Consider the following 57,671-nt stretch of genomic DNA (forward strand, 5'->3'; position numbering starts at 1 on the left):
GATCTGGCGGTAGAAGCCGACGACGAAGAGACCTTCAACGAAGCCGTTATCGAGCTGGATGGTTTAGAAGCCAAGCTGGGCGAACTCGAATTCCGTCGCATGTTCTCTGGCGAGTATGACAGCGCCGACTGCTACATGGATATTCAGGCCGGTTCTGGCGGTACTGAAGCGCAAGACTGGGCCAGTATGCTGCTGCGCATGTACCTGCGTTGGGCAGAGGCCAAAGGTTATAAAACCGAAATCATTGAAGAGTCAGACGGTGAAGTGGCCGGTACTAAATCCGCCACCATTAAAATCATCGGTGACTACGCGTTTGGCTGGCTGCGTACCGAAACTGGCGTCCATCGCCTGGTGCGTAAGAGTCCATTTGACTCCGGCGGCCGTCGTCATACCTCATTCAGTTCGGTGTTTATCTACCCGGAAGTGGATGACAACATCGATATCGACATCAATCCCGCCGATCTGCGTATCGACGTTTACCGTGCCTCTGGCGCGGGCGGCCAGCACGTTAACAAAACCGAGTCTGCGGTGCGTATTACCCACTTGCCGACCAACATTGTGGTGCAGTGCCAGAACGACCGTTCACAGCACAAAAACAAAGATCAAGCTTTCAAGCAGTTGCGTGCGAAGCTGTACGAATATGAGATGCAGAAGAAAAACGCTGACAAGCAGGCCGCGGAAGACAACAAATCCGACATTGGCTGGGGCAGTCAGATTCGTTCATACGTACTCGACGATTCACGTATCAAAGATCTGCGCACTGGCGTAGAGACGCGCAACACCCAGGCGGTGCTGGATGGCGACATCGACCGCTTCATTGAAGCAAGTTTAAAAGCAGGGTTATAAGGAACCGACATGTCTGAACAACAACCGCAGAGCGCTGATGCCGCCCTTGAGTTAAACAACGAACTGAAAGCGCGTCGCGAAAAACTCAGCGCGCTGCGTGAAAAGGGCATCGCGTTTCCTAACGATTTCCGTCGCGATACCACGTCTGATGTGCTGCACGCCAGCTATGACGCGAAAGAGAACGAAGAGCTGGAAGCGCTCGGCGTTGAAGTGAGCGTGGCTGGTCGTATGATGACCCGCCGCATCATGGGTAAAGCCTCTTTTGCTACGCTGCAAGACGTTGGCGGCCAGATTCAGATCTACGTATCACGTGACGATCTGCCAGAAGGCGTCTACAACGAGCAGTTCAAAAAATGGGATCTGGGCGATATCCTTGGCGCGCGCGGTAAGTTGTTCAAGACCAAAACCGGTGAGCTGTCGATCCACATCACTGAACTGCGTCTGCTGACCAAAGCGCTGCGTCCACTGCCGGATAAATTCCACGGCCTGGCCGATCAGGAAACCCGTTACCGTCAGCGTTATCTCGATCTGATCTCTAACGATGAATCACGTAATACTTTCAAAGTGCGCTCTAAAATCATGGCCGGCATCCGTCAGTTCATGGTTAACCGCGACTTTATGGAAGTGGAAACCCCAATGATGCAGGTGATCCCTGGCGGCGCGTCAGCCCGTCCGTTCATCACCCATCACAATGCGCTCGACATCGACATGTACCTGCGTATTGCACCAGAGCTTTACCTGAAGCGTCTGGTGGTAGGCGGCTTCGATCGCGTGTTCGAGATCAACCGTAACTTCCGTAACGAAGGTATTTCGCCACGTCATAATCCAGAGTTCACTATGATGGAACTCTATATGGCGTATGCGGATTACAAAGATTTGATCGAGCTGACCGAAAGCCTGTTCCGCACCCTGGCGCAGGATGTGCTGGGCACCACTGAAGTGCCTTATGGTGACCACACCTTCGATTTCGGTAAACCGTTTGAGAAGCTCACCATGCGTGAAGCGATCAAGAAATACCGTCCGGAAACCGACCTGAACGATCTGGAAGACTTTGATAAAGCCGTTGCGATTGCCAAATCGCTGCATATCAAAGTAGAGAAGAGCTGGGGTCTGGGCCGCGTCGTCACTGAGATCTTCGAAGAGACCGCAGAAGCACACCTGATTCAGCCAACCTTCATCACTGAATACCCGGCTGAAGTGTCACCGCTGGCACGTCGTAACGACGAGAACCCGGAAATCACTGACCGCTTTGAGTTCTTCATCGGCGGTCGTGAAATCGGTAACGGCTTCTCCGAGCTGAACGATGCAGAAGATCAGGCAGAGCGTTTCCTGCAGCAGGTTAACGCTAAGGATGCAGGCGATGACGAAGCGATGTTCTATGACGAAGACTACGTCACTGCACTGGAGCACGGCCTGCCGCCAACAGCAGGTCTCGGCATTGGTATCGACCGTATGGTAATGCTGTTCACCAACAGCCATACCATCCGCGACGTGATCCTGTTCCCGGCACTGCGTCCAACCAGCAAGTAAGGCAAATCGGTGCGCATAAATCCGCGCACTTTGCCGTAAGCCTTAGAGGTCGCCATTATGGCGGCCTTTTTCATTTCTATTCCCCTGGCAAAATTCCTGATGACAACCCGGCACGCTCTGTGCAGGATAGTTTTTTTATTTTCAGGGAATCACCATGAGTGCAAAAGCGGCAACGTTAGAGGGCCGGATTCAACAGCACTGGGATCAACTCTCCAGCCACGAGCAGAGACTGGCTGACGTGCTGCTGGCGGCACCCGGCCAGCTGGCGATGAATACCGCCACCGAACTGGCACAGAGCGCGGGCGTTTCCAAAGCCACCACCACGCGTTTTTTCCGTCATCTCGGTTACGAAAGCTATGAAGCCGCGCGTCGGCAGGCGCGTGAGATGCAGAGCAGCGGCTCACCGCTCTATTTGCAGGCCGTACCAACCGCATCACCGCTGGCCAGCATCATGCAGCAGCACCTGGAAAAAGAGATCGCTAATCTGGTCAACAGCTATCGCACGCTCGACAGTGAACAGCTGCAGCAGGCGGTGAGCGCCATTGCCCAATCACGCCGCGTGGTGGTGATGGGCTGGCGTCACAGCCAGACCATTGCCCAGCTGATTTACCGCGATCTGGTACATATCCATCCTGACGTGCGTTTGCTGCCGCGTCCCGGCGATTCGCTTGCGGAGCATCTAGCGGCGCTGAATCAGCAGGATGTGGTGATCTGCGTTGGATTGCGTCGCCGTATGCCTGCGCTGGAAGCGGCGATGAATGCGCTGGCAGAACGCAACGTGCCGATGCTGTATATCGCCGATGTGCTCTCCGGCAAACCAGCGCGTCATGCGCAGTGGGTGGTGCGCTGCCACACCGACAGCAGCCTGATGTTCGACAGCACCGCCGCGCTCTCCGGCGTATGCAATCTGCTCTGCTCACTGGTGGCCCGGCAAATGGGCAAAACCAGCAATGATTATCTGGCGCAGGTTGAAGCCTTGCACCAATCCCTCGACGAACTGGAATAACGCCCCGTTCTGGCGCATAGTGCGCCAGATATTGCCCCATAGTAGTGCGCTCACTCCTCCGCTATCCCCGCCTGATTTCCCGCCAATGAAATCACAGAAACTTAAAATTAAAATAAAGAAACAAATGTTTCTTACTGATTTTATTCAGTAATACCCTCTCTACCCGAAAGGTGTTAGCTGGGTGGTGAAAAAACTGGCACAAAATATGCTCAGTAGAAAAAGACATTTCACCAATACCAGGGAAACACCACAATGAAAAAAACAGCACTGCTGATCGCCGCTCTTCTCACCGTTGGCACCATGGCGCAGGCGCAAGCCGATACCCTGAGTGACATCAAAAGCAGCGGCAAAATTACCGTTGGTATCGATCCAACCTTTCCTCCATACGAATACACCGACGACAAAGGCGAGATCACCGGCTACAGCGTGGCGATCATGCAATCCTTCGCCAAAGATCTCGGTGTGAAACTGGAGTTTCAGAAAACCGCCTTCAGCGGCATTTTGCCGGGCCTGATCTCTGGCTCGTTCAACGCCGAAGGTTCTTCTCTTAACGTCACCGCCGAGCGCGCGAAGAAAGTGCTGTTCACCGTGCCTTACAGCAAAACCGTTAACGGCGTGCTGGTGCGTGAAAGTGAAGCCAGCACCTTCAGCGGCAAAACGCTCAGCCCGGAAAGCCTGTCTGGTCTGCGTGGCGCGGTAAAAACCGCCAGCGTGCCAGAGCAGTTGCTGAAAGGCTTTAACGAGCAGCTGAAAAAGGAGGGTAAAAAACCCATCACCATCATCAACGTGGATTCGCTGGATCAGACCGTCAGCACTTTGATGACCAAACGCGCTGACTTCGTTTACGACGACATCTCCGTGCTGGCCCCGGTCGCGAAAAAATACGCCGGAAAAGTGGCGCAGGTGGGTGAAGTCGGTCCATCGCAATGGATGGGCTGGGCGACACGTAAAGAAGACGGCAGCCTGAACAAAGCCATCAGCGACCACATTCTGGCAATGCAGAAAGATGGCGAGCTGACCAAACTGCAGCAGCAGTATCTCGGCACCACCTTTACCGTGCCCGCCAGCGATTTCATTCCTCAGGAGTAATTATGTGCCAGTGCAACCTGACGGTGCCTGCGGGCCATGGCAAAACCTTCCGCGTGCGTAAGGGCCAGTTTATTACCGTGATTGACAGTGAAGGGCAGCAGGCGGCGGATTTCGTCGCGGTCAATGCCGATGATTTGAATGAAAAGCTGTCGCCGGTGCATACCCGCCAGCATCTGCGCTCGCTGTTCTTTAAGCCCGGCGATGCACTGTGGTCGAGTGAAAACCGTCCGATGCTGCGCATTCTGGCGGACAGCATCGGCATTCACGATGCCAACGTGCCAGCCTGCGATCGTACCCGCTTTAGCGTCGATTTCGGCGTCGAAGGCCATCGTAACTGCGTGGACAACCTGCTGGAGGGCATGAAAGCCTTTGGCGTGACGTACTTCTCGCTGCCTGAGCCGTTCAACCTGTTTCAGAACGGTCCGGTGACCGCCGATGGCCGGATGGAAGTGACCGATCCCAACAGCAAAGCGGGCGACAGCATTACCTTCGAAGCGCTGTGCGATTTGATTTGTTCGGTATCGTCCTGCCCGCAGGACATCATTCCCGGTAACGGTTTGCAGGTCACGCCGATTGATATCGTGGTGAGTGACGTGTTTCACGCAGAGGAGATGAATCATGCTGTTAATGCGTGAAAGTTATGAAGAGACCGCTGAGCGCACGCTGGCGCAGTCGGTCACGGTGGAACCGGGCAGCGTCGGGTCGATTAAGGTGCTGCGCGGCCAGTTGCTGCGCATCACGGCGCAGGGCGACGGCGCGGTGGCTTCCCTGTTTGGTTTTAGCCTCGCCGATCCTGCTGTGTGGCTGTCGGTGCATCACACTCGCGTCTTCAGCAACAGCTATCTGCTGGGTTCCGGTATGCGTCTGGTGAACAACCGCCGCCGTCCGATGATGGTGCTGGGCAAAGACAGCGTGAAGCGTCACGACCTGCTGCTGCCTGCCTCTACCCGCGCCTTCCTGACGGAAAAAGGGTATCAGGGTGAAGGCTGTTTGGAAGCGGTGAGCGGCGAGCTGGCGCGATTGGGGATGGTGGTGCCGAAGCTGCCGGACCCGATCAACCTGTTTATGCACGTCAAGCTGACGCGGGCCGGCGACATCCTGCCGGAGCCGAACCTCACCAAAGCAGGCGACAGCATCACCTGTCGCGTGGTGATGGACACGCAGTTTATCGTCTCGGCCTGCAACACCGGCATCGAGGGCAACGATCAACCTGCACCGCTGCTGCTGTCGGTGGCGGAAAACCTGCACGACTTTAACGCGGAGTAACGCATGGGGCTGGATCAACAGGTAGTGGCCGCGCTGCCGGAACTCGGACACGGCCTGCTGATGACGTTGGTACTCACTGTACTGGCATCATTGGTCAGCGTGGTGATGGGGCAGCTTGGCTGCTTCCTGCAACTGCGCCGTGCCTGGATCTGGCGCGCCATCGGCCGGCTGTACGTCAGCCTGATGCGCGGTACACCGGCCATCGTTCAACTGTTCGTGGTGTTTTTCACCTTGCCGCGCCTCGGATTGGGCGGTCAGCCGATGCTGGCGGCGGTGATTGCCATCGGCCTCAACAGTGGCGCTTACGTGGCGGAGATTTTGCGGGTGAACCGTTCACTGGTGACGCGCGGTCAGCTCGAAGCCGCACGCACGCTAGGTCTCAGCCGCTTCTTAACCTGGTGGTATGTGATTAATCCACAGGTGATGCGCGCCAGCCTGCCGATGCTGGTTAACGAGTTCACCATCCTGCTGAAAACCACGCCGCTGGCCTCGGTGGTGGCGCTGACGGAACTGACCTACGCAGGACAGATTGTGATTGCGCGTACCTATGAAGCTACGCAGGTGCTGCTGCTGGTGGCGGCCGGATATCTGCTGATCGCCATGCCGTTAATTGCCGCTGCCCGACGTCTGGAAGCCAAACGGAGGATTGCCTGATGGATTGGCAAGCCATTCTCACTTCCCTGCCTTCGCTGGGAGACGGCATGATCGCCACGCTGCAACTGTGCATTGTCGCCGCACTCTGTTCGCTGGCGTGGGGTGGGCTGATGGCATTACTGCTAATGCGCGCTTCGCCGTTCTGGTTGCGCTTGCTCAACCTCTACAGCGGCTTAACGCTCGCACTGCCGCTGCTGGTGGTGATCTACCTGCTCTATTTTGTGCTGCCGGAGTACGACATCACGCTGTCATCGCCGGTGGTGGGCGTGCTGGCCCTGACGCTCTATTACGCGCCCTATATCGCACAGGTTATTCGTGCGGCAATAGAGGCATTGCCGAAGGGGCAGTGGGAAGCTTGCCGCGTGCTGGGTTTGAGCCGCAGCGAACAGCTGCGCGATGTGGTGTTGCCGCAAACCCTGCCGCAGATGCTGTCGCCGCTGGTCGGTTTGATGATTGGTTTGATTAAAGACTCGGCGCTGCTGTCGATTGTCTCGGTGCAGGAGTTTATGTACGCCGCCAAACAGGCGATTTCAGATACCTACGCGCCGCTGGAGATCTATCTCACGGTGGCGCTTTGTTACTGGCTGCTCAACAGTCTGATCGACTGGTTGGCACGCGGCCTTGAATCTCGCATGACGCGCTATCGTCGCGGCATGCAGCATTAATCAGGAGAACACTATGTCAGCTGAATATCAGCATCGTGAAGCGATCACCATTCCCGCGCGCTACGGCAAAGCGGTGCGTCTGAAGAAAGGGGAAGCGGTGCAGGTGATCAATCTGCATGGCACTCAGGTAGTGGATTGCTGGGCGTACAACGCCGAAGACGTCAGTGAATATATGTGTATGGAAGCGACGCGCGTGTGGAACCAGCGTCTTAATCCCAAAGTCGGTGACAGCTTTATCACCAGCCAGCGCCACCCGATTCTGACCCTGGTGGCGGATACCTCACCCGGCGTGCATGATTCCTTTATGGCGGCCTGCGATGCGCGTCGTTATGAGCTGCTGGGCTGCACCGAGTATCACCGCAACTGCCACGATAACCTGTTTGAGGGCATGCGCGAGTTAGGTGTTGAACTGCCGCACGGTAATCTGGCGTCTCTGAATATTTTTATGAATATTCAGGTGCAGCCGGACGGCATTACTCTGAAAACGCTGCCGGTGGTGACAAAGCCCGGTGACTACATTGTGCTGCGCGCTGAGATGGATTGCTACGTGGCATTCTCCGCCTGCCCACAGGATATCGTCAGCATTCAGGGGCAGGGCGACAACACCCCGCGTGATGCCGAACTGCGTATTCTGACTGCCGGCTTCCCGCAGGTGCAGCTGAAAGGGGCCTGGGTGCCAGCGTAATTACGATTTCACGACCTGATCCAGCCACACCTGAAAACGCGAATAAGGCACATACAGCGCCACATCCTTATACAAGGTCTTACCGCTTTTATTGTCGTCAATCGCGCTGCTGTAGCCGACAATTACCCCCGCCAGCGTATCATCGCTGGCGTTGTACACCGCACCACCCGACATGCCTTTCACTACACCGGCATTCGCCGCGACCACCACACAACTCGGTTTATTCCAGTCGTTGGCCAGTGTGGTGTTGATCAAATTCTTGCCGCTTGAGGCCACCGGCATGGCAGAAATAAAGCTGTAGCCATAGAGATTGACGTTGTCGCCGATATGGCTGTTGCGGAACGGGGGAGGAAGATTGGGTTCGCTGTTCTTGTGGTACACCACGGCGATATCGCACTCGGGATGCCAGGCTTTCACCCGATACATCGAGTATTTTGCCACATGTGCGGCCGTCAAACTGTATTCCGGTGTCAGGGGAATGGTGGTGCCTAGCGCACCAATGCCCAGCACGGTAGGAATGCCGGTTACGGTCATATCGACGCGTTTTGCGGCTTCTTTGCTGTACTCATAGTGCCCCACGGAGCAGCCGCTCAGGCAGCCCACTGTCAGTGCGATCAGCCATCGCATAGGTCATTCCCCCTGCATTGTTTGACACCGCATCACCGCGTAACTGGTTGAGGTATCGGCAATGCGCGCCCATCCTTTACTGCTTGATTGCTCGCCAAAAGCTGATGAGCTGTGACAGCGATCACAACTGAATCAAGCGTAGCGTGAAAAGTGTCATCTGTCTCAGTGGTCAGGCAGAGTCACTTTCGCGCGCGGGGATTATTGCTTTGCAAGCAAAGATGCCTTGCAGCGCAGAGGCTGGTTGAGCTGCCAAGCCTGTGCTTTAATCAGAATGTGACGCAGTTCAAATATCTATAAGCGTCCGTTGTAACCGCACGGCGTTCGTTGTGCGGCCTGCCTGCAAAACATTTTTAGGAGAGTGTGTTATGCCTGTTGCATTACTGGCGCTGGCGCTGAGTGCGTTCGCCATCGGCACCACGGAGTTCGTGATTATGGGATTACTGCCGGAAGTGGCGGGCGATCTGCAGGTAACGATTCCTTCAGCAGGATGGCTGATCAGTGGTTATGCACTGGGCGTAGCCATCGGTGCACCGATTATGGCGTTGCTGACGGCGAAGCTGCCGCGTAAACGAACCCTGATTCTGTTGATGATCATCTTCATCATCGGCAACGTGCTGTGCGCGCTGGCGTACACCTACAACCTGCTGATGCTGGCGCGCGTGGTCACCGCACTCTGTCACGGGGCCTTCTTCGGGATTGGTGCGGTAGTAGCGGCGAGTCTGGTGGCACCGAGCCGTCAGGCATCGGCGGTGGCGCTGATGTTCACCGGCTTAACCCTCGCCAACGTGCTGGGTGTGCCGCTCGGCACCTGGTTTGGTCAGATGTTTGGCTGGCGTGCCACCTTCTGGGGCGTGGCGATCATCGGCATCCTCGCTTTTATCGCTTTGATTGTCAGTCTGCCAACCAACAAAGAAGAGAAACCGGTACATCTGGCGAGTGAAGTCAGCGCGCTGGCAAATGGCAAACTGTGGCTGTCGCTGCTGATGACAGTGTTCTTTGCTGCTGCGATGTTTGCGCTGTTCAGCTATATCGCGCCGCTGCTGTTGCAGGTCACGGGCATCACCGATCGTGGGGTGAGCTGGACGCTGTTCCTGATTGGCGCAGGCTTAACCGTCGGTAATATCCTCGGCGGCAAGCTGGCCGACTGGAAAGTCTCGTTTAGCCTGATCCTCAGCTTTGTGCTGATCGCCGTCTTCTCGCTGCTGTTCAGCTGGACCAGCCACGCGCTGTGGCTGGCGGAAATCACGCTGTTCCTGTGGGCGATGGCGACCTTTGCTACCGTGCCTGGCTTGCAGATTAACGTGGTGCGCCATGGTAAAGACGCACCTAATCTGGTCTCCACGCTTAACATCTCGGCGTTCAACGTCGGTAATGCGCTCGGTGCCTGGGTAGGCGGCGCGGTGATCGATAAAGGCTACGGGCTGACGTCAGTGCCGGTGGCCGCCGCTGCACTGGCGGTGGTCGGTCTGGTCATCTGTCTGATCACCTTCCGCAAATCAGGCGGGCAGGGCGAAACGGTACGCGCTTAAACCAGACGCTCGGCAATGCGTTGGGTAAAGGTGGCCACCTGCTGTTGCAGGTGGTCGCAGAAATGATCAACCAGCGCTGACGCCGGGCGATGCTGTGGCCGCACCAGACTGACGGTGAACGGCACCGCGATACTGAATCTGCGCATCACCACACCGCTGTCGGCGTAATCGAGCGCCGTCAGCGGATTCACAATCGAAATCCCCACGCCGGCGCGCACCATCGCGCAAACCGATGCCGCACTGTGTGTTTCCAGTACCAGACGGCGCTCCACTTCTTGTTCATGAAAGAGTGAATCCAGCAGCTGGCGATAACTGTCACTGCGCGACAAGCTGACGTATCTCTCTCCCTGAAAATCCTGCGGCGTCAGCACCTCACGCTGGCACAACGGATGGTTGGGCGGCAACACGCACACTTCATCGCAGGTCAGCAGCGGTACGCGTTCGGTGCCTGCTGGCGCATGTTGAGTCTCAGTCAAACCCAGATCGTAGCGCTGTGCCGACAGCCACTCTTCCAGCAGCGGCGACTCCTGCGGAATGATGTTCAGGCTGACCTGCGGATAGCGTTGCAGAAAGGGTTGCAGCAGTGGTGGCAGCAGTGACTGCGAGAACACCGGCAAACAAGCAATCGACAGCTCGCCCTGACGGAATTGGCGCAATCCTTCGGCGGCATCCATGATGCGGTCCAGCCCGTACCAGGAGCGTTGTACTTCTTCATACAGCCGTAAACCCTGCACCGTGGGCTGCAATCGTCCACGCACCCGCTCAAACAGTTCCAGACCCAGCTGCTGCTCCAGCCGCGCCAGCTCACGGCTAACGGTTGGCTGCGAGGTGTGCAGCAACGCGGCGGCTTGCGTCAGGTTGCCGCTGGTCATCACCGCGTGGAAAATTTCGATATGTCGCCAGTTAATTTTTGCCATCACTCCTCCGTTAATCCATATCATATTTGTATAGCTGACGCTAAAACAGATATTTTTCTGAATCGTCTTGCTGTGGCTAAATAGTGGTAAAGACACAGGAGAATTGAGATGCCACGTCCACTGAACAACAACGAAACGGCGCTGACCGCCGCTAATTTACTGCCGCTGGCACAGCGCTATGCTGGTCCATTCTGGGCTTACGATGCCGCCATCATTCAGCAGCGTATTGCCCAGCTGAGTGCGTTTGACGTGGTGCGTTTTGCGCAAAAAGCCTGCTCCAATATTCACATTCTGCGCCTGATGCGTGCCGCAGGCGTGAAGGTCGATTCCGTTTCCCTGGGTGAAATTGAGCGCGCCCTGGCCGCCGGTTTCCAGCCGGGTGACGAAGATATCGTCTTTACCGCTGACGTCTTCGATCAGCCAACCCTGGCGCGTATCGCGGAGTTAAAAGTGCCGGTCAACGCCGGTTCTGTGGATATGCTGCATCAGCTTGGCGCGGTCTCTGCGGGCCATAAAGTGTGGCTGCGTATCAACCCGGGTTTTGGTCATGGGCACAGTCAAAAAACCAACACCGGTGGCGAGAACAGCAAGCATGGCATCTGGCATAGCGATCTGCCGCTGGCGCTGGCAGCGATTCAGCAGCACGGCCTGAAATTAGTGGGTCTGCATATGCACATCGGTTCCGGTGTTGATTACGGCCACCTGCAGCAGGTGTGTGACGCGATGGTCGATCAGGTCATCGAATTTGGTCAGGATCTGGAAGCGATTTCAGCCGGTGGTGGTTTGTCGATTCCTTATCGCTTCGGTGAAGAAGCCATTGATACCCAGCACTATTTCGGTTTGTGGAGTGGCGCGCGTGACCGCATTGCGGCGCATCTTGGCCATGCGGTGAAACTGGAGATTGAACCGGGTCGTTTCCTGGTGGCGGAGTCTGGCGTGCTGGTGTCGCAAGTGCGTGCGGTTAAAGATATGGGCAGCCGTCACTTCGTGCTGGTGGATGCGGGCTTTAGCGATCTGATGCGTCCATCGATGTACGGCAGCTATCACCATATTTCTGTGCTGCCAGCTGATGGTCGTGCATTGAGTGATGCAACGGTGGAGAGCGTGGTGGCGGGGCCGCTGTGCGAGTCTGGCGATGTGTTCACCCAGCTGGAAGGCGGTAAAGTCGATACGCGTGCACTGCCTGCGACGCAGGTCGGCGATTATCTGGTGTTCCACGACACCGGCGCGTACGGCGCTTCGATGTCTTCCAACTACAACAGCCGTCCGCTGATTCCGGAAGTGCTGTTTGAGAATGGCGCTCCGCGTGAAATTCGTCGTGCGCAGACCATCCAGGAGCTGCTGGCGCTGGAGCTGATGTGATCAACATTGTTCCACTCAGTGAAGTCCCACATCACGCTAGTCATATCACCGACTGGCTGTGGCAGGCGTTTGGTGCAGGGACGTCGCGCGAGTTTTACGACAGCATTGTGCGCAGCAGCCTGAACGGTGCCGAGTATCCGGTGACTTTCGTGGCGCTGGATGGTGATGTGCCGTTGGGCACGGTGGGATTCTGGCGCTGTGATCTCATCAGCCGTCAGGATCTCTATCCGTGGATCGCCGCGCTGTATGTGGATGAACATGCGCGCGGCAATGGCCTGAGTGAAGCGCTGCAGCAGCATGTGTTGAATTATGCCCGCGAGCGCGGGCATGAAAAGCTGTGGCTGTGGTCAACGTTCGGCGGCTACTACGAGCGCTTTGGCTGGCAGTATCAGTGTGATGCGCTGGAGTTCCCGGATGTGCGGGTGAAGGTCTATTCGCAGTATTTGTGACCCGGTGCGCATTGAAGCGCACCTGGAGATCAACCCGGTCCGCTCACCGAATGCCTTCTCACCAGCGTCGGGCTAAACATATTGGTCACTTCTGGCATTTCCGTGCCGTTGGCTAACGCCAGCGCCAACTGCGCCGCCTGCTGCGCCATGGTGACAATCGGGTAACGCACCGTGGTCAAACGTGGACGCACATAGCGTGACACCAGCACATCATCAAAACCAATCAACGACATCTCTTCCGGCACGCGAATGCCGTTATCACTCAACACCGCCAGCGCGCCAGCCGCCATGGAGTCGTTGTAACAGGCCACCGCTGTGAACTGCTTACCGCGCCCCAGCAATTCCGTCATCGCTTGTTCACCCCCGACTTCGTCCGGCTCGCCCCACGCCACTAAGCGGTCGTTGGACGGTAAGCCGTGCTCTTTCAACGCGTCGTAGTAACCTTGCAGGCGGTCTTCGGAGTCAGAAATAGGGTGGGTCGAGCAGATAAAGGCGATTTGCGTATGACCTTGCTGAATCAGATGGCGCGTTGCCAGCCAGGCACCGTAACGGTCATCCAGCGCGATGCAGCGCGATTCAAAGCCTTTCAGCAGTCGGTTGAGCAGCACCATGCCCGGCACTTGCTTCATCAGCACTTCCAGGTCGGCATCAGGAATTTTCTTGGCGTGTACTACCAGCGCATCGCAGCGATGACGCATCAGTTGCTCAATCGCCTGACGCTCTTTTTGCTCAATGTGGTAACCGTTACCAATCAGCAGGAAGTTGCCGGTGGCACCGGCGACTTCATCGACCGCTTTCACCATCGCGCCGAAAAACGGGTCGGAAACGTCACCCACCACCAGACCGAGGGTTTCGGTGGATTGCTGTGCCAGCGCGCGTGCATTGGCGTTCGGGTGATACTGCAACTGCTCCATTGCCTGGGTCACGGCGAGACGTGAACTCTCGCTGGCTTTGGGCGAATTATTGATGACGCGGGAAACGGTCGCGACCGATACCCCAGCCATGCGGGCAACATCCTTAATGGTAGCCATGCGGTTACTTGCATCCGGGAAAACGTTTACACATCCCATCAGTGTTACGGAAAACAGTACCTGTAGCAACCCGCGAGAATGCCAGCGCTGTCGCAAAAGTGCGGAAAATCAGGCGCTCACAGCCAGACTTCAGCGCGTCAGGTCGGCATGGTATGCTGCCAGCACGATTCAGACCTGTCTGCCGGACCCAATAACCATGAAAACACGCGTGCCACACCTGGCGCACTGGGGCGCATTTACTGCCGTCACGGAAAACGACCGCCTGATTGGCTGTGAACCCTTTTTTGCTGACGCCGATCCGTCGCCGATGCTCAACACCATCCCGGAACTGGTCTACTCGGATAAGCGTATCCGCCAGCCAATGGTGCGTCGTTCATGGCTAAAGTCACGTGAGAATAGCGATCGCACGCTGCGTGGACGTGAAGATTTTGTCGCCATGGATTGGGATACCGCACTGGATCTGGTGGCAGAAGAGAATCGCCGCGTGCGCGATCGCTACGGCGCATCGGGTATTTTCAACGGCTCTTACGGCTGGTCATCGGCGGGACGCGTTAACCATGCGCGCACCCTGATCCGTCGTTTCTACTTCCAGGGCGGCGGCGGGGTGGACCAGCAGGGCAACTATAGCTGGGGCGCCGCGCAGTTCTTCCTGCCCTATGTGATTGGTACCTACATGCCGCTCACCGGCCGCGTCACCGACTGGCCGAGCGTGGTGGAACATGCCGACATCTTTATCGCCTTCGGTGGTCTGGCGCTGAAAAATGCCCAGGTGGCGTCGGGCGGTGCCGGACAGCACAGCCTGAAACCGGCGCTGGAGCAGCTGAGCGCCAAAGGCACGCCAATCATCAACATCAGCCCAATGCGCGATGACTGCCCGGCGTTTGTGAATGCCGAGTGGATTCCGATTCGCCCGAATACCGATGTGGCGTTAATGCTGGCGCTTGGCTTCGAAATCACCCGCCGTAACGCGCTGGACGAAAGCTTCCTCGCCAGTCACTGCACCGGCTGGCCGCAACTGCGAGAATATCTGTTAGGCGAAAGCGACGGTATCGCCAAAACGCCGGCGTGGGCGAGTGCCATCACCGGCATTCCGGCGGCGCGTATCGCGATGCTGGCACAGCAGCTGATCGGCAAACGCAGCTTTATCACCTGTTCATACTCGGTACAGCGCGCCCATCGCGGTGAGCAGCCGTACTGGATGATGATTGCACTCTCCTCGATGCTCGGTCAGCCGGGCTTACCGGGCGGCGGCTTCTCCTTTGGTCACGGGTCGATGAACAGCGTCGGTAATCCGCGTCAGGAAGGGCCCGCGCCGATGATGAGCACCGGGCCCAATCCCGGCAACTTCTCGATTCCGGTCGCGCGCATTAGCGATATGCTGCTCAATCCCGGCCAGCCTTACCATTTCCAGGGCGAAACCCTGCACTATCCCGATATCCATCTGGTGCACTGGGCGGGGGGCAATCCGTTCCACCACCATCAGCAGCTTAACCGCCTGGTGGAAGGCTGGCAGCGCCCGGATACCGTTATCGTGCAGGATATCGTCTGGACCCCGGCGGCGCAGATGGCGGATATCGTGTTACCCGCCACCACCACGCTGGAGCGCAACGACATCGGCGGATCTTCACGCGATCGTTTTGTGTTTGCGATGCATCAGGCGGTGAAACCGCAGCATCAGGCGCGTCATGACTTCGATATCTTTGCGGATATCGCCGATCGCCTCGGCTACCGCGATCTGTTCACCGAAGGGCGCAACGAGATGCAGTGGATTGAGCACCTGTATCAGCAGTGTGCGGTGGCGCACGCGCGCAAAGATATCCACTTCCCGGAGTTTGGTGAATTCTGGGAGCGTGGTTTCGTTGAGATCCCGGAAGGTGGCAAGCCGTATGTGTTTATGGATGAGTTCCGTGCTAACCCGCAGGCCCATCCGATCCAGACCGCCAGTGGTAAAATCGAGCTGTTCTGTCAGACCATCGTCGATTATCAACTGGAAGATTTTGCCGGACATCCCGAGTGGCGTGGGCCGCAGGAGTGGTTGGGCGCACCGCTGAGCGGGGATTTCCCGCTGCATATGATCTCGATTCAGCCCTCGGATCGGCTGCACAGCCAGATGGACGCAACTGCCACGGTGCAAGCGAATAAAACGGCCGGGCGTGAAACCTTATATATGCATCCGCAGGACGCCAGTGCGCGTGGGATTGTGGATGGCAACGAAATCGAAGTCAGTAATGCGCGTGGCCGTATGCTGGCCGGTGTGCGTCTGACTGATGGCTTAACGCCAGGGGTGGTGATTATCTCCACTGGCGCCTGGTTTGATCCCGGCGTCGGCCGCGCCTGGCAGCCGTGGGACCGTGCCGGTAACCCCAATGTGCTGACGCTGGATATTGGCACCTCGTCACTGACGCAAGGCCCTAACGCCATGAGTTGCCTGGTGGAAATCAAAAAACACCTGATGTGAATGGGGTGCTAACAATCTCACCGCTGGTTACATTTTGCGGGTAACTGTTGCGTTTGAGAGATGGAGAACCGTCATGCCAACTTGCTACAGTCAGGGTCCCAGAGGTATTGATGGGTGAACATCAAAAAGTTTTCTTGATTACACCGACCTGCGCAGATGCGCAGGTTTTTTTTGCCTGTCGTTCCCGCTAACGAACTGAAACACAGTTTTCCTGTCAACTCGCTTTACCTTTCTTTATAACTGCGGATAACAAGCTTGAAAAAACTGTTTATTGCAGCGGAATGCTATGCCCCGTATAAAAAAACTTCTGGGAAAAGACCAGATCAAAGCCCCATTTAACCCGTTTCGTTTTCGCCTGATTTGTCTGGGTGTCTTCAGCTGCATGGTGTTGCTGCTGATCTTCGTCGGTGACCTGCAACTGATTAAGCATCCGATGCTGGAGCACGAGGCCGATCAGCGTTCACTGCGCACCGTCACCTTGCCCACCAACCGTGGCACCTTACTGGATCGTGATGGCCAGGCACTGGCACTGAGCGTACCGGCGCGCGATATCATCGCCGACCCGATGCGCGTGCTGGAAGCCAATCCCGACTTTACCAACGCCAAATGGACCTATCTTGCCTCGGCGCTGAACTTACGTCCGGAAGAGTTGCGTGAGCAGATCACCGCGAACCCGAAAAAACGCTTCCTCTATCTTGGCCGTAAAATCGAACTGGGCATCGCCAAAGACATCGCCGAACTGCACCTGAAGGGCATCAGCTCGGTATACAACGACAGCCGCTTCTATCCAATGAGTGAAGCCGCTGCGCCGTTGATTGGCATTGTCGGTGCTGACAGCAATGGCCTGAACGGTCTGGAGAAAGGTTTCGACCACGTGCTGCAAGGCGAGCCGGGCAAAGAGGTTTATCGTCAGGACAAAGAGGGTAATATCGTGGCGATGCTGGATTACGAGCCGCCGAAGCAGCCGCCAACGGTACAGCTGAGTATTGATAAGTTTGACCAGTTCACCCTCTACAGCAAACTGCGCGATGGCGTGTTGCTGAATAAAGCGGATTCCGGTGCGGCAGTGCTGATCAAGATCGATACGGGCGAGATCCTGGCGATGGCTTCCTATCCTTCGTTCAACCCCAACAACTTCGATAACGCCACGCCTGCACAGATGCGCAACACGGCGATCAATGACAGCTACGAACCCGGCTCAACGGTGAAACCGCTGGTGGTGATGGAAGGGCTGGAGCGTCATCTGGTGCGTGCCGACTCGGTGATCGATACCACACCCTACAGCGTTAACGGCCACTTGATTCGTGACGTCGGCCACTGGCCGCGCCTGACCATGACGGGCATTTTGCAGAAATCGAGTGATATCGGCGTATCGCACATTGCGCTGGCGATGCCTGCTGAAGCGCTGGTGAACACCTATCAGGCGTTTGGCCTGGGTAAGCCGACCGGACTCGGGTTAACCGGCGAGAGCGTGGGCTACTTCCCGCTGCACCGTGAACGCTGGGCGGATATTGAACGCGCCACCTTTGCCTTTGGCTACGGCCTGCGCGTCACACCGCTGCAAATCGCCCGTGAATACGCCACGCTTGGTTCTTACGGCGTATATCGTCCACTGTCGATCACCAAAGTGACACCGCCGGTGTTGGGCAAGCAGGTGGCCGATCCGCAAATCGTGCAAACCGTGGTGCACATGCTGGAGAGTGACGTATTGCCTGGTGGTACCGGCGTCAAAGCCGCTGTGCCGGGTTACCGCCTGGCGACCAAAACCGGTACCGCAGAGAAAATGGGCACCAGCGGGAAGTACGATGGCGGTTACGTTAACTACACCGCCGGTATTGCTCCTGCCAGCCATCCTGAGGTGGCGCTGGTGGTGATGGTCAACCATCCGACAGCGGGCGATCACTTTGGTGGTTCGGTAGCGGCGCCGATTTTCGGCAGCATTATGGGGCCGGTGTTGAAGCATATGAACATTGCGCCTGACGCCATTTACAGCAAACCGACTTCGGATAAATCTTAGTAAAATCAGGATGTAACTGCCGTGAGGTGCTTTTCACACCTCGTTGCATTTCGCCGAACTCCGTTGCGATTTGCGGCTGTTTTCTCACACCACTTTCGGCGACGATAAAAGTCCCAGAGGTATTGATTGGTGTGAAGATCGGCTGCTGCGGCAGCAATACCTGTCTTCAGGTATTCACCCTGTTCGGTTGCACCGACCCACGCGGATGCGTGGGTTTTTTTTGCCTGCAATTCAGCACTCAGCGAACTCGCTCACACCTCTTGTCTGAGTCTTAACACTTCCCCGCCAACATAAAAATATCTTGCCGTGTAACCTGTATGTAACGCACCGCGATGCCGCATTCCATTTCGGTTCGCCAGCCCCTTGCCGTGTTGGTAGCGCGGCTTTGGGGCGTTTTTTATTGCCATTCGTTGAGGTGTGACCCGATGCCAAAAACCAAAGACCGAACGCCAAAAGGCGAGGGCCGCTCCACGGCGTTTCAGTTACGCATTCATCCGGAGTTGCATGATCAACTGCGCGAAGTCACCGAAGATGAAAACATCACGCTATCGTGCTGGTTGAAAGATTTGGCGCGTCGCGAACTGCGCCGTCGCGGGATCGAGCCGAAAGGGTAAACCTGTTGCTCTGCATGGCGGTAAAAAACCCGCAAAAAGCTAATTTTCACAGCCATTTATGGCACGAAAGGTTTACCATTTTCCTTTGGAAAATATATTTTACGCAACCTTAACAACCGCCTTATCACTCCCTCCCTACAATGATTTTTTGCATGTCATCACATCAGTGACTATCCCTCCTTTCATCCAGAGAAAAATTATGCGCCTGAAACTTCTTTCTGCCAGCGTGGTGTTTTTACTGGCAGCCTGTGACCAGGGCGGAGCAAAGCCCGCTGCATCCGCGACACCCCAGGTGGGTGTCATCGCCCTAAAATCTGAGCCCGTTACGTTGGTGACACAACTGCCTGGCCGCACCACGGCGGTCCGCACCGCACAGGTGCGCCCACAAGTCAGCGGCGTGATCCAGAAAATCCTGTTTACCGAAGGCGGCGAAGTGAAAGCGGGTCAGCCGCTCTATCAGATCGATCCGGCGACCTATAAAGCCGCTTACGACAAAGCGATGGCGACCTGGCAAAACGATGCCATGGTGGCAAAACGCTATCAGCCGCTGGCGTCCGCACACGCCATCAGCCAGCAGACTTACGACGATGCCGTTGCGGCAGAGCGTGAAGCACAGGCCGATGTGGAAACCGCTAAGGTCAATCTTGATTACACACTGGTGAAGGCGCCAATCTCCGGACATATCAGCCGTTCGCTGTATACCGCCGGTGCGCTGGTGACCAACGGCCAGACCGACTATCTCGCCACCATCACCCAGCTTGATCCGATCTATGTTGATGTCAGTGAGTCATCCACCGACCTGCTGCGTCTGCGCCGTGCCTTAGCCGACGGCAAGATCGCCAAAGTGGATGACAACACCGCGGCGGTCGGACTCTCTCTGGAAGACAACAGCCAGTATGGCCAGCAGGGCAAACTGGCGTTCTCGGAAGTGAACGTCGACACCGCCACCGGCACCGTGGTGCTGCGTGCGGTGTTCCCGAACCCGCATAATGAACTGCTGCCAGGCATGTACGTACACGCCAGCTTCCCGCAGGGCATTCAGCAGCAGGGGATTCTGGTGCCGCAGGAGTCGATCATGCATGACACCAAAGGCCAGCCGTATGTGTACGTGGTGAAAAGCGATAACACCATTGAGCAGCGCAGCATTCACACCGGCGAGATGATCAAAGGTGAATGGCTGGTGACCGCCGGCCTGAGCGAAGGTGAAAACGTGGTGGTGAACAATCTGCAAAGTGTGCGTGCCGGGGTGAAAGTCACCACCACCGCCGCCAACACCCATGACACGCCATCTGCCAACGCTGTCAGTCTGTCGATGACCGACGCAGCAGCGCAATAGGGGGCGGCATGTCGAAGTTTTTTATTGAACGTCCCATCTTTGCCTGGGTTATCGCGATTATCGTGATGCTGGTGGGCGGGATTGCGGCCATCAGTTTGCCGGTCAATCAGTATCCCAATATCTCCCCACCTGCGGTGTCGATCTCGGTGACTTATCCGGGGGCCAGCGCCGAAACCACCCAGAACACCGTGGTGCAGGTGATTGAGCAGCAGTTGAACGGGTTGGATGGCTTGCGCTATCTGGAATCCAGCAGTGCCTCGGACGGCAGTGCGCAGATCATCGCCACCTTTAACCAGGGCATCAATCCGGATATCGCCCAGGTGCAGGTACAGGACCGCGTCTCGCTGGCGGAATCGCAGTTGCCAACCGACGTGACCCAGCAAGGGATCCGCATCCGTAAGTACCAAAAGAACTTCATGATGGTCATCGGGCTGATCTCTAAAGACGGCAAGCTGAGCAACGGCGATCTCGCGGATATGCTGGTGTCGAAGCTGGAAGATCCGATCTCGCGTACGCCAGGCGTCGGTGACTTTATGGTACTGGGTTCGGAATATGCCATGCGCATCTGGCTCGATCCCGCCAAACTGTACAAGTACAACCTGATGCCGAGTGATGTCACCACCGCCATTGACAACCAGAACGTGCAGGTGTCGTCCGGTTCACTCGGCGGGTTACCGACCATTCAGGGCGCCAAAACGCAGGCCACGGTACTGGGGAAAACTCGCTTCACCACGGTGCAGCAGTTTGAAAATGTGCTGTTGAAAGTGAATAGCGATGGCTCACAGGTGCGTTTGAAAGACGTTGCCAGCGTGGCGCTCGGTCCGCAGAGCTACGGCATTGACGCCACCATGAACGGCAAACCGGCCGCCGGTATTGCATTGCGTCTGGCCACCGGGGCGAATGAACTGGATACCGCTAAAGCGGTGCGCCAGACCATAGCCGATCTCAAAGACTCACTGCCGGATAATGTTGAAATTCAGTATCCGTATGACACTTCGCCAGTGGTCAGCGCTTCGATTGAAGAAGTGGTGAAAACGCTGATCGAAGCGGTGGTGCTGGTGTTCTTCGTCATGCTGCTGTTCCTGCAAAACCTGCGCGCCACCCTGATTACTACCCTGGTGGTGCCGGTGGTGTTGCTCGGTACTTTCGGCATCCTGTCGGCCTTCGGTTACAGCATCAACACCCTGACCATGTTCGGTATGGTGCTGGCGATAGGGCTGTTGGTGGATGATGCCATCGTGGTGGTGGAGAACGTCGAGCGTGTGATGCACGAAGAACATCTCGATCCGAAAACCGCCACCATCAAGTCGATGCAGCAGATACAGGGCGCACTGTTTGGTATTGCGCTGGTGCTGTCAGCGGTGCTGCTGCCAATGGCGTTCTTCTCCGGCTCGACCGGGGTGATTTATCGCCAGTTCTCGATCACCATTGTGTCGGCGATGGCGCTGTCGGTGATCATGGCGCTGATCTTTACCCCTGCACTCTGTGCCACCCTGCTCAAACCTTCGGCGGCGGAGCACAAGACCACCGGTTTTGCTGGCTGGTTTAACCGTAAGTTTGATAGCGGCGCGATGCACTACACGCGCGGCGTTAACAACGTTATTTCCCGTCGCGGCCTGTTCCTGGTGATCTACCTGGTGATCGTCGGCGTGACGGGCTTTTTGTTCACGCGTGTGCCCACCACGTTCCTGCCTGCAGAAGATCAGGGCTTGATGATGGTGCAGATGACGCTGCCGGTGAACTCCTCTTCACAGCGTACGCAGCAGGTGATCAACGATCTCAATGACTACCTGCAGAAGAATGAAGCCTCAGTGGTCACCACCACCTTTGGCGTGGCGGGCTTTAACTTTGCCGGTCGCGGCCAGAGTAACGCCATGGCCTTCGTGCGCCTGAAGGATTGGGGCGATCGTACCCACAGCGGGCAAAGCGTGCAGGATCTGGCGAACCGGGTGATGGCGCATTTTGCCAACTACAAAAACGCCAAAATCTTCGCCATGGTGCCGCCTGCGGTGATGGAGCTGGGTAACGCCACTGGCTTCGATCTCTATCTCCAGGATACGGGCGCGCACACCCATCAGCAGATGATGGATGCCACGCACCAGTTAATCGATCTGGCCAACAAAGATCCGCATCTGGCGCAGGTGCGCATGAACGGACTGGAAGATGAGCCGCAGTATCAGCTGGAGATCAATGACGAGAAGGCCAGCGCGCTGGGCCTGAGCATGACCGACATCAACAACACGCTGTCAGTGGCGTGGGGTTCCAGCTATATCGATCAGTTTATGTATAACGGCCGTGTGAAAGAGGTTTACCTGATGGGTAAAGCCGATTCACGCGTCACGCCATCCGATCTCGATAAATGGTACTTCCGCAACAGCAGCGGCACCATGGTGCCCTTCTCCGCCTTCGCCAGCGGCAAATGGGTTTACGGCTCGCCACACTTCGAACGCTTTAACGGCCTGACCTCTGAAGAGATCCTCGGATCGCCCGCGGCAGGGCAGAGTACCGGTGAAGCGATGAAAGCAGTAGAACAGCTGGCGAAGCAGTTGCCCAAAGGCTTCCGCGTGCAGTGGTACGGCATTTCCTATGAAGAGCAGGCGTCCGGCAACCAGACCACGCAGCTGTATATCATCTCGATTCTGGTGGTGTTCCTGTGTCTGGCCGCGCTGTATGAGAGCTGGTCCATTCCGTTCTCAGTGATCATGGTGGTGCCGCTCGGCATTCTCGGGACTATTAGTGCCGTACTGCTGCGCGGCTTGCAGAACGACGTATTCTTCCAGGTGGGCTTACTCACCACGGTGGGACTGGCGGCGAAAAACGCCATTCTGATTGTGGAATTCGCCAAAGAGTTGCACGAACGGGAAGGCAAAACGCTGGTTGAGGCGGCGGTGGAAGCGGCCAGGTTGCGTATCCGCCCGATTATCATGACCTCGATGGCGTTTATTCTCGGCGTGCTGCCGCTGACTATCTCTAACGGCGCAGGCGCAGGTAGCCAGCACTCGATTGGTACGGCGGTAGCAGGCGGGATGATCACCGCCACCTTCCTCGCCATCTTCTTTGTTCCGATGTTTTACGTGGTGGTTTCGCAGTTCTTCGCCCGCAAGAAAAAAGCATCCGTAGAGGTGACAACGCATGAACAGTAAAACTTTCCGTATGGCGCTGTTGCCGCTGGCATTGGCGCTGGCGGGCTGTACGCTGGCGCCACACTACCAGCGTCCGAATATGCCAGTAGATGCGAAATACGATCAGCCCACGGCAGTGGGCAACGTGGCCGATTTGCCGTGGCAGAATTTCTTCACGGATGCCACGATGCGCAATCTGATTCAGCTGTCACTCGACAACAACCGTGACCTGCGCGTCGCGGCGCTAAATGTCGAAGAGGCACAGCAGAGCGTCACGGTGCAGCGTGCGGCGTTAATGCCGTCAATCAATGCTACCGCCAGCCAGACCTCGGCGCATGAACCGGCCAACCTCTACAACACCAAAACCACCGGTGCGGTGACCTATCACGAGCTGAACGCCGGGCTGGGCGTCACCTCGTGGGAGCTGGACTTCTTTGGTCGTTTACAGAGCTTGCGTGATGAAGCGCAGGAAACCTATCTGTCCACCGCCGCGACCGAACGCGCCACGCGCATCTCGCTGATTTCGGAGGTGGCCACCGCCTGGCTGACCTTGAGTTCGGATAACGATCTGCTGCATCTGGCGCAAAATACCGCTAAAAGTCAGCAAGAGTCGTATCGTCTGACGCAACTCAGCTACAACGGCGGGGCCAGTAGCGATCAGGATCTGGCGCAGGCAGAGAGCACGGTGCGGGCTGCCCAGGCGGATGTGGCAAGCTATACGCGTCAGGTATGGCAGGATGTGGACGCGCTGCGCTTGCTGGTGGGCACCGATCTGCCCGCCACTTTGCTGTCCCACGCGACGCTGGACGTCAACTGGCAGTTCCCGGCCACGCCAGCGGGCTTGCCATCTGATCTGTTGACGCGTCGTCCGGATATCATGGCCGCAGAACATAGCCTGAAAGCGGCGAATGCCAACATTGGCGCAGCGCGCGCGGCGTTCTTCCCGAGCATCACGCTGACCGCTTCTGGGGGATCGACCAGCAGTTCGCTCGGCAGTTTGCTGGGCGGCGGCACCGGTGCCTGGTCCTTTGTGCCGTCGATCAATCTGCCGATCTTTGACGGTGGCAAAAACGAGGCTAATCTCAACATCGCGCACATCGAGAAACGCATTGAAATTGCTGACTATGAGAAAGCGATTCAAACCGCGTTCAAAGAGGTCAATGATGCGCTGGCCGGTCAGGATACCTGGCAGGATCAGCTGACAGCGCTGCAACAGGAGGTCGGTGCTAATCAACGCGATTACGACTATTCCGAAATGCGCTTTAAGCAAGGTGTAGACAATTATCTCAATGTATTAGTGGCCCAGCGATCGCTTTACAGTTCGCAGCAGTCGTTAATCAGTGCACATCTGGGCCAGTTGAGCGAGAAAATCACCTTGTATAAAGCCTTAGGAGGCGGTTGGAAGGCCTGAGTGCCTTAACGTTACCCTTACGGTTTCTCCATGGAAATTCCATGGCACTTCAGCTGATAATACAAGCAGTGATGATTTCCTTTGAAATAATCCCCTGTTAGTGCAGGGGATTTTCCTTTTTCCTTTTTCCTGTTTATCTGAAGAGTCCGATGACAATTAATTCCCCTGGCAAATCGCGTTTCCACTGGCTGAAATGGCTACTCATTTTACTTGTTGTGTTAATCGCGGCTGGCGTGATTTGGCGCGTTGTCGGCGGCCATGGCGGTGCGCCGGGCGGCATGCCACCAGGAGGCGGAAAAGGCGGTCATCGCGGGGGCGCAGGTGGACCTCCGGGCATGGCGATGATGGGCGGCAGTGCCACGCTGGTGCACAGTGGCGTGGCCACGACGGCCAACGTGCCGGTGTATCTCAATGCGCTGGGCACGGTGATCCCCAATGCCAGCGTTACCGTGACCAGCCGCGTAGCGGGTCAACTGGAAAAAGTGTTCTTTACCGAAGGGCAAAAAGTCGAGGCTGGACAGCTGCTGGCGCAGATCGATCCACGTAGCTATCAGGCGACACTGGCGCAGTATCAGGGCGACCTTAATCAGAACCAGGCATTGCTGAAAAGCGCCGAGTTGACGCTGGCCCGCTACAAAAAACTGGCGGCCCAGGACTCGTTGTCACGCCAGGATCTCGACACGCAAACGGCCACCGTTGGGCAGTACAAAGGCGCAGTGGCAGCCGATCAGGCGCAGATCGCCAGTGCGAAGCTGGATATTGAGTATGCGCGCATCACTTCACCAGTCAGCGGCCGTGTCGGCCTGCGTTTGGTTGATCCGGGCAACATGGTGCAAACCACCGACACCACCGGCATTGTGGTGGTGACGCAGATGCAGCCCGCAGCCGTGACCTTCAGCGTGCCGCAGAGCAATATCGCGCAGCTCACCAAAGCGCTGCATAACGGGCAGAGTTTACCGGCGGTGGCTTTTGATCAGGACAATAGCACCCAGCTGGCTCAAGGCAGCGTGCAGTTCATTAGCAACCAGATCGATACCAGCACCGGCACCATCGAGCTAAAAGCCACTTTCCCGAATAAAGATGAGTCGCTGTTTGCCAATCAGTTTGTCAACCTGCGCCTGCAAACCAACATTCTGAATAACGCCACGGTGATCCCGGCGCAGGCGCTGCAACTGAGCAGCGACGGCAGCTTTGTGTTTGTGATCAATAAAGACAACACCGTGACGCGCAAAGCCGTGACCACCGGCCCGGCGTTTGGTGAAGATCAGCAGTCGATCCTAAAAGGTGTCGAGCCGGGCGAGCGTCTTGTTACCGAAGGCATCGATCGCCTGACCAACGGCAGTAAAGTCTCTCTGGCCGATGACAGCAAAACTGCCACAGCGGCCAAAAAATGAATCCGTCACATCTGTTTATCCAGCGTCCCGTCGCCACCATCTTGCTGATGGTCGGCGTGCTGATTTCCGGGATCTTTGCCTATAAATTCCTCTCCACCTCGGCGCTGCCGCAGGTGGATTATCCGACCATTCAGGTCACCACCCTGTATCCCGGGGCCAGCCCGGATGTGATGGCATCGTCTGTGACCTCACCGCTGGAACGCCAGCTGGGGCAGATGGCCGGTTTAAGCCAGATGACCTCCACCAGCTCCGGTGGCTCCTCGATCATCACGCTAAAATTCAGCCTCGATCTGTCGCTGGATGTCGCCGAGCAGGAAGTGCAGGCGGCGATCAATGCCGCCAACAACCTGCTGCCGAGCGATCTGCCCAATCCGCCGACCTATAAAAAGGTCAACCCGGCGGATACGGCGGTGATTACGCTGGCGGCCAGCTCGGATAACCTGCCGCTGACGCAGGTGCAGGATCTGGTGAACACCCGCGTGGCGCTGAAGCTGTCGCAGATTAACGGCGTCGGCATGGTGACATTGGCAGGTGGTCATCAGCCGGCTATCCGCGTGCAGATGGACCCGAAAGCGCTGGCGGCACACAAGCTGTCGCTGGAAGACGTGAATACGTTGATCAGCAACAGCAACGTCAATGGTTCAAAAGGTGGCTTCGATGGCAAATACCATTCGGTCACCATCGATGCCAACGATCAGCTGCGCACCGCCGATGAGTACGGCAATCTGATCATCACCTATCAGAACGGTGCCGCACTGCGCCTGAAAGACATCGCGCACATTGAACAGGGTCCGGAAAACAGCTTCCAGTCGGCGTGGGCCAATAACAGCCCGGCGATTGTGATCAGCGTGCAACGCCAGCCTGGTGCCAACGTGATTCAGGTGGTGGACAGCATCAAAGCGCAGCTGCCAACCCTGCAGGCCGCGTTGCCCGATGGCGTGAAGATGAGCATCTTGTCGGATCGCACCCAAACCATCCGTGCATCCATCAGCGACGTGCAGTTTGAGCTGATGCTGTCGGTGGCGCTGGTGGTGATGGTCACCTTCCTGTTCCTGCGCAATGTGGCGGCGACGCTGATTCCAAGCGTGGCGGTGCCGCTGTCACTGATTGGCACTTTCGGCGTGATGTATCTGGCCGATTTCAGCCTGAATAACCTGTCGCTGATGGCGCTGACCATCGCCACCGGCTTCGTCATCGATGATGCGATTGTGGTAGTGGAGAACATTTCGCGTCGGCTGGAAGAGGGCGAAACGCCGATGCAGGCGGCGCTGAAAGGCTCGCAGCAGATCGGCTTCACCATCATCTCGCTGACCTTCTCGCTGATTGCAGTACTGATTCCGCTGCTGTTTATGGGCGATGTGGTAGGGCGCTTGTTCCGCGAGTTCGCCATTACGCTGGCGGTGTCGATTCTGGTGTCGATGGTGGTGTCACTGACGCTAACGCCAATGCTGTGCGCTTACCTGTTGCAGCATATCCCGGAAGAGAAGCAGTCGCGCTTCTCGCGCAAGGGCGGGCAAATTTTCGATAAGCTGGTGCGTGGCTATGACCGTCTTCTGACCGTGGTGCTGAACCATCAGAAGTTGACGTTACTGGTGGCGCTGGCGACCTTTGCGCTGACAGCGCTGCTGTATATCGCCATCCCGAAAGGCTTCTTCCCGACGCAGGATACCGGACTGATTCAGGGTGTCACCGTGGCGTCGCAGGATGTGTCGTTTAGCGAGATGTCGAAGCGTCAGCAGGCGCTGGCGAAAGTGATTCTGCAGAACCCGTCGGTGGATAGCCTCTCTTCCACCATCGGGATTGACGGCAGCAACACCAGCCTCAACAGTGGCCGTATCCAAATCAACCTGAAGTCGTTTGATGAGCGCGATGACAAAGCCGATGTGGTGATCAAGCAGTTGCAGCAGGCGGCGGAGCAGGTGGCGGGCATTCAGCTCTATCTGCAACCGGCGCAGGATTTGACGGTCAACGATCAGGTCACGCCGAGCCAGTATCAGTTCACGCTGGATGACGCAGACAGTGAAAACCTGGTGAGCTGGACGCCGAAGATGGTGGCGGCCTTGCAGCAGCGCCCGGAATTTAACGGCGTGGTGAGTAACCTGCAGGATCAGGGCCGTGTCGCCTATGTCGAACTGAACCGCGACAAAGCCGCGCGCTACGGCATTACCGCCTCGGATGTGGATACGGCGCTTTACAACAGCTTCGGTCAGCGTCTGGTTTCCACCATCTTTACCCAGGCTAACCAGTATCGCGTAGTGCTGGAAGTGGCACCGCAGTATCAGCAGTCTCCGGCGTCATTTGATGATGTTTATCTGCCGGTGAGCAGCAGTTCCAGCACATCAACCAGCAGCAGTTCGGGCAGCACATCCAGCACATCCAGCAGCAGCTCAACCACCAGTTCCGACAGCGACACCACCACCACGGGCATGGTGAAACTGACCTCAATTGCCACCATTCACCAGCGCACCGGTTCACTGATGCATATGCGTCTGAATCAGTTCCCGGCGGTGATGGTGTCGTTCAATCTAAACAGCGGTTATTCGCTGGAGGATGGGCAGAAGGCGATTGCCGAAGTGACGCAGCAGCTGGATCTGCCATCCAGCATTACGCTGCGCTATCAGGGGGAAACCTCGGCATTCCAGAGCGCGACCGGTAACACGCTGTGGCTGATTCTGGCCGCACTGATCACCATGTATGTGGTGTTGGGCATCCTGTACGAGAGCTTTATTCATCCGGTGACGATTCTCTCGACGCTGCCATCAGCGGCGGTGGGTGCGCTGTTGACGTTATTACTGGCGGGCAGTGAGTTCAGCTTGATTGCGCTGATCGGGGTGATATTGCTGATCGGCATCGTGAAGAAGAACGCGATTATGATGATCGACTTCGCGCTGGAGGCCGAAAACAAGCAGGGCATGAGTGCGCGTGATGCGATTCATCAGGCCTGCTTGCTGCGCTTCCGTCCGATCCTGATGACCACCATGGCGGCATTGCTCGGTGCACTGCCGCTGATGCTGGCCTCAGGATCCGGCGCCGAACTGCGTCAACCGCTTGGTCTGGTAATTGTCGGGGGGTTGATTGTCAGCCAGGTGCTGACGCTGTTCTCCACGCCGGTGATTTATCTGTGGTTCGATGGCATTGCGCAGCGCGGCAAGCGCTATATGCAGCGTAAACAGCAGCAGGCGCGGAGCGAGTAATGAACCTCACCAGACTGTTTATCTTCCGTCCGGTCACCACGTTGCTATTAACGTTGTCGATCATGCTGCTCGGTTTGCTGGGTTATCGGCTGTTGCCGGTGGCTCCTCTGCCGCAGGTGGATTTCCCGACCATTATGGTCAGCGCCAGCTTAGCCGGTGCCAGCCCGGAGACCATGGCGGCCACGGTGGCGACGCCGCTGGAGCGCTCGCTGGGGCAGATCGCGGGCGTCACCGAAATGACTTCGACCAGTTCGCAGGGCTCCACCAGCGTGATTTTGCAGTTTGATCTCGACCGCGACATCAACGGCGCGGCGCGCGATGTGCAGGCGGCGATCAACGCCGCGCGCAGTCTGCTGCCGAGCGCGATGGAATCACTGCCGACCTATCGCAAAGCTAACCCGTCCGATGCACCGATTGTGATGCTGGCGTTGACCTCCGCCACGCGCACGCCGGGTGAGCTCTACGACCTGGCCGAGAGCAAAATTGAGCAGGCGATGGGGCAGGTCAAGGGCGTGGGCGAAGTGTCACTAATGGGCAGCGCCTTGCCCGCCGTGCGTATCGATCTGCAACCGCTCAAGCTGGCGCAATACGGCATCTCGCTGGACACGGTGCGTGAAGCCATCGCCAACAGCACCACCAACAAACCCAAAGGCATTCTGCAGGGTAGCCAGCAATCATGGGTGGTGGACAGCAACGGTCAGTTAGATAAAGCGGCGCAGTATCAGGATCTGATCGTCAGCTATAAAGACGGCAAAGCGGTGCGTCTGCACGATGTCGCCACCGTCTACGATTCGGTGGAAGATCAGTATCAGGCCGGTTTCCTCAATTCGCAGCCGTCAGTCATGGTGGGCATTAAGCGCCAGGCTGGTGCCAATATGCTCGACACCATTGATGCCATCAAGGCGCAGTTGCCAGCGCTGGAAAAAGATCTGCCTGCGGATACCCAGCTGAAAGTGGTGGTGGATCGTTCCCCGACGGTGCGTGAATCTTTGTATGACACCGAAGAGACGCTGCTGATCGCCATGCTGTTGGTGATCGCGGTGGTGTTTGTGTTCCTGCGTAACGTGCAGGCGGTGGTGATCCCGGCGCTGGCACTGCCGGTGTCGTTGATTGGCACCTGTGCAGTGATGTATCTGCTGGGCTACAGCCTCGATAACCTTTCGCTGATGGCACTGATCATCGCCACCGGATTTGTCGTCGATGATGCCATCGTGGTGCTGGAGAACATCACGCGCCATATCGAAGAAGGTTTGAGTCCGCTGCGGGCGGCGCTAAAAGGCGCGCAGGAAGTGAGTTTCACTGTGCTGTCGATGACCATGTCGCTGGTGGCGGTGTTTATCCCAATCCTGCTGATGGGCAGTATTGTCGGTCGTCTGTTCCGCGAGTTTGCGGTGACGCTCACCGTCTCGCTGTTGATCTCGATGTTTGTCTCGCTGAGCCTGACGCCGATGCTGTGCGCGCGTCTGCTGAAGCCAAAACCGAAAGTCAGCAAGCGCCCGCATCCGCTATATCAGTTTATCGAAAACCAGCTGAATGCTTTGCTGGCAGCCTACTCGCGTGGTCTGGCGTGGGTGATGGCGCACCAGAAGATCACCATGTTCAGCCTGGTGCTGACGGTGTTGCTCAACCTGTTTCTGTTCACCGTGGTGCAGAAGGGCTTCTTCCCCAATCAGGATACCGGCCTGCTGATGGGCGCACTGCGCGCCGATCAAAACATCTCGTTCCAGGCGATGAAGCCGAAGATGCTGGAGTTCACCAAGATCATCCAGTCCGATCCCGCAGTGGACAGCGTGATGTCGTCGATGGGTAGCGGCATGTTTGGCTCGCGCAATAGCGCCAACTTCTTTGTGCGTCTTAAAGACTTTAGCGATCGCGATGCCACGGCCACCGAAGTCGCCAATCGACTGAGCCTGAAGACCAGCCATATCGCTGGGGCGCAGATGTTCCTGATGGCGGCGCAGGATCTGCACATTGGTGGGCGCAGCGCCAATGCCACCTATCAATACAGTTTGCAGGCGGACGATCTGGATGTGCTGCGCGAGTGGACGCCAAAAGTGCAGGCGGCGCTGGCGGCGATCCCACAGCTCAACAGCGTGGACTCTGATTCACAAACCGGCGGCCAGGAAGTGGTGATCAATATCGATCGCGACCGCGCGCAACGCCTCGGCGTGAATGTGCAGATGCTGGATACCATGCTGAACAACGCCTTTAGCCAGCGCCAGGTGGCGACGCTGTATCACAGGCTGAATCAGTATCATGTGGTGATGTCGTTGCAGGACAGCTACACGCGCGATCCGGAGATTTTGAAAGAACTATATGTGATCAACGACAGCGGCGATCGTGTGCCGCTCTCCGCTTTCGCCAGCTTCAAGGGCGGTAACGCGCCGCTGTCGGTGGCGCATCAGGGGCAGTCGGCCACCAGCACCGTTGCCTTTAACCTGAATGATGGTGTGTCACTGGAGCAGGCGCAGGCGCTGATTAAACAGGCGATGGCGCAGCTCGGCCTGCCGTCCACCATTCAGGCCGGTTTTGCTGGAACCGCAGCTGCCTTTGCGCAGCTGACCGCCACTATGCCGTGGCTGATTATTGCCGCACTGGCGGCGGTGTATATCGTGCTCGGCGTGCTGTATGAGAGTTATATCCATCCCATCACCATTCTTTCTACGCTGCCTTCAGCGGGGGTTGGCGCGCTGCTGCTGCTGCTGCTGACCAATACCCAACTGACGGTGATTGCCCTGATCGGCATCATTCTGCTGATTGGCATCGTGAAGAAGAACGCCATCATGATGATCGACTTTGCAATCCACGCTGAGCGCACGCAGGGGATGTCGCCGAAACAGGCGATCACGCAGGCCTGTCTGATGCGTTTCCGTCCGATCATGATGACCACGCTGGCCGCCTTCTTTGGTGCTTTGCCGCTGGCATTAGGCAGCGGCGGCGATGCGGATCTACGCAGCCCGCTCGGCATCGCAATTGCCGGCGGTCTGGCACTCAGCCAGCTGTTAACCCTGTTTACTACGCCGGTTGTTTATCTCTGGCTCGATAGTTTAAGCCGCGCCACCAAACGTCAGTGGCAGCGCATGCGTCATGTGGAATCCTGATCGATGAAAAATGTTCTGAAATTTACCCCGATGGTAGCGGCACTGTTGCTGGCGGGTTGTGCGGTGGGGCCGGATTATCAGCGCCCCACCATGGCGATGCCGACGCATTTTAAAGAAGCCAAAGGCTGGCAGCAGGCCACGCCGCAGGATGAGCAGAGCAAAGGCGACTGGTGGTCGGTGTATCACGATGCCACGCTGGATAGCCTGTTGCGTCAGGTGAGCATCTCCAACCAAAACGTGGCGAGCTATGCCGCGCAGTACCGTGAAGCGCAGGCGCTGACCTCGCAGTCACGCGCGGCACTGTTCCCGTCGGTAAGCTACGACGCCAGCAGTACGCGCAGCGGTAGTCGCGCCAGCACCACCGGGCAGCGCAGCGTCAGCAACGCGCATGCCGCCGATCTCAGCGCCAGCTGGGAGCTGGATTTGTGGGGCAAACTGCGCCGTACGCTGGAAGAGAACAAAGCCAGCGCGCAGGCGAGTAAGGCCGAACTGGCGAATATCACCCTAAGTGCCCAATCGGAGCTGGCGCAGGATTACTTCCAGCTGCGCATCCTCGACGAAAAAATTGCTCTGTATCAGCGCAGTATCGATGCCTATCAGCGCTATTTAACGGTGATTCAGAACAAGTACTCGGCGGGCAGCGAATCACGCGCCACGCTGGCACAGGCGCAGATGCAGCTGGAGAGCGCGCGCGCCTCAGCACAGGATTATCAGTGGCAGCGCGCGCAGTCGGAACACGCCATTGCGCTGTTGCTGGGCCGTGCACCGGCTGATTTCTCGCTGCCAGTGGCGAAGCTGGATGCCACGCTGCCAGCCATCCCTAACAGCCTGCCTTCTGCGTTGTTGCAGCGTCGTCCGGATATTGCTTATGCCGAACGTAACGTGGCAGCGGCCAATGCGGCGGTGGGCGTAGCGATTGCCGGTTACTATCCCGATCTGACGTTAAGTGCCACGGGCGGCGTGAGCTCATCGGCCATCAACAGTCTGTTCTCATTGCCAAATCGCGTCTGGTCATTAGGGCCGGAGTTAAGCGGCACGCTGCTGGACTTCGGTGCCACCTCAGCCAAAGTGGAGAAGGCCCGCGCCGCCTATGACGCCAGCGTGGCGGATTATCGCCAGTCGGTGCTGACGGCGATGGGTGAAGTAGAAGATTATCTGGTGCAGCTGAATACGCTGAAGGGTGAGATAGCTTCACAGCAGCTGGCGACCAGCGCTGCACAGGAGTCAGCACGCGTGACGCGTAATCAGTATGATGCCGGGATGATTGATTACCTTGATGTGGCGACCACAGAAAACAGCAGTCTGAGCGAGCAGCAGAGCTTACTGTCATTGCAGAGCACCCAGTGGGTGAGCAGCGTTGAGTTGATCGCTGCGCTAGGCGGTGGTTGGCAGGGATAAGTGTTATTCGTTCTGGCAGGGATGAGTTTTAGCAGCATAGATGAAGGTTGTCTGGCAGTTTAGAACAGCTGAGTTTGAGGCTGTTGATTCTGTTGTGGGCTTTTTTGGCGCGCGGATGGGCCATAGCCCCTCTGCGCCAGCACCTGCTAATCATCCCAGCCTGCGTCAGCACCTGTTTATCATCCCAGTCTACCCAGCCTTGTTTCCCCCTCAGACTGCGCATCACCAGCTACGCCAGTGCAGCCCAGTCTGCATTAGCACTGAGCAGCATTTCACAATAAACAGCACCCCAACGGCACATTTTTACAGACTACACACCACACCCACCTCAATTCCTCACCATAAATCACCGCGCCACTTGTCGAAAATCGCCAGATCCTGCAAGGTAAGCGCCATATTTTAACGCTGCTAAGGAGCTGGCATGCTATTCACTGTTCTGCGATTCCTGTTTCGCCTGTTATGGCGGGTGGAACTGCGTGGCGATCTCACCGCACTGCACAAAGAAAAAGTGCTGATCACCCCTAACCATATGTCATTCCTTGATGGCATTTTGGTGGCGCTGTTTTTGCCGATTAAACCGGTGTTCGCCGTCTACTCCTCGATCAGCGATCAATGGTTTATGCGGCTCCTGAAGCCGATTATCGACTTCGTGCCGCTCGATCCCACTAAACCGATGTCGATCAAACATCTGGTGCGCATGATCAATGAGGGGCGTCCGGTGGTGATCTTCCCGGAAGGACGTATCACCGTGACCGGATCGCTGATGAAAATCTACAGCGGTGCGGGCTTTGTCGCGGCGAAATCGGGTGCGACCGTGGTGCCCATGCGCATTGAAGGCGCGGAGTACACGCCGTTTGGTCGTCTGGCGGGCGTATTCAAACGCCGCCTGTTCCCGCGCATCACATTAAGCGTCTTACCCGCTACCGTCATTCCGATGCCGGAAGCCAAACGCGCGCGCGATCGTCGCATACTGGCGGGTGAGCACTTACATCATGTGATGATGGAAGCGCGCATGGCGGTGCGTCCACGAGAAACGCTCTTTGAAGCGTTCCTTAATGCACGCCAGCGTTATGGCCTGACTAAACCCTGCATCGAAGACATCAACTTCAAGCCGGACAGCTACACCGGGCTGCTGAAAAAATCGCTCGGCGTCGGTCGAATTCTTGAGCGCTACAGCCAGCAGGGGGAATACGTTGGTCTGCTGCTGCCCAATGCCACCGTCACGGCGGCGGCGATCCTCGGGGCGTCACTGCGCGGGCGTATCCCGGCGATGCTCAACTACACCGCGGGCGTCAACGGCATGCGTGCAGCGCTCACCGCTTCACAGGTCAAAACCGTGTTCACCTCGCGCCAGTTCCTTGAGAAAGGCAACCTGGAGCACCTGCCGCAGGGCTTAACGGAAGTCCAGTGGATCTACCTCGAAGACCTGAAAGATACCGTCACACTGAAAGACAAGTTGTGGATTCTGGCTCACTTGCTGATGCCGCGTCGCGCACAGGTCAGGCAGCAGCCGGAAGATGCCGCGATGGTGCTGTTCACTTCGGGTTCGGAAGGCAATCCCAAAGGCGTGGTGCACTCGCACAAAAGCCTGCTGGCTAACGTTGAACAGATTCGCACCGTGGCGGATTTCACCCCGCGCGATCGCTTTATGTCGGCGCTGCCGCTGTTCCATGCTTTCGGCCTCACGGTGGGCTTGTTTACGCCGCTGCTGACCGGCGCGCAGGTGTTCCTCTATCCGAGCCCGCTGCATTACCGCATCGTGCCCGAACTGGTGTATGACCGTAACTGCACCGTGCTGTTTGGGACGTCGACTTTCCTCGGCAACTATGCGCGCTTTGCCAATCCGTATGATTTTGCACGCCTGCGCTATGTGGTAGCGGGTGCAGAGAAGTTGCAGGAAGGCACGCGCCAAATCTACGCCGAGAAGTACGGCATTCGTATTCTTGAAGGCTACGGCGTCACCGAGTGTGCACCAGTGGTGGCAATCAACGTGCCGATGGCGGCGAAACCTCACACCGTGGGTCGTATTCTGCCCGGCATGGATTCACGTTTGATCTCCGTGCCGGGTATTGAGCAGGGCGGTCGTCTGCAACTGCGTGGTCCGAACATCATGAACGGTTATCTGCGCGTCGAAAATCCTGGCGTGCTGGAGAAGCCAGTAGCCGATAACGGTGAAGGCGAGATGGAAGCCGGTTGGTACGATACCGGCGACATTGTTAGCTTCGATGAAGGTGGCTTCTGTCAGATTCAGGGCCGTGCCAAACGCTTCGCCAAAATTGCCGGTGAGATGGTGTCACTGGAAAGCGTCGAACAGATCGCTTTGAAAGCCTCGGGCGAGAAGCAGCATGCCGCGTCACTGCGCCCTGACGGTCATCGCGGTGAAGCCTTAGTGTTGTTCACTACTGACGGCGAACTAGGGCGTGAGCAACTGCTTAAAGCCGCCCGCGACATCGGTGCGCCAGAACTGGCTGTGCCGCGTGACATTCGCTTTATGAAACAGCTGCCGCTGCTGGGTAGCGGTAAACCAGACTACGTCAGCCTGAAACAGCTGGCCGAAGAGGATCAAGCATGAGTCAGGCGGTTAATCCCGATTCACCGTTACTGTCACGCAATATGATGGCGGTGATTGTGGCGCAGTTTTTCTCCGCGTTTGGCGACAATGCGCTGCTGTTTGCCACGCTGGCGGTGCTGAAAAGTCAGCTCTATCCCGACTGGAGCCAGCCGATTCTGCAGATGATGTTTGTAGCCACTTACATTCTTCTGGCACCTTTTGTCGGGCAGATGGCTGACAGCTTTGCTAAAGGCCGGGTGATGATGTTCGCCAACAGCCTCAAGCTGCTGGGTGCACTGGTTATCTGTTTTGGCTTCAATCCATTCCTTGGCTATACGCTGGTGGGTATTGGTGCGGCATCCTACTCGCCTGCTAAGTACGGCATCCTCACCGAGCTCACCAGCGGTGAACGACTGGTGAAGGCCAACGGTCTGATGGAGTCCTCTACCATTGCTGCCATCCTGTTGGGTTCAGTGGCGGGCGGTATTCTGGCGGACTGGAATCTGCTGGCCGCGCTGATTGTGTGTGCACTCACTTACGCGTTGGCAGTGGTGGCGAATATCTTTATTCCTAAGCTGTTGGCGGCACGACCGGGTCAGAGCTGGCAGTTTGGTGCCATGTTCCGCAGTTTCAAAGATTCCGCTTTGCTGTTGTGGCGTAACGGCGAGACGCGTTTTTCCCTGCTCGGCACCAGCATGTTTTGGGGCGCGGGGGTTACGCTGCGTTTCCTGCTGGTGCTGTGGGTGCCCGTGGCGCTCGGTATTACCGACAATAAAACGCCCACCACGTTAAATGCCATGGTGGCGATCGGGATTGTGATTGGCGCTGCCGCGGCGGCGAAACTGGTGACGCTGCAAACCGTGCGCCGCTGCATGCCCGCCGGGATATTAATCGGCGTGATGGTGGTGGTGTTCTCACTGCAAACCAGCTTGCTGAATGCCTATCTGGTACTGATGGTGTTGGGTGCGCTCGGTGGCTTCTTCGTGGTGCCGCTTAATGCGCTGTTGCAGGAGCGCGGCAAAGAGTCGGTGGGCGCGGGTAATGCGATTGCCGTGCAGAACTTCGGTGAAAACATAGCGATGTTGGTGATGCTAGCGCTGTACACCATCGCTGTTAAGTTGGGTGCACCTGCAGTGGCAACCGGTATCGGGTTCGGTGGGATTTTTGCTGTGGCGATTGCGTTGCTGTGGTGGAAATCGCGCCGTTAAGGCGGTGCGTTGAAAAACCAGGTCGCCAGCAATGGCGACCATAGATCCGAAATGCGCGCATTCGGGTGCACACAATCAAAAACCGCGTCATACGCCTGTAGGGTGTGCATCCAGGCACATCGGGCCAAAGTCTTAGCCACCAGGCCATCAATGCTGCAGGTCGTTGCGACGCAAACCGTTGCGCCGCAACGATGGCATCCCGTTAGGGTGCCGGGTAAGTATACTGACGATGAATCGCTTCCAGTTCCTCTAACACATCGGCATTCAGCGTCAGGTTGAAACTCTCCACGTTAATCTTCAGCTGTTCCAGCGTCGTCGCGCCCAGCAGGGTACTGGCGACAAATGGCTGCTGACGCACGTAAGCCAGTGCCATCTGTGACGGATCCAGGTTGTGCTTCTTCGCCAAATCCACGTAAGCGGCAATCGCCTGATTCGACTGCTCACCGCTGTAGCGGGTGAAGCGGCTGAACAGCGTATTACGCGCACCGGCGGGTTTCGCACCATTCAGATATTTGCCGCTCAAAGTACCAAACGCCAGGCTTGAATAGGCCAGCAGTTCAACGCCTTCGTGCTGGCTGATTTCCGCCAGGCCAACTTCAAAGCTGCGGTTCAGCAGGCTGTACGGGTTCTGAATGGTCACAATACGCGGCAACTCGTGCTTCTCAGCCAGCTGCAGATAGCGCATCACGCCCCATGCGGTTTCGTTAGACACGCCGATGTAGCGAATCTTACCTGCGCGCACCTGCTCATTCAGGGCTTCCAGCGTTTCCAGCAGCGTCACGTTGGCGGTGGTTTCGCTGTACTGGTAGCCCAGTTTGCCGAAGTAGTTGGTTTGACGTTGCGGCCAGTGCAGCTGGTAGAGATCGAGATAGTCGGTGTTCAGACGCTTCAGGCTGGCATCCAGCGCTTCGCGAATGTTTTTGCGATCCAGTGCCTGGTTAGGGCGAATCGACGCATCTGCGCCGCGCACCGGACCGGCAATTTTGCTGGCCAGAATGATCTTGTCACGGCTGCCGCGCTTCTTCAGCCAGCTGCCAATGTACTGTTCGGTTAATCCCTGGGTTTCCGGGCGTGGCGGCACCGGATACATTTCAGCGGTATCAATCAGGTTGATGCCACTGCTCATCGCGTAATCGAGTTGCGCGTGGGCGTCGGCTTCGCTGTTTTGCTCACCAAACGTCATGGTTCCTAACCCCAGTTGGCTGACTTCCAGCGTACTGTGGGGGATGCGGTGATAATGCATTGCCGGCTTCCTTTTTTCATTATGAAAGGGAATGTTGTGTCCTCTGGGACTATATCCTGTGAAGCGGCGCGGAAGGAAGGGGGGAAAGTTCGGGAAATCGCCTGCACTGAGGAAAAAATCGTGCAGGCAATCGAATTTGGCACTTAACGCTCAATGATGGTGGAGACCTCGTCACCATTGATCTGCATCACATGACCTTGATCGTCAGTGTACTGCACCAAACCTGTCTCTTTATCGATGGACGGTTTGCCATCAGTTTTAATCATACGGCCATCTTTGGTCGCCATCACGTAATCACTGCTGCAACCACTCAACGTCAGCGCGACCAGCATAATACCCACAACACTCACCAACCCTTTCATTCTTATCTCCCTCAACCTACTTCAACTGCAAAAGTGTAGTAATAAATGCTTTCGCTGGCTGACGTAATCGCATCATTCCTAAAATTAAAGGGCGAGATGCGCTCGCCCTTGACATCGTTAAGCCGCGCTTTTCTTGCTGCGCATCAGGTTCAGGCACTCAACGGCCATGGAGAAGAACATGGCAAAATAAATGTAACCTTTTGGTACATGGATACCGAAACTCTCCAGAATCAGGGTAAAGCCGACCAGAATCAGGAATGCCAGCGCCAGCATTTTCACCGATGGATGGCGCTCAACAAATTCACCAATGGCGCGTGCGGCAAACATCATCATCAGCACCGCTATGACCACGGCAGCCATCATGATGAACAGATGATCGGACAAGCCGACGGCGGTGATCACCGAATCGAGGCTGAAAATAATGTCCAGCAACATGATCTGAACGATCGCGCCGAAGAAGGAGTGGACGTTGGTTTTGTGCTCACCTTCGGCGCCTTCGATGGTTTCATGAATCTCCATGCTGGATTTCCACAGCAGGAACAGACCACCAAACAGCAGGATCAGGTCGCGCGCAGAGAAGCTGTGATCCATCAGGGTAAACAGCGGATTGGTGAGACGGACTACCCAGGCAATGGACGCCAGCAGACCCAGTCGCATCAGCATGGCACCCATTAAACCGAGGCGGCGAGCTTTGTTTTGCTGGTGTTTCGGCAACTTAGCGACAACCAGCGACAGGAAGATAATGTTGTCGATACCCAAAACCACTTCCAGAATGGTCAATGTTCCCAGTGCCAGCCAGGCATTGGGATCAGCAATCCAGTCAAACATGAATCATTCAATCCTAAACGAAAATTAAACGGCGATTATACACGTCCTGGTTCGGCTTGCAGCTGCGTTGGCTGCTCACGTTCACCCCAGTCACTTACTTATGTATGCTCCCGGGGATTCGCGTACTTGCCGCCTTGCTGCACCAAAAGTAGGCCCCATCAGGGGAACCGAACCAGTCGTGTATGGAGTCGAGTCATTTACAGTAGAAAATGGCGTGCCAGCAGCGGTCCGGTGAAGCTTTTCTTGAGATAAAAACCGCGCGGTAGCGTCATTATAGGCTCTCCATGCTCACCGATGGCTTCCGTCAGCGCTTTGCTGTTGGCCGCTTTCGGGCGGATCTGCAGCCAGGCGCCGTGACGGGCGGTAATACGTTCCACCTGGCCCAGCACGATCATATCCATCAACTCTTCCCAGTCTTCACGCAACTGCTGATCTTCTTCCTCGCTCGGTTGCCATAACAGCGGCGATCCCACACGACGATCCGCGAGGGGCAAAGCACGGTCGCCCTCAATCGGGATCCATAACACCCGCGCCAGCTTGTGGCGCACATGGCTGGTCTCCCAGGTTACGCCGCTGTTGCCGGTCAGAGGCGCAACGCAGACAAAGGTGGTTTCCAACGGTTTGCCCAGCGCATCCACGGGGATGGTCTTGAGTTCGATACCGAGATGGGCGAAATCCTGCTCCGCTTTGCTGCCCGCGCTGGCACCAAGGTGCAGCTCAATCAGCATGCCAACCCAGCCTTTATCCCGCCGCAAATCGGCTGGCACCGGCAAACGCAGCTGAGCTGCCAGTGCAGCAAACGTCTGGCCTGCCAGCTGTTGTGCACGTTGCAGTAATTCCGCTTCATCTTGTGGTGGCGGCGGCAATAAAACGGGGGAATTCATGGCAAAACTCATATTGGTTAAAGGATGTACAGCGCTGACGGGTGCGAGTTTTCCACATGCGCGCAGCGTGAATAACCGTGATAATAGCATGATTAAGCGTGCTTTTTTATTTGCATTGCCGGACGGTTGTGGATGCTATGGCAAGGTTATCCCAGTTTGTTATCGACAATGAACAGGATCTCAAGACTACTTATCCACAGAATGGTGGGATAACCCCCCTCGCAGAGCACCACTGTTTCGATTTACAGCCTTGACTTTAGCGATTTGAACGCTTTTTTTCCTTTCTTTGACCAGGTTTAGGGCATTATCTGTGGATAAAAGCGACGCTGGTGGATCTTTGAGCAGCGAATGGAACCTGAGGATAATTAGAAAGTGCTCCGCGTTGAAACACCACTGTCATTTTTTCCTATCACCATGATTAATGGTGTTTTTAGTGCTATTCTTTATCTGCCTTATGAGAATTTTCCGAAGTGGTTATTCAACTCATTCCCGTGTTCTGCACAAAGCTATCCACAGAAAAGGTGAATAAGATCGCCCTGAAAACCGCTCCGCTGTTTATAACTTGGCTAAACTCTGTGAGTTATCCTGTTTTTATTCGGCTATCGCCCCGGATATCCAGTGGTTTACCGCCTGTAAGGAGTGTGAAACAATCAGGCTATTCAAATTTAGCTTTGAGGTAGTCCAGTGATCGATGATGATGGCTACCGCCCGAATGTTGGTATCGTAATCTGTAACAGGCAAGGACAAGTGTTATGGGCCAGGCGCTTTGGACAGCACTCCTGGCAATTTCCTCAGGGAGGCATCAATCCGGGTGAAACCGCTGAACAGGCGATGTATCGCGAACTGTTCGAAGAAGTGGGTTTACACCGCAAAGATGTTCGAATACTTGCTTCAACCCGTAACTGGTTACGTTACAAGTTGCCAAAACGTTTGGTGCGTTGGGACACAAAGCCGGTGTGTATCGGCCAGAAACAAAAGTGGTTTCTTCTGCAGTTGATGTGTAGTGACGCGGAGATCAATGTGCAACACAGCAGCACGCCGGAGTTTGATGGTTGGCGCTGGGTCAGCTTTTGGTATCCGGTGCGTCAGGTCGTCTCTTTTAAGCGCGATGTCTATCGCCGCGTGATGAAAGAATTCGCTGGCGTGGTGATGTCTATGCAGGAGAGTGCGGGGCAGCGTAATAACAATGCCGCTCATCGACGTAAAAGAGGATAGGCCACGCCCTTTATGCTCACTCAGTTGCGCGAAATAGTAGAGAAAGTGGCGAGTGCTCCGCGTCTGAATGAAGCACTCGACATTCTGGTAAACGAAATTTGCCTTGCGATGGAAACCGAGGTCTGCTCGGTTTATCTCGCAGATCACGATCGTCGTTGCTACTACCTGATGGCGACGCGCGGGCTGAAAAAGCCGCGCGGTCGCACTGTCACGCTGGCGTTTGATGAAGGTATTGTCGGGCTCGTCGGACGTTTAGCCGAGCCGATCAACCTTGCCGATGCGCAAAGCCATCCCAGCTTCAAATACATTCCTTCTGTTAAAGAAGAGCGTTATCGCTCTTTCCTTGGCGTGCCGATCATCAGCCGTCGCCAACTGCTTGGCGTGCTGGTGGTTCAGCAGCGCGAACATCGTCAGTTCGACGAAAGCGAAGAATCCTTCCTGGTGACGCTGGCCACGCAGATGGCGGGCTTGTTATCGCAATCACAGCTCGGCCAACTGTTTGGTCAGTTCCGTCAGACGCGGGTGAAAGCCATCGCGGCGGCACCTGGCGTGGCGGTCGCGCCCGGTTGGGTTGATGAAACCCAGCCCTTGCTGGATCAAGTCTCTGCGGCCTCCACGCTGGATGTGCAGCGTGAACGCGAGCGTCTGGTGCTGGCAATGGGCGAGGCGGGCAATGAATTTCGCCGCTTCAGCAAACGCTTTACCGCCAGCGTGCAAAAAGAGAGTGCGGCGATCTTTGATCTCTACTCGCACCTGTTAACCGATGCCCGTTTGAAAAAAGATCTGTTTGCCGAGATTGATCGCGGATCGGTTGCCGAGTGGGCGGTGAAAACGGTGATCGAGAAGTTCGCCGAACAGTTTGCCAGCCTGCAGGATCAATATTTACGCGAGCGTGCGGGCGATTTGCGCGTGCTCGGACAACGTCTGCTATTCCATCTCGACGATACGCTGGTCGGCACCAATGCCTGGCCTGAACGCTTCGTGCTGGTGGCGGATGAACTCACCGCGACCACGCTGGCAGAGCTGCCACCGGAGCGTTTAGCCGGTGTGGTGGTACGCGACGGTGCGGCCAATTCCCACGCGGCTATTCTGACGCGCGCGATGGGCATTCCCACCGTCATGGGTGCGGATATCATCCCTGCGCAGCTCAACAAACGCCTGCTGATTGTCGATGGCTATCGCGGCGAGTTGTTAATCGATCCTGAACCCGTGCTGGTGCAGGAGTATCAGCGTTTGATCAGCGAAGAAAATGCGCTGAGCAAAATGGCTGAAGGTGTGGTGGAGCAGCCCGGCGAGCTGAAAAGCGGCGAACGGGTGCAGGTGATGCTGAATGCGGGCCTGAGCCCTGAGCATGAGCAGAAGCTGGATAACTGGGTGGATGGCATCGGCCTGTACCGCACAGAAATTCCATTTATGCTGCACAACGGATTCCCGTCGGAAGAGGAGCAGGTCGCGCAATATCAAGGCATGCTGCAACTGTTCTACGATAAGCCGGTGACGTTGCGTACGCTGGATGTCGGCGCCGATAAACAGCTGCCTTACATGCCGATCAGTGAAGAAAATCCTTGCCTCGGCTGGCGCGGCATTCGTCTGACGCTCGACCAGCCAGAAATTTTCCTGGTGCAGGTACGCGCCATGCTGCGTGCCAACGTGGCCTCCGGCAATCTCAGCATTCTGCTGCCGATGATCAGTCATATCGATGAGATCGACGATGCGCGTCGGCTGATCGATCGTGCCGGTCGCGAAGTGGAAGAGATGCTGGGCTATGTGATCCCGAAACCGCGTATTGGCGTGATGATCGAAGTGCCCTCCATGCTGTTTATGATCCCGCATCTGGCGGATCGCGTGGACTTTATTTCGGTGGGCACCAACGATCTGACGCAGTATCTGCTGGCGGTGGATCGCAACAATACCCGTGTGGCGAATCTCTACGATCCGCTGCATCCGGCGATGCTGCGCGCGCTGCAGAGCATTGCCCACGAAGCCCGTCAGGCCAAACTGGAACTCTGCCTGTGTGGTGAAATGGCCGGCGACCCAATGTGCGTGGCGCTGCTGGTGGGCATGGGTTATCACCACCTCAGCATGAACGGTAAAAATATTCCGCGCGTGAAGTATCTGTTGCGTCACCTCGATCACGAGGAAACGCAGAAGCTCAGTGAAAATGGTGTGGCGGCCCATACCGCTTCAGAAGTGCGCCATCTGGTGTCCGCGTTTATGGAACGACGTGGCCTGGGCGGTTTGATTCGCGGCGGCCGTTAACGGCGTTTACATTTCCACGGCAATTGTGAAAAGCGGCTGTGCTATCATGCGCAGCCTTTTATGGTATGACCCCTTAGCCAGACCCGTTTCAGGGCAGAAAAAACGATGGTGAAAGATGACTAACGGCTACATTTCGTTTCCCCAATTCGATCCGGTAATTTTCTCCATCGGACCGATTTCGCTTCACTGGTACGGTTTGATGTATCTGGTGGGCTTTGTATTTGCTATGTGGCTGGCGGTGCGCCGTGCCAATAAACCCGGCAGCGGCTGGAAAAAAGAAGAAGTGGAAAACCTGCTGTATGCGGGCTTCCTCGGCGTGTTCCTCGGTGGCCGTATCGGCTACGTGCTGTTCTATAACCTGCCGCTGTTCCTCGATAATCCACTCTATCTGTTCAAAGTCTGGGATGGCGGTATGTCGTTCCACGGTGGCTTGATTGGGGTGATTGTGGTGATGCTGGTGTTTGCGCGTCGTACTAAACGCACTTTCTTCCAGGTATCTGATTTCATTGCGCCGCTGATTCCGTTTGGTTTGGGCGCCGGTCGTCTCGGTAACTTCATCAACGGCGAGCTGTGGGGGCGTGTCGATCCCAACTTCAAATTCGCCATGCTGTTCCCGGGGTCGCGCAGTGAAGATATCGCGCTGGCGGCCAACAATCCGCAGTATCAGCAGTTGCTGAGCACTTACGGTGTGTTGCCGCGTCATCCTTCGCAGCTGTATGAGCTGTTCCTCGAAGGTATCGTGCTGTTCATCATCCTCAACCTGTTTATTCGCAAGCCGCGCCCGATGGGCAGCGTCTCTGGCCTATTCCTGATTGGCTATGGCGCTTTCCGCATCATCGTCGAATTCTTCCGCCAGCCGGATGCCCAACTGGGCCTGTTTGAAGGCGGCATCAGCATGGGGCAGATTCTCTCGATCCCAATGATTCTGGCCGGTGTGATTATGATGATCTGGGCGTTTCGTCGTCGTCCGCAGCAACAAACTCGTGAGGTAAAATGAAACAGTATCTGGATTTAATGCAACATGTGCTGAATGAAGGCGCAGAGAAAGCCGACCGTACCGGTACAGGCACCCTGTCGATTTTCGGCCACCAGATGCGTTTCAATTTGCAGGATGGTTTTCCACTGGTCACCACCAAGAAGGTGCACCTGCGTTCGATCATTCATGAACTGCTGTGGTTCCTGAAAGGCGAAACCAATATCAGCTACCTGAAAGATAACAAGGTGACGATTTGGGACGAGTGGGCGGATGAGAATGGCGATTTAGGACCGGTCTACGGTAAGCAATGGCGCAGCTGGGGCAGTGCGTCAGGCGAAGAGATCGACCAGATTAGCAAAGTGATTGAGCAGTTGAAGCGCGATCCCGATTCACGCCGCATCATCGTATCGGCATGGAACGTGGGCGAGCTGGATCAGATGGCGCTGGCACCTTGTCATGCCTTCTTCCAGTTCTACGTGGCAAACGGCAAGCTCTCTTGCCAACTTTATCAGCGCTCGTGCGATATCTTCCTTGGTCTGCCGTTCAATATCGCCAGCTATGCGCTGCTGGTGCATATGGTGGCGCAGCAGTGCGATCTGGAAGTGGGTGATTTTGTCTGGACCGGTGGCGACACGCATCTGTACAGCAATCATCTGGAACAGGCACAGCTGCAGCTGACGCGCGAGCCACGCCCGCTGCCGAAACTGGTGATCAAACGTAAACCTGCTTCTATCTTCGATTACAACTTTGAAGATTTTGAGATTGAGGGTTACGACCCGCATCCGGCCATTAAAGCGCCGGTTGCGGTGTAAACTCACGCGTCATCACGCTGAAGCCCTGCCACTGTGCGGGGCTTTTTTATCTCTGTTATCTGTATCCGCCTCGCAAATATTTGTCTCAGCCTGTACCGCGCGAAAACAGCCTGCGCGACGCTTTCCATCCTGCCGCTTGATGCCTTGTTGCCTGTTCGATTGAAGCGCACATTGGCTGCCATGAACAAACACGCAAACCTCGGTTTCACCCTGCTGGAGCTGCTACTGGTGATGGTGATCGCCGGCATACTCAGCCTCGGCGCCCTGCACAGTTGGCAGCGCTGGCAGCAGCATCAACAACTGCGCGATAGCGTGCTGCAGCTGCAGGGGTTTCTGTTACGGCTGCGCGCCCATGCGAACGGGCATAACAGCGATCTCAATTTGTGGCTGATTCCCGGCGAACGCGGCTGTTTGGGCGTAGGTGTAAAACCGGCGGAGGGCTGTGAACTGCCTTCACGCTGGTGGCTAGCACCGCCGCATGCCGGGGTACGCTTCAGTGCCATCATCGGCGAGCCGGGTTTCTTTGGACGGCGTGACGTGGCGCGCCCTGGCAGCATTGAGATTGAAAATGCTGCCGGTCGCTGGCGGGTGATTATCTCTGCGCGAGCACGTATTCGCGCCTGCCAGACCGGAGAAAAAGGGTGCGAGTAGCGGAGGCCGGTTTCAGCCTGCTGGAAATGCTGATTGCTCTGGCAGTAGGCGCGATATTGATGGTGAGTGTGGGCCGATTTTTGCCGCTACTGCTGGAGCAAAATCTGCGCCTGCAGCAGCGTGTGCAATTGCAGCAGGAGCTACAGCAGCTTTCTCATACGCTGCAAAAAGCGTTACAGCGCGCGGGATACTGTCGTGGGCAATGTACTGGCCCCGCACTGACTCTGGCTGCGAGTGGCAGCTGTGTGCTGCTGCGCTGGGATGAAAACAGCAATGGGCGCTGGGAAGATGTGGGCAGCAGTGACAGCGACTTTTACGGCTATCGGTTGCGCAGCGGGCAGCTGGAAATGCAGCGCGCAGTGGATAACTGCAACGGCAACGGTTGGGAACGCCTAACCGATCCCGCTTTCCTCACCATCGAACATTTTAGCGTGGTGCGGCAAGGCACCCGATTAATGCTCCATCTGACGGGGCGATCGGGTACACAAAGCCTGCAGGTGGAGCACTGGATTGAAGGACGAAACTTATGAACCAGTACGGCAACAGCACGCTGGGCATGGTGCTGATGCTGTTACTGCTCGGCAGCCTGACGCTGCATGCCACACGCACGCAGTTGTCACAGGGTATGGTGCTGGTGGCCGATACGCAGCAGCACCATAAAGATTTTGCGCAGGCACAGACTGCGCTGCAATGGGGGCTGATGCAGAGTTGGCCAGCGGCGTCCGGCTGGCAATGTCAGCAACAGTCCGCGCACCAGTGGTTAAGCTGCTTATTGCAGATGGAGGAGGGCAATGCGCTGTTATCGGGTCAGGATGAAAAGAGTGATCTCCGCCTCTGGCAATGGGTCTCGCCACGCAACCAACGGTTGCATCCCCAGGCGCACGGCTGGATTGACTACTGTCCATTGTCTAAACCGGAGCACTGCCAGCCGCAGGAAGGATCAACAGGGCATTAGCCTGGCAGAAACGCTGGTGGCGATGCTGCTGCTGGCGATGACCATCAGCATGCTGTTGCAATACCATCGCGCGCTGGCCTTAGGGTTTAGTCAACAGTGGCAGCAGCGCCAGGCGTGGCAGGTTGCCGGACAAGCCTTGCTGGGGCGTGAGGTGGCGGGCTGGCAGATCGATCGTCAGCAGCAGAGTGTGGGCATAGGATGCGTGCTGGAGCGTATCACGGTGACGGGCTCGCAACAGCGCAGTGCCAGTCTGGCCCAGCTCAATTGTCACTAAGGTGACCTCGGCGATAGGCATCGTTAGCGATACAGGGTAGAGTGACCAGGCTGCGCTGTTTTCCCTCTCAAGGAGATTTATGTTCCGGGTTTACCACTCTAATCAGCTTGATCTGTTGAAAAATCTGGCAGGAATTCTGATTGAAAACCAGCCGCTGAACGATGCGTTCGCGGCCGAACAGGTGCTGGTGCAAAGCCCCGGCATGGCGCAGTGGCTGCAGATGGAACTGGCAAACAGTTTTGGTATTGCAGCGAATATCGACTTTCCGCTCCCTGCGACCTTTATCTGGAACATGTTTGTCAAAGTGCTGCCCGGCATTCCAGAGGAGAGCGCTTTCACTAAAGCCAGCATGAGCTGGAAATTGATGCATCGCTTGCCCACCTTGCTGGAGCAGGAGGCCTTTCAGCCGTTGCGTCACTACCTCAATGATGACGATGACAAGCGCAAGCTTTATCAGCTCAGCGCCCGCGTGGCCGATCTGTTTGACCAGTATCTGGTGTATCGATCTGACTGGCTCAACAGTTGGGAGCGCGGAGAACTCATCGACGGCTTGAGCGATGCCCAACAGTGGCAGGCACCGCTGTGGCGCGATCTGGTGGCGTTCACTGAACAATTGGGCCAGCCGATGTGGCACCGTGCCAACCTGTATGCGCGCTTTATCCATGCGCTGGAGCAGGCCGAAACGCCACCGGCGGGATTGCCGCAGCGCGTGTTTATTTGTGGTATCTCCGCGCTGCCGCCGGTGTATTTACAGGCGCTGGAAGCGCTTGGCCGCCATATCGATATTCACCTGCTGTTCACCAACCCCTGCCGCCACTACTGGGGCGATATTCAGGATTACGCTTTCCTCGCCAAATTGCAGAGCCGCAAACGTCGCCGCATGCAGTCTGAAGAAGCACAGCCGCTGTTCCGCGATCCCGAAGCAGCTCCGACGCTGTTCAATGAACTCGGCGAGCAACAACTCACCAATCCGTTATTGGCCTCGTGGGGCAAACTGGGGCGCGATAATCTGTTTCTGCTGAGTCAGATGGAATCCGCCGCTAACGATATTGATGCCTTTGTTGAGATGCCGCAGGACAGCCTGCTACACAGTCTGCAAGCCGACCTGCTCAACCTGGATGACCACGCCGTGATCGGTTTGCACGCCGATGAACTGGGTAACAGCCACAAAAAACGGGTGCTCGACCCTGATGATCGCACCATCACGCTGCAGGTATGTCATAGCGCTCAGCGTGAAGTGGAAGTGTTACAGGATCATCTGCTGGCGCTGATGGAGGCCGATCCCGATCTCAAACCGCGCGACATCATCGTGATGGTGGCGGATATCGATAGCTACGCGCCCTTCATTCAGGCGGCGTTTGCCAGTGCGCCTGCGGATCGTTATCTGCCGTTTGCCATCTCGGATCGCCGCGCCAGCCAGGCACATCCGGCGATTCTGGCCTTATTGAGCTTGCTGGCGCTGCCAGACAGCCGCTTTGCTTCCGAAGAAGTGCTGGCACTGCTCGAAGTGCCTGCGCTGGCGCAGCGCTTCTCGGTGGATGAAAGCGGTCTGCGCCTGCTGCGCCGTTGGGTGATGGAATCCGGTATTCGCTGGGGGCTGGATGATGCCAGCGTCGAAGCATTGGCACTGCCTGCCACCGGTCAACATACCTGGCGCTTTGGCCTGCAGCGCATGCTACTGGGTTACGCGCTGGAAAGCCGCAACGGTGACTGGCAGGGCATTCTGCCTTACGACGAATCCAGCGGATTGATTGCCGAACTGGCCGGGCATCTGGCCGAATTGCTCTCTCGCTTAGAGTCGTGGCGCACCCGACTGACTGGCGAGCGTACGCTACCGGAGTGGTTGCCGCTGTGCCGCGAGCTGATCGACAGCTTCTTCAACGGCGATGCCGAAAGCGACGCAGCATTACTGCTGGTTGAAACCCAGTGGAAACAGATTATTGAGCAGGGCACGCAGGCTGATTATCAGCAACCGATTCCCGTCACCTTACTGCGTGATGAGTTGCGCTCGCGCCTCGATCAGCAGCGTATCAGTCAGCGCTTCCTGGCCGGGCCGATAAACTTCTGTACCCTGATGCCAATGCGTTCGATTCCGTTCAAAGTCGTCTGCTTGCTGGGGATGAACGATGGTGTCTATCCACGCACGCTGGCGCCGCTCGGTTTTGACCTGATGCAGCAGCAGGCACGCAAAGGCGATCGCAGCCGCCGTGATGATGACCGCTACCTGTTCCTTGAAGCCCTGATTTCGGCACAGCATCAGCTCTACATCAGCTATATCGGCCGCGCGATTCAGGACAACACCGAGCGTTATCCCTCAGTGCTGGTGACAGAGTTGGTGGATTATCTTGGTCAGAGTTTTTGTCTGCCAGGCGATGAAGCGTGCGAACCCGACGTCAGCGAGCAGCGTGTACGTGAGCATTTACAGAAGCTCCACAGCCGCATGCCCTTTGCAGCGGAGAACTTCCGCCCTGACGCTTACGGCCAGAGCTTCGCCGCAGAGTGGTTGCCTGCTGCTACCGACAGTGGCGTGGCACAGCCAGACTTTGTGCAACGGTTGCCGCCACTGCCGCTGGAAACGCTCTCGCTTGAGCAATTGCTGCGCTTCTGGCGTCATCCGGTACGGGCCTGGTTCCAACAGCGGCTGGGCGTGGCTTTCTGGATGGAAGAGAGCGAATTGCCGGACAGCGAGCCGTTTGCGCCAGATAGTCTGGAGCGTTATCAAATCAATGCGCAGCTACTGAATACCCTGGTCAACGGTGAGGATCCCGCGCAGCTTTATGCGCGTCATCGCGCTGCGGGCAATCTGCCTTATGGTGCTTTTGGGGAACTTTTCTGGCAGAGCCAGACCGAAGAGATGCAGGAAGTGGCTGCGGAAGTGAGTGGACAGCGTCAGCCCTCAGAGAGTTGGGAAATCAATCTGCCGCTGAATGGGGTGCAGTTGACCGGTTGGTTAACCCAGGTGCAAGCTGATGGACTGTTACGCTGGCGTCCGGGTGTGCTGAACATGAACGATGGTCTGCTATTGTGGCTGGAGCATCTGGTTTATTGCGCGCTGGGCGGCAAAGGAGAAAGCCGCATGTACGGGCGCAAACAAAGCCGCTGGCGTTTTAAAGCCATCGACGCTGAGTCTGCGCTGTCACTGTTGAACGAATACGTGACGGCTTATCAGGCGGGGATGACGGAACCGTTGATGTTGCTGAACAAATCGGGTGGCGCGTGGCTGGATGCCAGTTTTGATCGAAAATCCGGCCAGTTGCTGGACGATGACGCCACGCAGAAAAAGGCATTGAACAAATTGCTGCAAGCCTGGCAGGGTGGTTTTCAGGTGGAGGGCGAAGGCAGCGATCCTTATCTGCAGCGCCTGAGCCGGACGCTGGATGATGAGGCGGTGCAGGTAATTGTTGCCGCCGCTCGCCAGTGGTATTTACCGGTGCGCCTTGCGCATCAAGATGATGAATAGCAATTGGGTAACGCCGCTTTTGCGGGTGTTCCCAAAATCATAAAAAGTTGTCTATTGCGCCGCTGGGCACACAGCCAGCGGTAAAGGGTAAAGAAAGGGGTTTAAATGCGGATTTACGCACGCTGGATGGGAGCGCTGCTGCTAAGCATGCTGGCGCTGAATGCCTTTGCCGATAGCGATCGCGGCTGGCAGCCCATCAATGAAACAATTCGAAAAAGCGATCACGATCCGCGCAGTTATCAGGCCATCACGCTGACTAACGGTATGACGGTGTTGCTGGTGTCTGACAAAGAAGCGCCTAAATCACTGGCCGCACTGACGTTGCCTATCGGCTCGCTGGACGATCCGAATCAGCAGCTAGGGCTGGCGCACTATACCGAACACATGGTGTTGATGGGCTCAAAACGCTATCCGCAACCGGATAATCTGGCCGAATTCCTGAAAAAGCACGGCGGCAGTCACAATGCCAGCACCGCTTCTTATCGCACCGCGTTCTATCTGGAAGTGGAAAACGATGCACTGCAACCGGCGGTGGATCGTCTGGCCGATGCCATTGCAGAGCCTTTGCTCGATCCGGTCAACGCCGATCGTGAGCGTCATGCAGTTAATGCAGAGCTCACTATGGCGCGTTCGCGCGACGGCCTGCGTATGGCGCAGGTCGGGGCGGAAACTCTGAATCCAGCGCATCCAGCTTCCCGCTACTCAGGCGGTAACCTTGATACGCTGCGCGATAAGCCCGACAGCAATTTGCATCAGGCGCTGACCGAGTTTTATCACAGCCACTACTCCGCCAATCTGATGAAAGCGGTGATATACAGCAACAAATCGCTGCCAGAGATGGCCGACATTGCCGTCCAGACTTTTGGACGAGTGGCTAACCATCAGGCCATCGTACCGAAAATCGAAGTGCCGGTGGTGACCGATGCGCAGAAAGGCATCATCATCCACTACGTGCCTGCCCAACCGCGAAAACAGCTTAAAGTTGAATTCCGCATCGCCAACAACAGCGACCAGTTCCGCAGCAAAACCGATACGTTGATCAGTTACATCCTGGGCAATCGCAGTAAAAACACCCTTAACGACTGGCTGCAAAAGCAGGGGCTGGCCGACGGTGTGAATGCCGGTGCCGATCCGATGACGGACCGCAACAGCGGCGTGTTTGCCATCACGGTCTCCCTGACCGACAAAGGCCTGGCACAGCGTGATGAAGTGGTGGCGGCGATCTTTAGCTACCTCGACATGTTGCGTAGTAAAGGCATCGATAAGGGTTATTTCGATGAGGTGTCGCATGTGCTGGCGCTGGATTTCCGCTATCCGTCGATCACCCGTGACATGGATTATATTGAATGGTTAGTGGATACCATGCTGCGCGTGCCAGTGGATCATACGCTGGATGCACCTTATCTCGCGGATAACTTTGACCCTGCGGCAATCAAATCTCGTCTGGATGAGATGACACCGCAAAATGCCCGCATCTGGTATATCAGCCCGAATGAGCCGCACAACAAAGAAGCCTATTTTGTCAATGCGCCTTACCAGGTCGATAAAATCAGTGATACACAGTTCAGTGACTGGCAGCAGCGCGGCACGCAGATTCAACTGTCGATGCCGACGCTGAATCCGTATATCCCTTCGGATTTCTCCATTATGCCTGGTGATGGCAAAACGTATACGCACCCGGTGGCGCTGACCGACGGTGACAGCATGCGCATCTACTGGATGCCAAGCCAGTTCTACGCCAGTGAACCAAAGGCAGCCATTACTCTGGCACTGCGCAACAAAGCGGCAATAAGCGACGCGCGTCAGCAGGTGTTATTTGGTCTGAATGATTATCTCTCAAGCGTGGCGCTGGATGAGTTGAACTCGCAGGCATCGGTGGGCGGCATCAGTTTCTCTACTGGAGAAGATGACGGCATCGTATTTAGCGCCAGTGGCTTTACCCAGCGTTTACCGGAACTGCTGAAAAAACTGGTTGAGGGTTACGCCAGCTTCCAGCCTGATGCACAGCAGCTGGAACAGGCAAAATCCTGGTATCTGGATCGACTGGAAGCCGCCGAGAAGGGCAAAGCCTTCGAGCAGGCGATTCAACCGATGCAGATGCTGTCACAGCTGCCGTATACCCAGCGTGAGACGCGCCGCAAGTTAGTGAAAGATCTGACGCTGAAAGACGTGACGGATTACCGTGATGCCTTACTGCGCAACGCCACGCCGGAAATGATGGTGGTGGGCAACCTCTCCGCCGATCGCGTTAAACAGCTGGGCACCGATCTGCAACAGCAGTTGCACAGCGATGGTCACAGTTACTGGCACAGCGATTACGTGGTGATCGATAAAGCCATGAAGGCCAACCTGCAAACCGCAGGAAGCAGCACGGATTCAGCACTGGCAGCACTCTACGTGCCACTGGGTTACGACGAGTATCAAAGCATGGCCAACAGCACCATGTTGAGCCAGATTGTCCAACCCTGGTTCTATAACCAACTGCGCACCCAGGAACAGTTGGGCTATGCGGTGTTCTCGTATCAGATGCCGATTGGTCGCCAGTGGGGGATTGGCTTCCTGCTGCAAAGCAACAGCAAGCAGCCAGCCTATCTGATGCAGCGCTTTGAGGCGTTTTATCCGCAGGCTGAGCAACGCCTGCGCGACATGAAACCGGAAGATTTTGCCCAGTATCAGCAGGCGCTGATCAATGACTTAAAACAGCGCCCGCAAACGCTTGATGAAGAAGCGAATCGCTACAGCCGTGACTTCAACCGGCAGAATTTTGCTTTCGATACCCGTGAAAAAGCCATCGAGCAGATTCAAAAGCTCACGCCGCAGGGCGTGGCCGATTTCTTCCATAAAGCGGTGCTGGAACAGCAGGGTATGGCGATGATTTCGCAGATTGGCGGTAGCCACGATGGCGCCACCAAAGATGATTATGCACCTCTGCCGGGCTTCACGACCTGGGATCAGGTGGAGAAGCTACAGCAATCCCTGCCGGTTAAGAGTGACGCGCAATGAGTCTGATTCAGCCGCCAGAACCGCTCAATCCGCTGACGCTGCCGTTGCGTGGCGAGCGGCTGATTGAGGCGTCTGCTGGAACCGGTAAAACCTTCACTATTGGTCTGCTTTATCTGCGGCTTTTGTTGGGGCTGGGCGGGCAACATGCCTATGCCCGGCCACTGTCGGTCGAAGAAATTCTGGTCGTGACCTTTACTGAGGCGGCCACCGCAGAGCTGCGCGGACGTATCCGTGCCAACATCCATGAGCTGCGGCTGGCCTGCATTCGCGGTACCAGCCGCAATCCGATGCTGATGCAGTTGCTACTGGAGATGCCGCAACCTGCAGAAGCGGCATCGCTACTGCTGGCTGCAGAGCGGCAGATGGATGAAGCGGCGATCTTTACCATCCACGGCTTTTGTCAGCGCATGCTCAATCTCAACGCCTTTGAATCCGGCATGCTGTTTGAACAGCAGCTGATTGAAGATGAACAACAGCTGCTGCGTCAGGCCACTGCCGATTTCTGGCGTCGCCACTGTTATCCACTCTCGCTGGATATCGCCCGCGTGATTGTCAGTGAGTGGAGTGGTCCGGAGCAATTGCTGGCGACGTTGCGGCCGTGGCTGCAAGGCGAATCACCTAACCTGCGTTTAGCGCCCGCTGACGACGAAACGCTGACGATGCGCCACAACGAAAACCTGGCGCGTATTAACGCGATGAAAGCCGAGTGGCGCGCGGTGGGTGAAGAGGTGCTGACGCTGGTGGGGCAGTCCGACGTGGACAAACGCAGCTACAGCAGTAAAAATCTGCCGGTGTGGGTGAATAAAGTCAGTTTCTGGGCACAGAGTGAAACCCTGGATTATCAGGTGCCCGCAGAGCTGGCGCGCTTTGGTCAACGGGTGCTGGGGGAGAAAACCAAAAAAGGCCATCCTCCGCACCATGCCCTGTTTGCGGCCATCGACCTGTTTCTGACTCAGCCCATTTCACTACGCGATTTGCTGATTGCGCGCGCGCTGGTGGATATCCGCGCCGCCGTACGGAAAGAGAAACGCCAGCAGGCGCTGCTGGGTTTTGATGATCTCCTGAGCCGACTGGATGATGCCCTGCAGCAGCCTGCAGGAGAAATGCTGGCGCAGGCGATTCGTCAGCGTTTCCCGGTGGCGTTAATTGATGAGTTCCAGGACACCGATCCGCAGCAATACCGTATTTTCCGTACGCTGTACGGTAATCAGCCTGACCATGCATTGCTGTTAATTGGCGATCCAAAACAGGCCATTTACGCCTTTCGTGGCGCAGACATCTTTACCTATATCCGCGCGCGCAATGAAGTGAGCGCGCATTACACCCTCGACACCAACTGGCGCTCTTCGCCAGCAATGGTGGAGAGCGTCAATCAGCTGTTCAATCGGCTCGAAGCGCCTTTTGTCTTTGATGCTATCCCTTTCTTGCCGGTGCACTTCGCAGAGCCAAATCAGACGCTTTCTCTCACACTGGATAACCAGGATCAGGCGGCACTGCGTTTCTGGCTGCTGCCGGGCGACGGGTGCAGCGTAGGCGATTATCAGCAGGCGTTAGCGCGACAGTGTGCCGCGGATATCAGCCACTGGTTACAGGCGGGGCAGCAACAGCGTGCGCTGCTGGGTAAAGCGGCCGCGCAACGCCCGGTGCAGGCATCGGATATCACGGTGCTGGTGCGCAGCCGCAACGAAGCCAATCTGATCCGCGAAGCACTTAACCAGCTTGGCATTCCCTCGGTTTATTTATCGAACCGCGACAGCGTCTATACCACGCCCGAAGCGCGCGAGTTGCTGTGGTTACTGCAGGCGGTGCTGGCTCCCGAGCAGGAGCGCATGCTGCGCACGGCGCTCGCTACCTCGCTGTTTGCCTTCGATGCGGCACAGCTGGATGCGTTGGATCAGGATGCGCGAGGCTGGGATGAGCTGGTAGAGACTTTTGCCCGCTGGCAACTGCTGTGGCAGCAGCGCGGCGTACTGCCGATGCTGCGCCAGCTGATACAGGAACGCCAGCTTGCGGAAAACCTGCTCGCCTCAGAAAATGGCGAACGCCGCCTGACCGATTTGCTGCATCTGGGTGAACTGATGCAGGAAGCGGCGGCGCAGCTCGACAGCCCGCACGCGCTGGTGCGTTATCTGGCGCAGCAGATAGCCAGCCCGGACAGCCAGTCGTCCAGCCAGCAATTGCGTCTGGAAAGCGATCGCCATTTGGTGCAGATCGTCACTATCCATAAATCAAAAGGTCTGCAATATCCGCTGGTGTGGCTGCCGTTCGCTGCCGGATTCCGCGAGGCAGATACCGCGCTGTATCACGATCGCGACAACTTTGAGGCGGTGCTGGATCTGCAGGCAGATGATGCAAGCCTGGCGATGGCCGAGCAGGAGCGTTTGGCCGAAGACCTGCGCTTGCTGTACGTGGCACTTACCCGTTCGGTGTATCACTGTAGCGTAGGTGTGGCACCGCTGTTTCGCGGCACGCGCAAAAAAGAAGGCGAGAGCGATCTGCATAAAAGCGCACTGGGCCATCTTTTGCAGCGCGGTGAAGCGGCGACAGCGGAACAGCTGGACATGTTACTCAATCAGATCAATGTCGCGGGCACTGAAGTGATGCGCGTGCAGGATCAGGAAGCCGAACGCTGGCAGGCGCCTGATGCCGCTCATGACGCGCTGGCCGCCCGCACCGTCAGCCGTACATTGGTGGAACCCTGGCGTGTCACCAGTTACTCCGGTTTGCAGCAGCATGGCAGCCAGCGGCTGCTAGATGTGATGCCGAGTTTTGACCTGGAAGCCGCAGGCGAAGAACAGCAGGAAGAGATCGCTGAAGCTGCACTGACACCGCACCATTTCCCGCGCGGCGCCGCGCCGGGGACTTTCCTGCATGAACTGTTCGAATCTCTCGATTTCCCACATCCCCCCACGGCCGCATTGCTGGAGCAACATCTGCAGCAGAATGGGTATCCATTACACTGGCAACCGATACTGACGGATTGGATTGCGCGCGTGGTGAGTACGCCGCTCAACGATCAGGGGATACAGCTCGGTCAGGTACAGACCGGCGATCGACTCGTGGAGATGGGCTTCTACTTGCCGATTGACGGTTTGCTGACCGCGAATGATCTGGATGCGCTGATCCGTCAGGATGCTTTATCGTCCGATGCGCCGCCGCTCGATTTTCGTGAGGTACAGGGCATGTTGAAAGGCTTCATTGACCTGGTGTTCCGCTGGCAAGGCAAATATTACCTGCTGGATTACAAATCCAACTGGCTGGGCGACAGCCACGAAGCTTATACGCCAGC

42 protein-coding genes, 1 tRNA gene and 1 pseudogene (2 of these 44 running past the window's edge) are annotated in these 57,671 nt (G+C 56.7%); 36 read left to right on the forward strand and 8 right to left on the reverse strand.

Features of this window, described 5'->3' with window-relative positions; genetic code table 11:
- From prfB to FD737_RS06890, 9 genes are all read left to right on the forward strand, one after another.
- Window positions 1–846, forward strand: a protein-coding gene (gene prfB, locus FD737_RS06850) for a peptide chain release factor 2 (RefSeq protein WP_097118019.1) (it extends 253 nt beyond the left edge of the window). Within the gene, window positions 1–846 belong to an annotated coding region that runs on past the window's edge; the region does not span the whole gene.
- Window positions 847–855: 9 nt separating this feature from the next.
- On the forward strand, window positions 856–2,376 hold the full coding sequence (lysS, locus tag FD737_RS06855; RefSeq protein ID WP_034823176.1) for a lysine--tRNA ligase: 1,521 nt from the start codon (window positions 856–858) through the stop codon (window positions 2,374–2,376).
- 154 nt (window positions 2,377–2,530) lie between these two features.
- The gene (locus FD737_RS06860) at window positions 2,531–3,382 is read left to right on the forward strand and encodes a MurR/RpiR family transcriptional regulator (RefSeq protein WP_097118017.1); all 852 of its coding nucleotides are present in this window, start codon (window positions 2,531–2,533) and stop codon (window positions 3,380–3,382) included.
- 252 nt (window positions 3,383–3,634) lie between these two features.
- Window positions 3,635–4,471: a transporter substrate-binding domain-containing protein gene (locus FD737_RS06865; protein WP_160833080.1), complete on the forward strand. Its 837-nt coding sequence runs from the start codon at window positions 3,635–3,637 to the stop codon at window positions 4,469–4,471.
- 2 nt (window positions 4,472–4,473) lie between these two features.
- Window positions 4,474–5,106, forward strand: coding sequence for a DUF1989 domain-containing protein (locus FD737_RS06870; protein WP_097118015.1), 633 nt, complete (start codon window positions 4,474–4,476; stop codon window positions 5,104–5,106).
- Window positions 5,090–5,737 carry an urea carboxylase-associated family protein gene (locus tag FD737_RS06875; RefSeq protein ID WP_097118014.1) on the forward strand — a complete coding sequence of 216 codons (648 nt, stop codon included), beginning with the start codon at window positions 5,090–5,092 and terminating at the stop codon, window positions 5,735–5,737. The genes FD737_RS06870 and FD737_RS06875 overlap by 17 nt, the downstream gene beginning before the upstream one ends.
- Window positions 5,738–5,740: 3 nt before the next feature.
- A complete protein-coding gene (locus FD737_RS06880) occupies window positions 5,741–6,391 on the forward strand; it encodes an amino acid ABC transporter permease (RefSeq protein ID WP_034823169.1) in 651 nt (216 codons plus the stop codon).
- Window positions 6,391–7,056 carry an amino acid ABC transporter permease gene (locus FD737_RS06885; protein WP_034823167.1) on the forward strand — a complete coding sequence of 222 codons (666 nt, stop codon included), beginning with the start codon at window positions 6,391–6,393 and terminating at the stop codon, window positions 7,054–7,056. Before FD737_RS06880 ends, FD737_RS06885 begins: the two co-directional genes overlap by 1 nt.
- 13 nt (window positions 7,057–7,069) lie before the next feature.
- Window positions 7,070–7,741 (forward strand): DUF1989 domain-containing protein, encoded by a 672-nt coding sequence (locus FD737_RS06890; RefSeq protein ID WP_097118012.1) that lies wholly within the window; start codon window positions 7,070–7,072, stop codon window positions 7,739–7,741.
- On the opposite strand, the gene FD737_RS06895 is transcribed toward FD737_RS06890, so the two are convergent.
- Window positions 7,742–8,368 carry a hypothetical protein gene (locus tag FD737_RS06895; RefSeq protein WP_097118011.1) on the reverse strand — a complete coding sequence of 209 codons (627 nt, stop codon included), beginning with the start codon at window positions 8,366–8,368 and terminating at the stop codon, window positions 7,742–7,744.
- Window positions 8,369–8,733: 365 nt separating this feature from the next.
- Here FD737_RS06895 and FD737_RS06900 point away from each other — a divergent pair, with 365 nt between their 5' ends.
- Window positions 8,734–9,897 (forward strand): MFS transporter, encoded by a 1,164-nt coding sequence (locus tag FD737_RS06900; protein ID WP_058961822.1) that lies wholly within the window; start codon window positions 8,734–8,736, stop codon window positions 9,895–9,897.
- On the opposite strand, the gene FD737_RS06905 is transcribed toward FD737_RS06900, so the two are convergent.
- Complete coding sequence (locus FD737_RS06905; protein ID WP_160833081.1) at window positions 9,894–10,814, reverse strand: LysR family transcriptional regulator; 921 nt, start codon at window positions 10,812–10,814, stop codon at window positions 9,894–9,896. The two genes, FD737_RS06900 and FD737_RS06905, sit on opposite strands and share 4 nt — an antisense overlap.
- Window positions 10,815–10,922: 108 nt before the next feature.
- Here FD737_RS06905 and lysA point away from each other — a divergent pair, with 108 nt between their 5' ends.
- On the forward strand, window positions 10,923–12,176 hold the full coding sequence (gene lysA, locus FD737_RS06910) for a diaminopimelate decarboxylase (protein WP_160833082.1): 1,254 nt from the start codon (window positions 10,923–10,925) through the stop codon (window positions 12,174–12,176).
- Window positions 12,173–12,625: a GNAT family N-acetyltransferase gene (locus FD737_RS06915; RefSeq protein WP_160833083.1), complete on the forward strand. Its 453-nt coding sequence runs from the start codon at window positions 12,173–12,175 to the stop codon at window positions 12,623–12,625. The genes lysA and FD737_RS06915 overlap by 4 nt, the downstream gene beginning before the upstream one ends.
- Before the next feature lie 29 nt (window positions 12,626–12,654).
- Here the strand turns inward: FD737_RS06915 and galR are convergent, their stop codons facing one another.
- Window positions 12,655–13,656, reverse strand: a complete 1,002-nt coding sequence (gene galR, locus FD737_RS06920) for an HTH-type transcriptional regulator GalR (protein ID WP_034823157.1) — start codon at window positions 13,654–13,656, stop codon at window positions 12,655–12,657.
- A 196-nt stretch (window positions 13,657–13,852) separates the two neighbouring features.
- On the opposite strand from galR, the gene FD737_RS06925 reads away from it, so the two are divergent.
- A complete protein-coding gene (locus tag FD737_RS06925) occupies window positions 13,853–16,114 on the forward strand; it encodes a molybdopterin-dependent oxidoreductase (RefSeq protein WP_160833084.1) in 2,262 nt (753 codons plus the stop codon).
- A gap of 433 nt (window positions 16,115–16,547) precedes the next feature.
- Window positions 16,548–16,991: pseudogene (locus tag FD737_RS24115) on the forward strand (peptidoglycan synthase); the annotation flags it as partial.
- A 556-nt stretch (window positions 16,992–17,547) separates the two neighbouring features.
- Here FD737_RS24115 and FD737_RS06935 read toward each other — a convergent pair.
- Window positions 17,548–17,660 (reverse strand) — tRNA-OTHER (locus tag FD737_RS06935).
- 81 nt (window positions 17,661–17,741) lie between these two features.
- Between FD737_RS06935 and FD737_RS23680 the strand changes: the two genes are divergently transcribed.
- From FD737_RS23680 to lplT, 11 genes are all read left to right on the forward strand, one after another.
- Window positions 17,742–18,131, forward strand: a complete 390-nt coding sequence (locus tag FD737_RS23680; RefSeq protein ID WP_153012330.1) for a penicillin-binding transpeptidase domain-containing protein — start codon at window positions 17,742–17,744, stop codon at window positions 18,129–18,131.
- 425 nt (window positions 18,132–18,556) lie between these two features.
- Window positions 18,557–18,745 (forward strand): hypothetical protein, encoded by a 189-nt coding sequence (locus tag FD737_RS06940; RefSeq protein WP_058961818.1) that lies wholly within the window; start codon window positions 18,557–18,559, stop codon window positions 18,743–18,745.
- Window positions 18,746–18,944: 199 nt separating this feature from the next.
- On the forward strand, window positions 18,945–20,081 hold the full coding sequence (locus FD737_RS06945; RefSeq protein WP_160833085.1) for an efflux RND transporter periplasmic adaptor subunit: 1,137 nt from the start codon (window positions 18,945–18,947) through the stop codon (window positions 20,079–20,081).
- An 8-nt stretch (window positions 20,082–20,089) separates the two neighbouring features.
- Window positions 20,090–23,224 (forward strand): efflux RND transporter permease subunit, encoded by a 3,135-nt coding sequence (locus FD737_RS06950; protein WP_160833086.1) that lies wholly within the window; start codon window positions 20,090–20,092, stop codon window positions 23,222–23,224.
- A complete protein-coding gene (locus FD737_RS06955; protein ID WP_160833087.1) occupies window positions 23,214–24,614 on the forward strand; it encodes an efflux transporter outer membrane subunit in 1,401 nt (466 codons plus the stop codon). The genes FD737_RS06950 and FD737_RS06955 overlap by 11 nt, the downstream gene beginning before the upstream one ends.
- 149 nt (window positions 24,615–24,763) lie before the next feature.
- Window positions 24,764–26,008, forward strand: a complete 1,245-nt coding sequence (locus FD737_RS06960; protein ID WP_160833088.1) for an MdtA/MuxA family multidrug efflux RND transporter periplasmic adaptor subunit — start codon at window positions 24,764–24,766, stop codon at window positions 26,006–26,008.
- The gene (locus tag FD737_RS06965; protein WP_160833089.1) at window positions 26,005–29,202 is read left to right on the forward strand and encodes an efflux RND transporter permease subunit; all 3,198 of its coding nucleotides are present in this window, start codon (window positions 26,005–26,007) and stop codon (window positions 29,200–29,202) included. Before FD737_RS06960 ends, FD737_RS06965 begins: the two co-directional genes overlap by 4 nt.
- The gene (locus tag FD737_RS06970) at window positions 29,202–32,303 is read left to right on the forward strand and encodes a multidrug efflux RND transporter permease subunit (protein ID WP_160833090.1); all 3,102 of its coding nucleotides are present in this window, start codon (window positions 29,202–29,204) and stop codon (window positions 32,301–32,303) included. Before FD737_RS06965 ends, FD737_RS06970 begins: the two co-directional genes overlap by 1 nt.
- A 3-nt stretch (window positions 32,304–32,306) precedes the next feature.
- Window positions 32,307–33,701: an efflux transporter outer membrane subunit gene (locus FD737_RS06975; protein WP_160833091.1), complete on the forward strand. Its 1,395-nt coding sequence runs from the start codon at window positions 32,307–32,309 to the stop codon at window positions 33,699–33,701.
- A 421-nt stretch (window positions 33,702–34,122) separates the two neighbouring features.
- Window positions 34,123–36,273 carry a bifunctional acyl-ACP--phospholipid O-acyltransferase/long-chain-fatty-acid--ACP ligase gene (aas, locus tag FD737_RS06980; RefSeq protein ID WP_160833092.1) on the forward strand — a complete coding sequence of 717 codons (2,151 nt, stop codon included), beginning with the start codon at window positions 34,123–34,125 and terminating at the stop codon, window positions 36,271–36,273.
- A complete protein-coding gene (gene lplT / locus FD737_RS06985; protein ID WP_160833093.1) occupies window positions 36,270–37,460 on the forward strand; it encodes a lysophospholipid transporter LplT in 1,191 nt (396 codons plus the stop codon). Before aas ends, lplT begins: the two co-directional genes overlap by 4 nt.
- A 202-nt stretch (window positions 37,461–37,662) precedes the next feature.
- On the opposite strand, the gene FD737_RS06990 is transcribed toward lplT, so the two are convergent.
- The 4 genes from FD737_RS06990 to mutH form a co-directional block, all read right to left on the reverse strand.
- Window positions 37,663–38,703 (reverse strand): NADP(H)-dependent aldo-keto reductase, encoded by a 1,041-nt coding sequence (locus tag FD737_RS06990; protein WP_097117995.1) that lies wholly within the window; start codon window positions 38,701–38,703, stop codon window positions 37,663–37,665.
- Window positions 38,704–38,846: 143 nt separating this feature from the next.
- Entirely contained in the window at window positions 38,847–39,065 is a 219-nt protein-coding gene (locus tag FD737_RS06995) for a YgdI/YgdR family lipoprotein (protein WP_034823127.1), read from the reverse strand.
- Window positions 39,066–39,182: 117 nt separating this feature from the next.
- Window positions 39,183–39,893 (reverse strand): TerC family protein, encoded by a 711-nt coding sequence (locus FD737_RS07000; RefSeq protein ID WP_034823125.1) that lies wholly within the window; start codon window positions 39,891–39,893, stop codon window positions 39,183–39,185.
- A gap of 197 nt (window positions 39,894–40,090) precedes the next feature.
- The gene (gene mutH, locus FD737_RS07005) at window positions 40,091–40,777 is read right to left on the reverse strand and encodes a DNA mismatch repair endonuclease MutH (RefSeq protein WP_097117994.1); all 687 of its coding nucleotides are present in this window, start codon (window positions 40,775–40,777) and stop codon (window positions 40,091–40,093) included.
- A gap of 684 nt (window positions 40,778–41,461) precedes the next feature.
- On the opposite strand from mutH, the gene rppH reads away from it, so the two are divergent.
- The 11 genes from rppH to recB all read left to right on the forward strand — a co-directional run.
- Window positions 41,462–41,992: an RNA pyrophosphohydrolase gene (rppH, locus tag FD737_RS07010; protein WP_034823115.1), complete on the forward strand. Its 531-nt coding sequence runs from the start codon at window positions 41,462–41,464 to the stop codon at window positions 41,990–41,992.
- A gap of 12 nt (window positions 41,993–42,004) precedes the next feature.
- Window positions 42,005–44,251 (forward strand): phosphoenolpyruvate--protein phosphotransferase, encoded by a 2,247-nt coding sequence (gene ptsP, locus FD737_RS07015; RefSeq protein ID WP_038645088.1) that lies wholly within the window; start codon window positions 42,005–42,007, stop codon window positions 44,249–44,251.
- 115 nt (window positions 44,252–44,366) lie between these two features.
- Window positions 44,367–45,248 carry a prolipoprotein diacylglyceryl transferase gene (gene lgt / locus FD737_RS07020; RefSeq protein ID WP_034823111.1) on the forward strand — a complete coding sequence of 294 codons (882 nt, stop codon included), beginning with the start codon at window positions 44,367–44,369 and terminating at the stop codon, window positions 45,246–45,248.
- Window positions 45,245–46,039 carry a thymidylate synthase gene (gene thyA / locus FD737_RS07025; protein ID WP_045816400.1) on the forward strand — a complete coding sequence of 265 codons (795 nt, stop codon included), beginning with the start codon at window positions 45,245–45,247 and terminating at the stop codon, window positions 46,037–46,039. The genes lgt and thyA overlap by 4 nt, the downstream gene beginning before the upstream one ends.
- A 180-nt stretch (window positions 46,040–46,219) precedes the next feature.
- Entirely contained in the window at window positions 46,220–46,690 is a 471-nt protein-coding gene (locus FD737_RS07030; protein WP_097117992.1) for a prepilin-type N-terminal cleavage/methylation domain-containing protein, read from the forward strand.
- Window positions 46,681–47,220, forward strand: coding sequence for a prepilin peptidase-dependent protein (locus FD737_RS07035; RefSeq protein ID WP_097117991.1), 540 nt, complete (start codon window positions 46,681–46,683; stop codon window positions 47,218–47,220). Before FD737_RS07030 ends, FD737_RS07035 begins: the two co-directional genes overlap by 10 nt.
- Window positions 47,217–47,645, forward strand: coding sequence for a DUF2509 family protein (locus tag FD737_RS07040; protein WP_160833094.1), 429 nt, complete (start codon window positions 47,217–47,219; stop codon window positions 47,643–47,645). Before FD737_RS07035 ends, FD737_RS07040 begins: the two co-directional genes overlap by 4 nt.
- A gap of 22 nt (window positions 47,646–47,667) precedes the next feature.
- On the forward strand, window positions 47,668–47,919 hold the full coding sequence (locus tag FD737_RS07045) for a prepilin-type N-terminal cleavage/methylation domain-containing protein (RefSeq protein WP_160833127.1): 252 nt from the start codon (window positions 47,668–47,670) through the stop codon (window positions 47,917–47,919).
- A 79-nt stretch (window positions 47,920–47,998) separates the two neighbouring features.
- Window positions 47,999–51,379 carry an exodeoxyribonuclease V subunit gamma gene (gene recC / locus FD737_RS07050; protein WP_160833095.1) on the forward strand — a complete coding sequence of 1,127 codons (3,381 nt, stop codon included), beginning with the start codon at window positions 47,999–48,001 and terminating at the stop codon, window positions 51,377–51,379.
- A 105-nt stretch (window positions 51,380–51,484) separates the two neighbouring features.
- On the forward strand, window positions 51,485–54,382 hold the full coding sequence (gene ptrA, locus FD737_RS07055) for a pitrilysin (RefSeq protein WP_160833096.1): 2,898 nt from the start codon (window positions 51,485–51,487) through the stop codon (window positions 54,380–54,382).
- On the forward strand, window positions 54,379–57,671 hold the 5' portion of the coding sequence (gene recB / locus FD737_RS07060; protein ID WP_160833097.1) for an exodeoxyribonuclease V subunit beta. It continues 253 nt past the right edge of the window; 3,293 of the gene's 3,546 nt are visible here — the first part of the coding sequence; the start codon lies at window positions 54,379–54,381; its stop codon lies beyond the right edge, outside the window. Before ptrA ends, recB begins: the two co-directional genes overlap by 4 nt.

This window comes from Pantoea sp. Seng (assembly GCF_009829935.1).
Lineage (GTDB): Bacteria > Pseudomonadota > Gammaproteobacteria > Enterobacterales > Enterobacteriaceae > Pantoea > Pantoea communis.

Excerpts from the sequence above, each read along its gene's own strand:
- FD737_RS06895 (WP_097118011.1), bottom strand. The coding sequence starts at position 8,368 with ATGCGATGGCTGATCGCACTGACAGTGGGCTGCCTGAGCGGCTGCTCC.
- aas (WP_160833092.1), top strand. The coding sequence starts at position 34,123 with ATGCTATTCACTGTTCTGCGATTCCTGTTTCGCCTGTTATGGCGGGTG.
- FD737_RS06885 (WP_034823167.1), top strand. The coding sequence starts at position 6,391 with ATGGATTGGCAAGCCATTCTCACTTCCCTGCCTTCGCTGGGAGACGGC.
- FD737_RS07000 (WP_034823125.1), bottom strand. The coding sequence starts at position 39,893 with ATGTTTGACTGGATTGCTGATCCCAATGCCTGGCTGGCACTGGGAACA.
- FD737_RS06880 (WP_034823169.1), top strand. The coding sequence starts at position 5,741 with ATGGGGCTGGATCAACAGGTAGTGGCCGCGCTGCCGGAACTCGGACAC.
- thyA (WP_045816400.1), top strand. The coding sequence starts at position 45,245 with ATGAAACAGTATCTGGATTTAATGCAACATGTGCTGAATGAAGGCGCA.
- FD737_RS06995 (WP_034823127.1), bottom strand. The coding sequence starts at position 39,065 with ATGAAAGGGTTGGTGAGTGTTGTGGGTATTATGCTGGTCGCGCTGACG.
- FD737_RS06945 (WP_160833085.1), top strand. The coding sequence starts at position 18,945 with ATGCGCCTGAAACTTCTTTCTGCCAGCGTGGTGTTTTTACTGGCAGCC.
- FD737_RS06865 (WP_160833080.1), top strand. The coding sequence starts at position 3,635 with ATGAAAAAAACAGCACTGCTGATCGCCGCTCTTCTCACCGTTGGCACC.
- FD737_RS06870 (WP_097118015.1), top strand. The coding sequence starts at position 4,474 with ATGTGCCAGTGCAACCTGACGGTGCCTGCGGGCCATGGCAAAACCTTC.
- lysA (WP_160833082.1), top strand. The coding sequence starts at position 10,923 with ATGCCACGTCCACTGAACAACAACGAAACGGCGCTGACCGCCGCTAAT.
- FD737_RS06955 (WP_160833087.1), top strand. The coding sequence starts at position 23,214 with ATGAACAGTAAAACTTTCCGTATGGCGCTGTTGCCGCTGGCATTGGCG.
- FD737_RS06990 (WP_097117995.1), bottom strand. The coding sequence starts at position 38,703 with ATGCATTATCACCGCATCCCCCACAGTACGCTGGAAGTCAGCCAACTG.
- recC (WP_160833095.1), top strand. The coding sequence starts at position 47,999 with ATGTTCCGGGTTTACCACTCTAATCAGCTTGATCTGTTGAAAAATCTG.
- FD737_RS06965 (WP_160833089.1), top strand. The coding sequence starts at position 26,005 with ATGAATCCGTCACATCTGTTTATCCAGCGTCCCGTCGCCACCATCTTG.
- FD737_RS06970 (WP_160833090.1), top strand. The coding sequence starts at position 29,202 with ATGAACCTCACCAGACTGTTTATCTTCCGTCCGGTCACCACGTTGCTA.
- FD737_RS07030 (WP_097117992.1), top strand. The coding sequence starts at position 46,220 with ATGAACAAACACGCAAACCTCGGTTTCACCCTGCTGGAGCTGCTACTG.
- FD737_RS06875 (WP_097118014.1), top strand. The coding sequence starts at position 5,090 with ATGCTGTTAATGCGTGAAAGTTATGAAGAGACCGCTGAGCGCACGCTG.
- galR (WP_034823157.1), bottom strand. The coding sequence starts at position 13,656 with ATGGCTACCATTAAGGATGTTGCCCGCATGGCTGGGGTATCGGTCGCG.
- FD737_RS06890 (WP_097118012.1), top strand. The coding sequence starts at position 7,070 with ATGTCAGCTGAATATCAGCATCGTGAAGCGATCACCATTCCCGCGCGC.
- FD737_RS06940 (WP_058961818.1), top strand. The coding sequence starts at position 18,557 with ATGCCAAAAACCAAAGACCGAACGCCAAAAGGCGAGGGCCGCTCCACG.
- lgt (WP_034823111.1), top strand. The coding sequence starts at position 44,367 with ATGACTAACGGCTACATTTCGTTTCCCCAATTCGATCCGGTAATTTTC.
- FD737_RS06905 (WP_160833081.1), bottom strand. The coding sequence starts at position 10,814 with ATGGCAAAAATTAACTGGCGACATATCGAAATTTTCCACGCGGTGATG.
- mutH (WP_097117994.1), bottom strand. The coding sequence starts at position 40,777 with ATGAATTCCCCCGTTTTATTGCCGCCGCCACCACAAGATGAAGCGGAA.
- ptsP (WP_038645088.1), top strand. The coding sequence starts at position 42,005 with ATGCTCACTCAGTTGCGCGAAATAGTAGAGAAAGTGGCGAGTGCTCCG.
- FD737_RS06975 (WP_160833091.1), top strand. The coding sequence starts at position 32,307 with ATGAAAAATGTTCTGAAATTTACCCCGATGGTAGCGGCACTGTTGCTG.
- FD737_RS06925 (WP_160833084.1), top strand. The coding sequence starts at position 13,853 with ATGAAAACACGCGTGCCACACCTGGCGCACTGGGGCGCATTTACTGCC.
- ptrA (WP_160833096.1), top strand. The coding sequence starts at position 51,485 with ATGCGGATTTACGCACGCTGGATGGGAGCGCTGCTGCTAAGCATGCTG.
- FD737_RS06900 (WP_058961822.1), top strand. The coding sequence starts at position 8,734 with ATGCCTGTTGCATTACTGGCGCTGGCGCTGAGTGCGTTCGCCATCGGC.
- lplT (WP_160833093.1), top strand. The coding sequence starts at position 36,270 with ATGAGTCAGGCGGTTAATCCCGATTCACCGTTACTGTCACGCAATATG.
- FD737_RS07040 (WP_160833094.1), top strand. The coding sequence starts at position 47,217 with ATGAACCAGTACGGCAACAGCACGCTGGGCATGGTGCTGATGCTGTTA.
- FD737_RS07045 (WP_160833127.1), top strand. The coding sequence starts at position 47,668 with ATGCTGCTGCTGGCGATGACCATCAGCATGCTGTTGCAATACCATCGC.
- FD737_RS06960 (WP_160833088.1), top strand. The coding sequence starts at position 24,764 with ATGACAATTAATTCCCCTGGCAAATCGCGTTTCCACTGGCTGAAATGG.
- lysS (WP_034823176.1), top strand. The coding sequence starts at position 856 with ATGTCTGAACAACAACCGCAGAGCGCTGATGCCGCCCTTGAGTTAAAC.
- FD737_RS06860 (WP_097118017.1), top strand. The coding sequence starts at position 2,531 with ATGAGTGCAAAAGCGGCAACGTTAGAGGGCCGGATTCAACAGCACTGG.
- FD737_RS06950 (WP_160833086.1), top strand. The coding sequence starts at position 20,090 with ATGTCGAAGTTTTTTATTGAACGTCCCATCTTTGCCTGGGTTATCGCG.